This is a genomic window from Pseudomonas sp. GW456-12-10-14-LB2, assembly GCF_002884345.1.
Taxonomy (GTDB): domain Bacteria; phylum Pseudomonadota; class Gammaproteobacteria; order Pseudomonadales; family Pseudomonadaceae; genus Aquipseudomonas; species Aquipseudomonas paraglycinae.
Window position 1 is genome coordinate 1 of sequence record NZ_POHV01000039.1, and the last position, 57,176, is coordinate 57,176.

Consider the following 57,176-nt stretch of genomic DNA (forward strand, 5'->3'; position numbering starts at 1 on the left):
CTTCGAAACCTACTTAACTCATTGAATCTCAAGGAGTTTTCCGTTTCGACTGCGCCGGAAGTGGGGCGAATTATAGAGACTCAGAATTTGCCGTCAACCCTTATTTTCATAAATCTGTCATATCGGTCAAAAAAGCCCCGAAACGCGAAGGCCGACCTTAAAAGGTCGGCCTTCGTTGCACTGCCCTTCTACTTACAAGCTAGGGAAAGCGAATTGCGAAGCCTCATGGCTCGCACGCTGCGGCCAGCGCTGGGTGATCGCCTTGCGACGGGTATAGAAGCGCACACCATCCGGACCATAGGCATGCAGATCGCCGAACAGCGAACGCTTCCAACCACCGAAGCTGTGGTAAGCCACTGGCACCGGCAATGGAACGTTGACGCCGACCATGCCGACTTCGATCTCGTCGCAGAACAGACGCGCCGCTTCACCGTCACGGGTGAAGATGCAAGTGCCGTTGCCGTATTCGTGATCGTTGATCAGTTGCATCGCCTCTTCCAGGCTGTTCACCCGGACGACGCACAGCACCGGCCCGAAGATCTCTTCTTTATAGATGCGCATCTCAGGCGTGACGTTGTCGAACAGGCAGCCACCCAGGAAGAAGCCTTCTTCATGACCGGCAACGCTCAGACCACGACCGTCGACCACCAGGGTCGCGCCCGCTGCCACGCCGTCTTCGACATAACCGCTGACCTTGTCGCGCGCCTGACCGGTGACCAGCGGCCCCATGTCCAGACCGCAAGAAGTGCCGGCACCGATTTTCAGCGCCTTGATCTGTGGAACCAGTTTGGCCACCAGTGCGTCAGCCACCTGATCGCCCACACACACGGCTACCGAAATCGCCATGCAGCGCTCGCCGCAAGAACCGTAAGCCGCGCCCATCAGTGCGCTGACCGCGTTGTCCAGATCCGCATCCGGCATCAGCACCGCGTGGTTCTTCGCGCCGCCCAGTGCCTGCACGCGTTTGCCGCGTTTGGTGCCTTCGGCATAGATGTATTCGGCAATCGGCGTCGAACCCACGAAGCTCAGCGCTTTGACTTCCGGCGCTTCGATCAGCGCGTCCACCGCAGTCTTGTCACCGTGCACCACGCTCAGCACACCTTTCGGCAGACCGGCTTCCAGCAGCAGTTGCGCGATCAGCAGGGTCGAGCTCGGATCACGCTCGGACGGCTTGAGGATGAAGCAGTTGCCGCAAACGATCGCCAGCGGATACATCCACAGCGGCACCATCGCCGGGAAGTTGAACGGGGTGATACCGGCCACCACGCCCAGCGGCTGGAAGTCCGACCAAGCGTCGATGTTCGGGCCGACGTTGCGGCTGTACTCGCCCTTGAGGATTTCCGGCGCTGCGCAGGCGAACTCGACGTTTTCGATACCACGCTTCAGTTCACCGGCAGCGTCTTCCAGGGTCTTGCCGTGTTCTTCGCTGATCAATTGCGCGATGCGCGCTTCGTTCTGCTCCAGCAGTTGCTTGAAACGGAACATCACCTGGGCACGTTTGGCCGGTGGCGTGTTGCGCCAGGCCGGGAACGCAGCCTTGGCGGCGTCGATGGCGTGCTGGATGGTTTCGCGGCTGGCCAGTGGCAGCTTGTGGATAGCCTGACCGGTGGACGGGTTGAACACATCGACCGCGCGACCGTTCTCGGTCACCAGTTCGCCATTGATCAAATGCGGGATAACGCTCATCGGGGAACTCCTGAATTCTTGTGCGCAGACGCCCGGAAGGGCGCCTGCTATTGGCGTATCTATATAGAAGGAAAAATCAGTCGAGCTTGTTCAGCACTTCGCCGACCGCGTCGAACAGACGATCAAGGTCCTGCGGCTTGCTGTTGAAGGTTGGGCCGAACTGCAGGGTGTCGCCACCGAAGCGCACGTAGAACCCGGCTTTCCACAACGCCATGCCGGCTTCGAATGGACGCACGATGGCGTCGCCGTCACGGCCCGCAATCTGGATCGCACCGGCCAGGCCGAAGTTGCGAATGTCGATGACGTTCTTCGCGCCTTTCAGACCATGCAGAGTATTTTCGAAATGCGGTGCGACTTCGGCCACGCTCTGTACCAGGTTTTCCTTTTGCAGCAGGTCGAGTGCCGCGAGACCTGCGGCGCAAGCCACCGGGTGCGCCGAGTAGGTGTAGCCGTGCGGGAATTCCACGGCGTATTCCGGGGTCGGCTGGTTCATGAAGGTCTGGTAGATCTCGGAGCTGGCAATCACCGCGCCCATCGGGATCGCGCCGTTGGTGACTTGCTTGGCGATGCACATCAGGTCCGGGGTCACGCCGAACGTGGTGGCGCCGAACATGGTGCCGGTACGGCCGAACCCGGTAATCACTTCGTCGAATACCAGCAGGATGTTGTGCTGGTCGCAGATTTCACGCAGACGCTTGAGGTAGCCCTGTGGCGGAACCAGCACACCAGCGGAGCCGGCCATCGGCTCAACGAACACCGCTGCGATGTTCGAAGCATCGTGCAGCTCGATCAGTTTCAGCAGCTCATCGGCCAGGGCGATACCACCCTGCTCCGGCATGCCACGGGAGAACGCATTGCTCGCCAGCAGAGTGTGCGGCAGGTGATCGACGTCCATCATCGCCTGACCGAACAGCTTGCGGTTGCCGTTGACGCCACCGAGGCTGGTGCCGGCGATGTTCACGCCGTGGTAGCCACGGGCGCGGCCGATCATTTTGGTCTTGGTCGACTGGCCTTTCAGGCGCCAGTAGGCACGGACCATTTTCACCGCGGTATCGGCGCACTCGGAACCGGAGTCAGTGAAGAACACGTGATTCAGGTTGCCCGGCGTCAGGTCGGTGATTTTCTCCGCCAACTGGAACGACAGCGGGTGGCCGTACTGGAAGCCCGGCGAGTAATCGAGGGTGCCCAACTGCTTGGCCACCGCTTCCTGGATTTCCTTGCGGGTATGCCCGGCGCCGCAGGTCCACAGACCGGACAGCGAGTCGTATACCTTGCGGCCCTTGTCGTCGATCAGCCAGCTGCCTTCGGCACCAACGATCAGGCGCGGGTCGCGCTGGAAGTTGCGGTTGGCGGTGTACGGCATCCAGTGCGCGTCCAGCTTCAGTTGGCTGGCCAGTGGCGACGGCGCGTTTTCAGGCATGTTCATCGGGCAAAACCTCGCAGGGCAATAAGCTTCAGAGAGATAGAAAGCGTTGTTGCAGGTAAATTGCCACGGGGATAAAGTCGGTGAAATTCAACTCTTCTAACCTTCAGTTAGAACTCTGCTAAACAATGAGAACACCAGCATGAGCAGCCGCCGCCCCGATCCACTGGCCCAGGTCAGTGACTTTGACATTCGCCTGCTGCGGATTTTTCGCAGCGTGGTGGAGTGCGGCGGCTTCTCGGCGGCGGAAACCGTGCTCGGCATCGGTCGCTCGGCGATCAGCCAGCAGATGAGTGATCTGGAACAACGTCTCGGCCTGCGTCTGTGCCAACGCGGGCGCGCCGGTTTCTCCCTGACCGAAGAGGGTCGGGAGGTTTACCAGTCGGCGCTGCAGCTGTTGAGTGCACTGGAGAGTTTTCGCACTGAGGTCAACGGCCTGCACCAGCACTTGCGCGGCGAGCTGATCATCGGCCTGACCGACAACCTCGTCACCCTGCCCCACATGCGCATCACCCACGCGCTCGCGCAATTGAAGGAGCGCGGGCCGGACGTGCAGATCCAGATCCGCATGATCGCCCCCAACGAAGTCGAACAAGGCGTACTCGACGGACGCCTGCATGTCGGCGTGGTGCCGCAGGCCAGCGCGTTGTCGGGACTGGAATACCAACCGCTGTACAGCGAACGTTCGCTTCTCTACTGCGCAGTTGGTCATCCTTTGTTTTACGTCGACGATAAACAGCTGGATGACGAGCGCTTGAACAGTCAGGACGCCATCGCCCCGACCTTCCGTTTGCCGGCAGAGATCCAGGCGCACTATCAGGCCCTCAATTGCACCGCCAGCGCTTCCGACCGCGAAGGCATGGCGTTCCTGATTCTGACCGGGCGTTACATCGGCTACCTGCCGGATCACTACGCCAGTCTCTGGGTTCAACAAGGTCGCTTGCGCGCACTCAAGGCCAGCACCCGTTTCTATGATTTGAGCCTGGCTTCGGTCACCCGCAAGGGCCGCCGCCCTCATCTGGTACTGGAAAGCTTTCTCGAAAGCCTCGCAGCCACCCGCTGACGACCGGGGTTTTATTCGCCCGGGGCTTGTCCCGCGCCGGTGGTTGCGCTATCAACGCAACTGGTTGCACCCCACAGACCAACCCGGAAGTGCCTATGACCTTTGAAGTCCCCGCTCACGGCGGCAAACCTGCCAGCCGCATTCGTCAGAAGAACGAAGAGACCATCATCAAAGCCGCCGAAGACGAGTTCGCCCGTCACGGGTACAAAGGCACGAGCATGAACACCATCGCCACCAAGGCCGGACTGCCCAAGGCGAATCTGCATTACTACTTCACCAACAAACTGGGACTGTACGTGGCGGTGCTGAGCAACATCCTTCAATTGTGGGACAGCACCTTCAACACCCTGACGGCCGAGGACGATCCGGCCGAAGCGCTGACCCGCTACATCCGAGCGAAAATGGAATTCTCCCGTCGCCAGCCGCAAGCATCGCGGATCTTTGCGATGGAAGTGATCAGCGGCGGCGAATGCCTGACCGAATATTTCAACCAGGATTACCGCGCCTGGTTCCAGGGCCGCGCCGGGGTGTTCCAGGCCTGGATCGACGCGGGCAAGATGGACCCGGTCGACCCGGTGCACTTGATCTTCCTGTTGTGGGGCAGCACCCAGCATTACGCCGACTTCGCCACCCAGATCTGCCGCGTGACCGGTCGCAGCAAGTTGACCAAACAGGACATGGAAGACGCCGGCAACAATCTGATCCGCATCATCCTCAAAGGCTGCGGCCTCACTTCTTCTATATAAGTCGTTTTATGCCATTCACCCTCAGCGGCTTTTGCGAATTCCGCGAAGAGATTCGCAAAAGCCGTTTCATCACCTTCGCCGCGCCGATCGGCAGCCCCGCTGAGGCGCAAGCCTTCATCGAGCAGCACAGCGACTTGAACGCTTCGCACAATTGCTGGGCGTGGAAGCTAGGCGATCAATACCGCAGCAACGACGACGGTGAACCCGGCGGCACTGCCGGGCGACCGATTCTCGCGGCCATCGAAGCGCAGGACTGCGATCAGGTCGCGGTGCTGGTGATCCGTTGGTACGGCGGCATTCAACTGGGCACCGGCGGTCTGGCCCGGGCCTATGGCGGCGGCGCCAACAAATGCCTGCAGGCAGCGCCGAAGATCGAGTTGATCAGTCGCGTGCCCGTGCGTTGCGCCTGCGCCTTTGGCGAACTGGCGCTGGTTAAACTGCGGGTCGCGGATCTGGGCGGATTGGTGGTCGAGGAAAACTTCACCGCCAATGGTGTCGAGCTGCAACTGGCCGTGGGTGAAGCGCACATCGAGCAGTTGCAGAATCAGTTGGCCGATCTGAGCCGTGGGCGAATCCTGCTGCAGCGTTGAAGCCCCGCCATTTTTTAGGGCACAAGCCGATTTGCTTATACCCGAGACTTGCCCACATCCGCTGTGCACCCGGCTGTGGATAACCTGAGCACAGGAGGCTGTAACCCTTCTGTCACGTGGCTTTGCGGGATTTGCTCACTTTTCGTCCAATCGCCCATCACAACGAACAATTTCACGTAAAAACAATCGCTTAGCGTTGTTTATCGCTTTTAGAAGAAAGCCCGGCAGTGCTTATGCCCGCGATTTTGTCTTGCGCACAAATACTGTGGAGCAACCTGTGGATAAGCCGTTCATGGCTGGCGCAGTCGCAGGTTCTGCATGGCTTTGGCGAGGTTGTTCGTTTTTTGATCAGCCCGGTGCGGGCAAAACTGGAGCCTGATCAAAGGCTTTGCCCTCAAGTGGTGCCGCGCAAGACGTCGAATTCATTTCACAGGCTCTACGCCACAGGCTGGCAAACAGCAGTCGCCTGCGTTCCTGACTCAATGGCCAGGAAATTGCTTTATCCACAGGCACAACTCCAAGCGACCCGAGCCTGTCATGCCAAACCCCACGTCCACACCGCGCCTGCAACTGCGCCACATCAGCAAACGTTATCCCGGTTGCCTCGCCAATGACGCCATCGACCTGAGCATCGCCCCCGGTGAAATCCACGCGCTGCTCGGTGAAAACGGTGCAGGCAAAAGCACGTTGATGAAGATCATCTACGGCGTCACCCAGGCCGATTCGGGCGAGATGCTGTGGCAGGGTCAACCGGTGAGCATGCGCAATCCGGCCCAGGCGCGGCAGTTGGGCATCGGCATGGTGTTCCAGCACTTCTCGCTGTTCGAGACTTTGAGCGTGGCGCAAAACATTGCATTGGCGATGGGTGCAGCGGCCGGTTCGCCGAAACAGCTTGAGGCGAAAATCCGTGAAGTGTCGCGCCGATATGGCATGGCGCTGGAACCCCAGCGACTTGTCCACAGCCTGTCGATCGGCGAGCGGCAACGAGTCGAGATCGTTCGTTGCCTGATGCAGGACATTCGCCTGCTGATTCTCGATGAGCCGACCTCGGTGCTCACGCCGCAGGAAGCCGACGAGTTGTTCATCACCCTGCGCCGGCTCGCGGCCGAGGGCTGCAGCATTCTGTTCATCAGCCACAAACTCGGCGAGGTGCGCGCCTTGTGCCACAGCGCCACGGTATTGCGTGGTGGCCGAGTGGCCGGGCATTGCGTACCGGCCGACTGCACTGATCGGCAACTGGCGCAATTGATGGTGGGAGAAGCCGCGACATTGATCGGCGAGTTCACGAAGGTCACCGGTGGCGTGGCGTTCTTGCAGGTCAGTGGATTGAACTGGCACAACCCGGATCCGTTCGGCTGCTCCCTGAGCGACATCGATCTGCAGGTGCGCAGCGGTGAAATCGTCGGCATCGCCGGCGTGGCGGGCAACGGTCAGGACGAGTTACTCGCCTTGCTCAGCGGCGAACAAACGTTGCCCCGCGAATCAGCGGCAACCATCCGTTTCCGAGAACACCCCGTCGCCGATCGGCGCCCGGATGCGCGACGCAAACTCGGCCTGGCGTTCGTCCCCGCCGAACGCCTCGGGCATGGCGCGGTGCCGGACATGAGCCTGGCGGACAACGCCCTGCTCACCGCTTTTCAACAAGGCCTGGTCAGCCACGGCTTGATAGAGCGCGGCAAGGTCGAAACCCTCGCCCGAACGATCATCCAGCGCTTCGGCGTGAAAACCCCGGACACCCAGACCGCCGCCCGCAGCCTGTCCGGCGGCAACCTGCAGAAATTCATCCTCGGCCGGGAAATCCTCCAGCAACCGAAACTGCTGATCGCCGCGCACCCGACCTGGGGCGTGGATGTCGGCGCGGCGGCCACCATCCACCGCGCGCTGATTGCCCTGCGCGATGCCGGGGCGGCGATTCTGGTGATCTCCGAAGACCTCGACGAACTGTTCCAGATCAGCGACCGCCTCGGCGCGCTGTGCGGCGGGCGCCTGTCAGCGTTGCAGGACACGGCGCTGACCCGCCTCAGCGACGTCGGCGGCTGGATGGCCGGCCAGTTCGACACCCCTCAATCACAACCGGCCACGGTTTAACGGAGTTTTCCCATGTTGCTTTCCCTCGAACCCCGTGGCCGGCAGTCGCGCCTGATGCTGTGGTGCTCGCCGGTGCTGGCGGCGGCGCTGACGCTGGTCTGCGGATCTTTGCTGTTCGTCGCCCTTGGCCATGATCCGCTGAAGACTTTGCACACCTTGTTGATCGCCCCGATCAGTGACCTGTACGGCGTCTCCGAGCTGCTGGTCAAAACCCTGCCGATTCTGTTGTGTGCGTTGGGCCTCGCAGTGGCCTATCAGGCGCGGATCTGGAACATCGGCGCCGAAGGCCAATTGCTGCTCGGCGCCCTCGCCGGCAGTGCGCTGGCGGTGAACATCATCGATGTGCAAAGCCGTTGGGCGCTGGTGCTGATCCTGCTGACTGGCACGTTCGCCGGCGCCGCGTGGGCCGGCCTCACCGCCTGGTTGCGCACGCGCTTCAACGCCAACGAAATCCTCACCAGCATCATGCTCAATTACATCGCGCTGAACCTGCTGCTGTTCTGCGTACACGGGCCGCTGAAGGATCCGGCCGGGTTCAACTTTCCCGAGTCGGCAATGTTCAGCGATGCCAGCCGCCTGCCGCTGTTGATGGAGGACGGTCGGGCACACATCGGCGTGTATTTCGCCTTGCTCGCATTGGTCGCGGTGTGGGTATTGCTGCAAAAAAGCTTCGTCGGTTTCCAGATCAAGGTGCTGGGCCTGGACAAGCGTGCGGCAGGTTTTGTCGGGTTTCGCGAGAAACGTCTGATCTGGCTCGCACTGCTGATCAGCGGAGGATTGGCGGGGCTTGCCGGTGTCTGCGAAGTCACCGGGCCGATCGGCCAACTGGTGCCGCAGGTCTCGCCGGGCTACGGCTATGCGGCGATCACTGTGGCGTTTCTCGGGCGGCTCAATCCGATCGGTATTCTGTTTTCCAGCCTGTTGATGGCGCTGCTGTACATCGGTGGCGAGAGCGCACAGATGACGCTGAATCTGCCGCAGGCGATCACTCAGCTGTTCCAGGGAATGATGCTGTTTTTTCTGCTGGCCTGTGACGTGCTGATCCTCTATCGGCCACGCCTGAACCTGCGCTGGGTGCGGCGCACTTCTACCACCGCCGTAACCGCCGGAGCGCTGTGATGGATATCGATCTGCTGAGCAATATTTTCTATGCCATGGTGCGCTGCGGTACGCCATTGCTGTTGGTGGCGCTGGGTGAGCTGATCTGCGAGAAGAGCGGCGTACTCAACCTCGGTCAGGAAGGCATGATGCTGTTTGGCGCGGTGATCGGTTTCATCGTCGCGTTCAACAGTGGCAACCTGTGGCTCGGTGTGGCGCTGGCGATGCTAGCCGGGATGCTGTTGTCATCGCTGTTTGCGCTGGTGGCGCTGGTGTTCAACGCCAATCAGGTGGCAACCGGGCTGGCGCTGACGATTTTTGGCGTGGGCCTGTCGACCTTTGTCGGCGCGGCGTGGGTCGGCAAACCGCTGGCGGGATTCGAGCCGCTGGCGATTCCATTCTTGAGTGAAATCCCGCTGATCGGCCGCATGCTGTTTGCCCAGGACCTGCTGGTTTACCTGTCATTCGCGCTGTTTGCGCTGGTGGCGTGGGTGATCGTGAAAAGCCGTGTCGGGCTGATCGTTCAAGCGGTCGGCGAGAACCCGGATGCGGCCAGTGCCATGGGTTTGCCGGTGCTGACCGTGCGCACACTGGCGGTATTGTTCGGCGGGGCGATGGCCGGACTGGCCGGCGCTTATCTGTCGCTGGCGTACACGCCGATGTGGGCCGAGAACATGACCGCCGGACGCGGCTGGATAGCGCTGGCGCTGGTGGTGTTCGCCAGTTGGCGGGTGTGGCGATTGCTGCTCGGCGCGTATCTGTTCGGACTCGCCAGCATCCTGCACCTGGTGGCGCAGGGGTTGGGGCTGGCGATTCCTTCGAGTCTGCTGGCGATGTTGCCGTACGTCGCGACGATTCTGGTGCTGGTGTTGTTGTCGCGGGATGCGCTGCGTACGCGGTTGTATGCGCCGGTGTCACTGGGGCAGCCGTGGCAGGCCGGGCGCTAAGCCGTTACAGCTCGCGACAGCGGCCGGACCGGCAACGCCTGAGCGATGCCCCACGCCACTTCGAGAACCAGGAAACCCACCACCAACGAGCTGGCGCCGTGGGCCAGGGCATACGTCATCCACGCGGCGAACAGAAACCGCGTCACCGCGTCATAGCGCCCATAAACCGGCTGCGGATCACGAATCCGCAGCACCGCCCACATGCACACCACCGAACCGAACAAATTGGCTATCAACAGATGCGCAGGTTCGAACGGCGGCAGCTCGCCGGGCAGCTCCAGCGCCTGACTGAGCGCCGTCAGCAACCCATGCAGTACAGCAAAACTCCACGGCGTGACAAACGCCGCCGTCACGATCAAGTCATACCAGGCGCTGCCGCGCACCACCTGCCGATACTGCGTTGAAGTCCACATCATCCTTGCTCCGAAAATTCAGGGAGCAACTACGGTAAAGCCTGGAGTATGCTCCAGGGTCAAACACTTTCGAGACCTGCAAGATGCGCATCGGTGAGTTAGCCCAGGCCTGCGATGTCAGCCGTGACACGCTGCGTTTTTACGAGGAGCGCGGATTGATCGCGGCGCAACGCAGCGCCAACGGTTATCGCGACTATCCGCCGGAGATGGTGCAACTGGTGCTCTATATCAAAACGGCGCAACGTCTGGGCTTTACCCTTGGCGAGATTGGCAACAGCGTTGGCGCGTTGTGGCACTCGCCAAACCCCGACACCACCGTCACGCAACTGCTGCAAGACAAACTCAAGCTGGTCGAAACCCGCATGGCCGAGCTCGGTGAGTTGCGCCAGGAATTGCAACATCGGCTCGGTCAACGTTGTCCATTGAACCCGTGATCTTTCAACCTTCTAGGAAAGCCAATCATGTCCGCACTGAATCCTGCCAAGCACGCACTGATCATCGGCGCCTCCCGGGGCCTGGGCCTGGGTCTGGTGAAAACCCTGCTGGCCGACGGCTGGCAAGTCACCGCCACGGTTCGCAATCCTTCCAACGCCGAGGCTCTCGAAGCACTGGGCAACGTGCAAATCGAAAAACTCGACATGGACGACCAGCAAGCGGTGATCGCCCTGAGCCAGAAGCTCAAGGGCGAGACCTTTGACCTGCTGTTCGTCAACGCCGGGGTCAAAGGCCCTGACGTGCAAACTCCGGGCGGCGCGACGCTGGCGGAAGTCGGTCAGTTGTTCTTCACCAACGCGGTGGCACCGATCAATCTGGCCCAGCGCTTTGTCGGGCAGATCCGCGACGGCAGCGGCGTGCTGGCGTTCATGAGTTCGGTGCTCGGCAGTGTGACCATGCCCGACGCGCCGGAACTGGCGCTGTACAAGGCCAGCAAGGCGGCGCTGAACTCGATGACCAACAGCTTCGTCACGCAGTTGGGCGAGCAGAAACTCACGGTGCTGTCGCTGCATCCGGGCTGGGTGAAAACCGACATGGGCGGCGAAGGTGCCGACATCGACGTGGAGACCAGCACCCGTGGCCTGGTGGATCAGGTGGACGCGTTTGCCGGCAAGGGCGGCCATCATTTCGTGAACTACAAGGGTGAAACCATTCCCTGGTAATCACTGAACCCTGTGGGGGGCTTGCCCCCGCAGGGTTATCCCGGTGTCTGGTCGGGTTGGGCTTGCCCGTCGCAACATTTTGTTCGAAACTCCGCACCTCGCCCCTCGCGGCGACCCTGGATCAGCAGACAGGGCAACACTGAGCTGGCAACCCTGAACCCCACTTTCAGAGGAGCCGGCCACAATGCCTGCGACCCGTATCTGGTTAAAAAATCCCCTCGCCATTTTCACGGCCAACGGTCTCGATGCCCGTGGCGGTCTGGTGCTGCAAGACGGTGTGATCACCGAAGTGCTCGGCGCCGGCCAGCAACCTTCCGCCCCATGCAATGAAGTGTTCGACGCCCGTGAACACGTGATCCTGCCGGGCCTGATCAACACCCATCACCACTTCTATCAGACCCTGACCCGCGCCTGGGCGCCGGTGGTCAATCAGCCGTTGTTCCCGTGGCTGAAAACCCTCTACCCGGTGTGGGCGGGCCTGACGCCTGAAAAACTCGCCCTCGCCACCAAAGTCGCGCTGGCCGAGTTGCTGTTGTCGGGTTGCACCACCGCCGCCGACCACCATTACCTGTTCCCGGATGGTCTGGAAAACGCCATCGACGTGCAAGTCGAAAGCGTGCGCGAACTGGGCATGCGCGCCATGCTCACCCGAGGTTCGATGAGCCTCGGCGAGAAGGACGGCGGCCTGCCTCCGCAGCAGACCGTGCAGGAAGGCCAGGTGATTCTCGACGACAGCCATCGCCTGATTCACGAGTACCACGAACGTGGCGACGGCGCGCAAATCCAGATCGCCCTGGCACCGTGCTCGCCGTTCTCGGTGACCCCGGAAATCATGTCCGCCAGCGCCGAACTGGCGAACAAACTTGATGTGCGTCTGCACACCCACCTCGCCGAAACCCTCGACGAAGAAGACTTCTGCCTGCAACGCTTCGGCCTGCGCACCGTGGATTATCTGGACAGCGTCGGCTGGCTCGGCCCGCGCACGTGGCTGGCCCACGGCATACACTTCAACCCCGACGAAATCGCCCGTCTCGGCGCGGCGGGCACCGGTATCTGCCATTGCCCGAGCTCGAACATGCGTCTGGCGTCCGGCATCTGCCCGAGCATCGAACTGACCGATGCCGGCGCGTTGTTCGGTATCGGTGTGGATGGTTCGGCGTCCAACGATGCGTCGAACATGATCCTCGAAGCGCGTCAGGCTCTGTACATCCAGCGCCTGCGCTATGGCGCCGAAAAGATCACTCCGGAACGTGTGCTGGGCTGGGCGACCAAGGGTTCGGCGAGCCTGTTGGGCCGTACCGATATCGGTGAACTGGCGGTGGGCAAGCAGGCGGATCTGGCGTTGTTCAAGCTCGATGAGCTGCGTTTCTCCGGCAGCCATGACCCGATCTCGGCGCTGCTGTTGTGCGGCGCAGACCGCGCGGATCGCGTGATGGTCGGCGGCAAGTGGCGTGTGGTTGACGGGCAGGTTGAAGGGCTGGATCTCAAAGGCCTGATTGCCGATCACAGCCAGGCGGCTCGGCAGTTGATTGCCGGCACCTGATCTCCCCCCCTCTGATCGTTCCCACGCTCCGCGTGGGAATGCATAACGGGACGCTCTGCGTTCCAGCGTTGGACGCGGAGCGTCCCTTGCGGCATTCCCACGCAGAGCGTGGGAACGATCAATCACAACCCCAGCAGCGACAACATGATGAACGTCGCAAACAGCACAAAGTGGGTCATGCCCTCAATGGCATTGGTCTCGCCGTCATTGAGGTTGATCGCGCTGACGATCAGCGTGATGAAGATCATCACCGTCTGCACCGGCGTCATCGCCATCTGAAACGGCTGCCCCGTGTAGAGCGCCATCGCTTCCATCACCGGCACCGTCAGGATCACCGTCGATAACGAAGCACCCATCGCAATGTTGACCACCGACTGCATGCGGTTGGCCAACGCCGCGCGTAACGCAGTCAGAATCTCCGGCGCCGCCGAAATCGCCGCCACCAGAATCGCCGTGATCACCGGCGGTGCGCCCGTCCCTTCCAGGCCCAGATCGAGGGTCTTGGACATCACCTCGGCCAGTGCGCCGATCACCACCACACCGAACACCAGAATGCCGATCGACAGCGCCAGGCTGACCGGTTTCGGCTCTTGTTCCACGGGCTCTTTCTTGCGACGTTTGTCCGGGTAGCTGTAGCTGAAAAAGTAGCTGTGCGGCCCGACCTGCATGCGCAGGAACAACGCATAAAGCAGCACCATCGCGCCGATGGTGAAGGCCGAATAGATTTTCCAGTTGGCCTCGGGGATGAACTCCGGCACCACCATCGACACGCCCATGGCGGTGAGGATCATCACGCTGTAGCTGCGGGCCGAGTCATCGTTGTAGGACTGCTCACCATGCTTGATCCCGCCCATCAGCGCGGCGAGGCCGAGGATGCCGTTGATGTCGAGCATCACCGCCGAATAGATCGTGTCGCGCACCAGGGTCGGCGAGGCTTCGTTGCTCATCATGATCGCCAGAATCACCACTTCCACCAGCACGGCGGCCAGGGTCAGGATCATCGTGCCGTACGGGTCGCCGACTTTTTCCGCGAGCAATTCGGCCTGATGGGCGACGCGCATCGAGGCGGCGACGATGAACGCAATCAGCACCAGCCCGGCCGTCAGCGCGACGATCTGGCCGCTGTGCAGCAGCCAGTGCTCCAGCGGATACGCAACACAGGTGGCAATGACGGCCAACAGCAGAAAGCTTTCTTGCTTGAGGATGGTGAACATGACGGGCCTTTTTGCCGAATAGTGCGAATGAGCTACTGACTGCGGGGCGGCGCTAACGTTTCGTTACACCTTAGCGCACCAGTGGATGGCGTCCTTGTACGGACATGCACTTTTTTCGGCCCGGCCGGCCTCATCGCGAGCAGGCTCGCTCCCACTGATCAACGTGTTGCCACATGGGAGCGAGCTTGCTCGCGAAGGCCCCGCCGCGATTTCGACTCGATTTGTTGTCCGCTTGGTCAGTCTTTTGCATTGCCCTCCCCACACACAACAAAAGGGAGTTCGCGTTCATGCAAAAACGTCCACTGCAAACACTGCTGTGCATCGCCATGGGCCTTGGCCTCAGCCTGAGCGCCAGTGCCGCCGATCCACTGAAAGTCGGTTTCGTCTACATCGGCCCCATCGGCGACCACGGCTGGACGTATCAGCATGAACAGGGGCGCAAGGCGCTGGCGGAAAAACTCGGCACGCAGATCACCACCAACTACGTGGAAAATGTCGCCGAAGGCGCCGACGCCGAGCGGGTGATCCGCAACATGGCCAAGGACAATTACGACCTGATCTTCACCACCTCTTTCGGCTACATGAACCCAACGGTGAAAGTCGCCAAACAGTTTCCCAAGGTGACCTTCGAACACGCCACCGGCTACAAGCAGGACAAGAACCTCGGCACCTATCTCGCGCGCACCTACGAGGGCCGTTACGTCGGTGGCTTCCTCGCGGCGAAGATGACCAAGACCAAAAAGATCGGTTACGTCGCCTCGTTCCCGATCCCCGAAGTGATCCGCGACATCAACGCCATCCAGCTGGCCTTGAACAAGTACAACCCCGGCACCGAGATCAAAGTGGTATGGGTCAACTCGTGGTTCGATCCCGGCAAAGAGGCCGATGCCGCCAACGCGCTGATCGATCAGGGCGTGGACGTGGTGTTCCAGCACACCGACAGCCCGGCGCCGATCCAGGCCGCCGAGCGACGCGGTGTGTATGCCGTGGGCTACGCTTCGGACATGGCGCACTTCGGGCCGAAAGCGGTGCTGACCTCGATCGTCAACGACTGGGCGCCGCACTACATTCAGGCGACCCAGAGCGTGATCGACCACACCTGGAAAGCCCAGGACTACTGGGGCGGGTTGAAGGAAGGCACGGTCGAACTGCCGATCAGCGATCTGGTGCCGGCACCGGTGAAGGCCGAAGCCGAGCAGATCATCGCCGACATCAAGAGCGGTGCGCTGCAACCGTTCACCGGGCCGATCAAGGATCAGACCGGCGTCGAGAAAATCCCGGCGGGGGTCAGCGCTACCAACGCCGAACTGGCGTCGATGAATTACTACGTCGAAGGCATGAAGGCCGAGATGCCGAAGTAACCACCTGACCCTGACCGCTCCTCCCTGGATGGGAGCGGTCGCTGAAGAGCATTCGAAATGAACCAACTTCCGATCATCGACATCTCGCCGCTCTACTCCGACGACCAGAACGCCTGGCCGGCCGTCGCCGAACAGATCGACCACGCCTGCCGCGAATGGGGCTTCTTCTACATCAAGGGCCACCCGATTTCTGCGCAGCGCATCGAATCCCTGCTCGATCACGCCCGGCACTTCTTCGCGCTGCCGAGCGCGGAAAAACTCAAGATCGACATCACCCAGACCGTCCATCACCGAGGCTACGGCGCCATCGCCACCGAACAACTCGACCCGGACAAACCCAGCGACCTCAAGGAAACCTTCGACATGGGCCTGCACCTGCCGGCCAATCATCCCGAGGTACTGGCAGAAAAACCCTTGCGCGGTCCCAACCGTCATCCGGCCGTTCCCGGCTGGGAAACGTTGATGGAACAGCACTACCTCGACATGCAAGCGCTTGCGCAAACCCTGCTGCGGGCCATGACTCTGGCGCTGGGCATCGAGCGCGACTTCTTCGACACGCGCTTCAACGAGCCGGTCAGCGTGCTGCGAATGATTCACTACCCGCCGCGCCACACCGCCAGTTCCGCCGAACAGCAAGGTGCCGGGGCGCACACCGATTACGGCTGCATCACGTTGTTGTATCAGGACGCGGCCGGCGGCTTGCAGGTGAAAAACGTCAAAGGCCAGTGGATCGACGCACCGCCCATCGACGGCACGTTCGTGGTCAACCTTGGCGACATGATGGCGCGCTGGAGCAACGACCGTTATCGCTCGACTCCGCACCGGGTGATCAGCCCGCTCGGCGTGGATCGCTACTCGATGCCGTTCTTCGCCGAACCGCACCCGGACACCCGCATCGAGTGCCTGCCCGGTTGCCAGGACGCACACCATCCGGCGAAATATCCGACCACCACCTGCGCCGAATTCCTGCTGTCGCGCTTCGCCGATACCTACGCCTATCGCCGGGAGCAAGAAGCGGTGTGATGGATCGGTTGGTCAGGTTTTGCCAATTGTTTCGGCGGGCATCTGTAGAATGCCGTCATTGCACCTGATGAGAAAAGAATATGTACGACTGGCTCAACGCCCTGCCCAAGGCCGAACTGCACCTGCACCTCGAAGGCTCGCTGGAGCCCGAACTGCTGTTCGCCCTGGCCGAACGCAACAAGATCGCCCTGCCGTGGAGCGACGTCGAAACCCTGCGCAAGGCTTACGCCTTCAACAACCTGCAGGAATTCCTCGACCTGTATTACCAGGGCGCCGACGTGCTGCGCACCTCCCAGGATTTCTACGACCTGACCTGGGCCTACCTGCTGCGCTGCAAAGAACAGAACGTGATCCACACCGAACCGTTCTTCGATCCGCAGACCCACACCGACCGTGGCATCCCGTTCGAAGTGGTGCTCAACGGCATCGCCGCCGCGCTGAAGGACGGCGAGCAGCAACTGGGCATCACCAGCGGTCTGATCCTGAGCTTCCTGCGCCACCTGAGCGAAGACGAAGCACAGAAAACCCTCGATCAGGCGCTGCCGTTCCGTGACGCGTTTGTCGCCGTAGGTCTGGACAGTTCCGAAATGGGTCACCCGCCGAGCAAGTTCCAGCGCGTGTTCGATCGTGCCCGTCACGAAGGTTTCCTGACCGTCGCCCACGCTGGCGAAGAAGGTCCGCCGGAGTACATTTGGGAAGCCATCGACCTGCTGAAAATCCAGCGTATCGACCATGGCGTGCGCGCCATCGAAGACGAGCGCCTGATGCAGCGGATCATCGACGAGCAGATCCCGCTGACCGTATGCCCGCTGTCGAACACCAAGCTCTGCGTGTTCGATCACATGTCGCAGCACAACATCCTCAACATGCTCGAGCGTGGCGTGAAGGTCACGGTGAACTCCGATGACCCGGCGTACTTCGGCGGTTACGTGACCGAGAACTTCCACGCGCTGCACACTCACCTGGGCATGACCCAGGATCAGGCCAAGCGCCTGGCGCAGAACAGCCTGGATGCGCGGTTGGTAAAACCGTAACAGTACAAAGCCGTTCGAACACGCCCGTGTTCGAACGGCTTTTCAGGTCTCAGCGCACAACTGCTTCAGTCAGCTCTTCCAACGTCTTGCCCCGGGTCTCCATCCCGAACAGCCACACCACTCCCGCTGCAATCGCAAAGCACAGCGCCCCCAACGCAAACACCCCGCCCTGCCCGGTGATCGGGAACACCAGCCCGGTGACCAACGGACCGAGCAACGACCCCACGCGCCCGATGGCCGAGGCGAACCCCGAGCCCGTCGCCCGCGCCGAGGTCGGATACAGTTCCGGCGTGTAGGTGTAGAGCACCGCCCACATGCCGAACAGGAAAAACTGCATCAACAGGCCCGTGCCGATCAGCAGCGCCACGTTGCCGCCAAACACCGCGCTTTGTCCGTACAGAAACGCCATCACCCCGCCGCCGAGCAACGTGACGATGCACACCGGCTTGCGTCCCCAACGTTCCACCAGCCAGGCCGCCATCAGGAAGCCGGGAATCCCGCCGAGGGAAATCAGCACCGTGTAATACACCGACTGCGTCACGGCGAAACCCGACTGTTGCAACAACGCACTGAGCCAGGACGTCAGACCGTAAAAGCCGAGCAACGCAAAGAACCACAGGCTCCAGATCATCGTCGTGCGCTGGCGATACAGCGGTGACCAGATCTGTTTGAGTGCCGAAAGGAAATGGCCCGGCGGGGACACGCTGCGTGGCAGACGAACCGGCTCCGGCAATGCAGCACCACCGAGTGAGGCCTGTACCCGCGCCTCGATCCCGCGCAACACTTTGTCCGCCGCGTCATGCTTGCCGGCCTGTTCCAGCCAGCGCGGCGACTCGGGAATGAAAAAGCGGATCGCCAGCACGAACACTGCCGGCACCGCCAGCACCAGAAAGATGTCGCGCCAGCCAATCAACGGCAGCAGGAAATACGACAGCACGCCCGCCGCGACGAAACCCAGCGGCCAGAAACCGTCCATCAAGGCGATGTAACGACCCCGACGCTGTGCAGGAATCAACTCCGACAACATCGACTGGGCAATCGGAAACTCCATACCCATGCCGATTCCCAGCAGGATGCGAAACAGCGTCAGGCTCTCGACCGTCTGCGCCGTGGAACACAGGTAACTGGCCAGTCCCCACAAGACGATGCTCCACTGGAACACCGGTTTGCGGCCGAACCGATCCGCCAGCAATCCGGACAGCGACGCCCCCAGCACCATGCCGAAAAAACTCGAACTGGCCAGCAGGCCAGCCTGCGCACTGCTCAGGCCGAACTCGGCTTTGATCGAGCCGAGCAGGAAGGTCATCATCGCCAGATCCATGGAGTCGAAAAAAAACGCCAGGGCGATGATGATGAAGATGATCCGGTGATAACCGCTGACTGGCAGGCGCTCCAGTCGATCTGCCGCGCTGAAGTTTCCCGTGTCCATGCCACCTCCTCAATCCGAAAAGTCCCCGGATCGAGTGTGCGCGATAGCGGTTGCGCGCCTGTGCCAGATGCGACGTGTTCGCAGCCGTTGACGACGTTCAGTAGCAAGCCAGTGGAAGAAAGCGCTCTACAACGCCATTTCCAGCTCGGTTTCACAGGCGAAACGATGAATTTCCCGCTGGCCCGCCGCCGTCAGTTGCAGGGCTCTGGAATCGTTGGGCAGCACCAGCCAGCCCGACTGCATGAACAGCTGCAGCAACGCCGCGCCCAGCGAGCCCCCCATGTGCGGGCGACGCTCGCTCCAGTCCGGACAGGCGCACGCCACCTGAGCGTTGCGGTGGGCCAGCGCCTGGATGTACACCCCGCGCCCGGCCAGTTGTGTCGAGCCTTTGTGCGTGACCACCACTCTATGTTCAAGCTGCTCGATCCAGCCGGCGTCGAGCAGGCGCTGGTACAGGTCGGCGGCCAGCGTTCCACCCAGATGGTCGTCGCAAAACCGCGCGCGCAGCAGTGACGAAGGCGCGGCCTGGGGTCTGACGACCGGCGAGGCACGCTTGAATACGTCGGGGATTTCTCGTGGAGCGCTGGCCAACGTGGCGCTGGCCAGCGCTTCGATGGCCGCGCCGATTTCGGGAGCCGCCAGGCGGAAGAAGCGTTTGCGACCGCGCGCCTCGACCTTCAACAGACCGCCAGCGGACAAGCGCCCCAGATGCGCACTGGCCGATGACGGCGATAGCCCCGCCAGCAACGCCAGCTCCTCGGTCTGCCGCGCCGAGCCATCCATGAGCGCCCACATCATTGCGCTGCGTTTGGGATCGGCCAGCAACGTGGCGATCTGGCTGATGCAAGGTGCATGTTCCATCTATTCACTCCCTGTTGAATCGTATCGTCTACAGCTCATAGACATCTTGACCAGTAATCAGTCGTCGGCCAAGGCGCGCAAAATACCTTGAGCCCAAGCGAGGCAGCGCGCCGCAGCAAGGAAACCGCAGCACTGTCGCGACCCTCGTCCCTACCCGGCCGGTTGCGCTCTGATCGTTCTCGCATCGGCCTTTTGGTGCGGGCATCAGGCGGTCGCTAGTATAAGCGGGTTGCTCGCGGCGTCCTGCGCCGGAGCGGCCGTGGTTGGTGATTGTTCCTGAGAGAAATTTCGCTATTTACCTGCGACTAATGGTCAGACTTCTGGAAAACGGGAAAACGGCTACTCAATTCGGCGCAACGGCTGGCGAGCATCTCCCTCAGAAGGTTCACCGGCTTACTCAATTGTGCGCGATGGGCGCACAGCAGATTCAGCGGAGCGCGTTCGCAGAGCAGCTCCGGCAACAGCACTTTCAGCCGTCCCGCCAGCACATCACCGGCCACATCGAGCCACGATTTGTAAGCGATGCCGGCTCCCGCCACAGCCCAAAGGCGCACCACATCGGCGTCGTCACTGAAGCGGTCGCCACTGACGGTCAGGCCGACCTCGCGCTTGCCGTCGTGGAAACTCCAATGGTCGTGCACCCGGCCTCCGAGCATATAAAGCAGGCAGTTGTGCTGTGCGAGCTGTTCCAGATGCAGCGGTTCGCCGTGCCGGGCCAGGTAGGCCGGTGATGCACACAGCACCCGTCGGTTGTGCGGGGCAATCGGCAACGCCACCAGACTGGAATCCTCCGGCTCGCCGTAGCGCAAGGCGATGTCCACCGGCTGGCGAAACAGGTCGGCGATGCGGTCACCCAGCAGCAGGCGCACCGTCAGTTTCGGGTTTTCGCGCTGAAAATCATCGAGCCACGGCAACAGCAAGTTGCGTCCGAAATCCGAGGGCGCCGACAGCTGCAGAATTCCGCTGACCTGATCCTGCCCGCTGGCCAGCAGGCGGCGACCCTCATCAAGGTTGCTCAGCGCCGCCCGGGCGTATTCGAGAAACCCTTCACCTTCAGCCGTCAGCCGCAAACTGCGAGTGGAGCGTGCCAACAGCCGTGCGCCCAGTTGTTGCTCGATCCGCTTGAGCGCGGCACTGGCCACGGCGGCGGACATGTCCATTACCCGCGCCGCCGCCGACAGGCTGCCCAGATCCGCCGCCCGGACAAACAACTGCAAGTCATCGAAACGCAGCATCGTCAGCCCCGATTATCAAAAAAATATTGAAAGAGACTGCTCTTTTAGCCGGTTTTATCTCCGGCAGAAATAGCCAATCATGCCATCCATCGAATTCATCCCGTCCCGGAGTCGAACATGTCCCAGCCTTTCACCGCCATCGCCACCCTGATTGCCCGACCTGGCCAGCAGGACGCCCTCGAACAGCACCTGCGTGCCCTGATCGAACCGACCCGCGCCGAAGCCGGTTGCGGTCAATACGAACTGCACCAGGATCTGGCCAACCCGCTGGCCTTCTACATGATCGAGCAGTGGGCCAGCGACGAAGCCCTGCAAGTCCATGATGCCAGCGCCCATATCCAGCATTTCCGCAGCCAGGCCGAGGCGTTCCTCGAACACTTCGAACTCAAGCGCCTGCGCGTCATCGCCTGAAACCTTCCTTTATTCACTTTCGGAGTTCGCCATGAAAGCCATCGCCTATTACGCCTCGCTCCCGATCAGCGACGAAAAATCCCTGCAAGACATCGAACTGCCAGAGCCGGTAGCCGGCCCGCGCGACTTGCTGGTGGAAGTCAAAGCGATTTCGGTCAACCCGGTGGACACCAAGGTTCGCCACAACGTCGCGCCGGAAGGCGGCGCCGCCAAGGTGCTGGGCTGGGACGTGGCCGGTGTGGTCAAGTCGGTCGGCAGTGAAGTGACCTTGTTCAAGGCCGGCGACAAGGTGTTCTACGCCGGCTCCATCGCCCGGGCCGGTGGCAACAGCGAACTGCACGTGGTGGATGAGCGGATCGTCGGCCATATGCCAAAAACCCTCGGTTTCGCCGAAGCCGCTGCTCTGCCGCTGACCGCGATTACCGCTTGGGAATTGCTGTTCGAACGCCTGCAGATTCGCGAAGGCAATACCGATGAAGGCCAGAGCCTGCTGATCGTCGGTGCGGCGGGCGGCGTCGGTTCGATCCTCACCCAACTCGCCAGCCAGTTGACCGGGCTCAAAGTGATCGGCACCGCCTCCCGCCCGGAGACCCGCAACTGGGTGACCGAGCTGGGTGCTGACCTGGTGATTGATCACAGCCAGCCGTTGAGCGAAGAACTGAAACGCGCCGATGTCACCCACGTGACCCACGTTGCCAGCCTGACCCAGACCGACCAGCACCTGGACCAACTGGTCGAAGCCCTGGCGCCACAAGGCAAACTGGCACTGATCGACGATCCGAAAGCGCTGGACGTGACCAAGCTAAAACGCAAGAGCCTGTCGCTGCACTGGGAGTTCATGTACACCCGCTCGCTGTTCGAAACGCCGGACATGATCGAGCAGCACAAACTGCTCAACCGGGTGGCCGGGCTGATCGACAGCGGGACGTTGAAAACCACGGTCGGCGAGCACTTCGGCACGATCAACGCGAGCAACCTGCGCCGCGCCCATGAACTGCTGGAAAGTGGCAAGGCCAAGGGGAAAATTGTTTTAGAAGGTTTCTAAAACTCGCAAGACCGCAGCCTTCTCCAGCCTCCGATGTGGCTGGCTCGGGGGCTGCGGTGTTTTTTTGCCGTCAGTCAGATGCTTGACCCTTGTCACAATTGCGATCGTATTCAGGACTACAATCGAGTCCTCTGCGATGCAGATCTTTTACGTACGGGAGGTCAGCAATGAAGATCCTGATAAAAGAAGTGGCAAAGTCCCAGTGGCAAGTTCGTCTCGACCAACACGCCGTGACCTTCCGCAGTGAGGCCGAAGCTCGAGCCTTCACCCGCACCCTCGAAGCGCGTATCTGCGCGCCCCATCAGATTCCCGACCTCGGCCAGCAACGCGCTGTCGGCTGAGTTCTTCCGTTCAGACTTCGGTCTGTGCCTTTGCCAGCGCCCGGGCATTCTGCATGCGCCGGGTGAGCGTCGCTGCGCACACCACCAGCAAACCACACAAGCTGATGACGATGGCCATCGGCACGGCGGTGCCATCGTGCAGGATCCCCACCAGCGCCGAAGCCCCGGCGGCGACGCTGAACTGCATGCTGCCGAGCAACGCTGAAGCACTGCCGGCGCGACCGCCCTGCCCGTTCATCGCACACGCCGCCGCATTGGGGCTGATGCAGCCCAGGCTGGCCACGCAGATGAACAATGGAATCAGCAATGGCCAAAGCGCCTCGGTGTGCAAGGCGCTGACCGCGAGCAGCGTCAGCCCGGCGCACAGGTAAACCCAGACCGCCCGCGACAACAGGAACGCCGGACCACGCTTGGCCAGCAGTCGCGCATTGACCTGCGCCACCAGAATGAACCCGGCCGCATTGGTGCCGAACAGCCAGCCGAAATGTTCGGCCGGTACGCCATACAACTTGATGAAAATGAACGGCGAGCCGGCGATGTAGGCAAACATCCCGGCGATGGCGATGCCGCCGGTCAGGGCATGGCCCATGTAGACCGGGTCCGCCAGTAGCCGACCGTACTGACGCAGCGCGCCGGACAACGGCTGACGCGGAACATGCGCCGGCAGGCTTTCCGGCAGGCCGAGGGCCACCGCCAGCCCGGCGAGGGCACTGAATACCGTCAGCACCAGGAAGATCGACTGCCATCCCGACGTATTCACCAGCAGTCCGCCGAGCATCGGCGCCAGGATCGGTGCCAGCCCCATCACCAGCATCAACTGCGAGAAGACTTTCGCCGACCCCACCGCGTCGCACTTGTCGCTGACCACCGCCCGGGCAATCACCATCCCCGCACAACCGCCCAGCGCCTGCAGCAGCCGTGCCGCGATGAGCCACTCCAGATTCGGCGCATAGGCGCAGGCCACTGACGCCAGCGTGAACAGCGTGAGACCGATCAGCAACGGAATCCGCCGGCCGAAGCGATCCGCCAACGGCCCGTAAGCCAGTTGACCGATGGACAGGCCGAAGAAGTAAGCCGACAGCGTCAGCTGGACGTGTTTCTCGTCGGTGCCGAACGCCAGCGCCATGGTGGGAAACGCGGGTAGATAGAAGTCGATCGCCAACGGACCGAAAGCGGTCAGGGCACCGAGAATCAGAAGGGTACGGAAGTTCATCAGGCGTCCACGTTCGGCAGGCTTTGGGAGGGCACTTTAGTAGAGAGTGCAGCCCGACAGTCTAGCCGCGCGAGGACGCCTTGAACATTCCGGTAGCTCGCTAACTATTAAAAAGATCAGGCGAGTTTGATGGCGTAGCCTTCTTCGCTGATCGCCTCGATCACCTGCTCGGCACTCAGCGCACTTTCGACGCCGACTTCCTTCGCCGCCAGATCGACCCGCACGCTGGCGGCCGGATCCTTGCTCTGCACTGCTTGGGTGACGGCTTTGACACAGTGACCGCAGGACATGCCTTCAACAGTGAACACTTGCATGGAATGACTCCTTTGAGTGAGGTTGCCGGCAGTTTCGGGCTTGCCACGATGGCAAGGTCAAGTTCTGCAAAAAACTGCCGGGCTGGCAATCGTCGCCGCGCTCGGCCAAGCTGCATGCATCAATGACATGAATTCAGGAGATTCAGCCATGCGCTGGTCAGCTTTCAGCCTGTTTGGCTTTCTCAGCCTCTTTGCCGCGATCCCTTCGGTGCATGCCGCCGGGGAAGATTACGGGGTGCTGATCATTTCCCGCGAGCGCCTGGAAGTGGCGACCTCGTGCGAAATCGGCGTGTACATCCAGGATCAACTGTCGGCGCGCCTGTTCCAGGAGCAAAGCACGTCGTTCAACCTGCCGCCGGGCAATGTCTCGCTGCGCCTTAAACTGCTGCCGGGACAAATGCCGGGCTGCAACCCGGGCATGCTCGCGCCGGGCTCGCAGGAGATCAGACTGCATGCCGGCGACATCCTGAAATTCCGCATCGCGATGAACCAGGAAGGCATGTACCTCAAGCCGACCGGCCTCGGTTACTAAGGCCTGCCGCTCGTTCCCACGCTCTGCGTGGGAACGATCAGGCGAACAAGCGAGCAGCCGGTAGCGGAAACTGGCGCTTGACCTTGCCAGCATGGCAAGGTTGATCCTGTAGGCATCTTCTACAGGGAGTACGACCGATGTCCGATTCCATCACGTTCGATCTGCCCATCAGCGGCATGACCTGCGCCAGTTGCGCCGGTCGTGTCGAGCGGGCGTTGAGCAAAGTCAGCGGCGCCAGCGCCGTCAGCGTCAACCTCGCCACCGAACAGGCCCGGGTGCAGGCCCCCGGCGACAGCCTGCCGGCGCTGATGGAGGCGGTCGAACGCGCCGGTTACAGCGTGCCGCAGCAAACCGTGGAATTGAACATCGACGGCATGACCTGCGCGTCCTGCGTCGGTCGTGTCGAACGTGCCCTGAATAAAGTGCCGGGGGTGAAAAGCGTCAGCGTCAACCTCGCCAATGAACGCGCCCACCTCGAATTGCTCGGCGCGGTCGATCCGCAAACCCTGATCGCCGCCGTGAGCAAGGCCGGCTATTCGGCCAGTCTCTTCGAACTCGAACATCCACAATCCGACAATCGCCAGCAACGCCTGAACCATGAACGCTGGGCGCTGATCTGCGCCATCGCCCTCGCCTTGCCGCTGGTGCTGCCGATGCTGCTGCAACCGTTCGGCATTCACTGGATGCTGCCGGCCTGGGCGCAGTTCGCCCTCGCGACCCCGGTGCAATTCATCTTCGGCGCGCGGTTTTATGTGGCCGCCTGGAAAGCCGTGCGCGCCGGCGCCGGCAACATGGACTTGCTGGTCGCGCTGGGCACCAGCGCCGGTTATGGCCTGAGTCTCTATGAATGGGCGACTGCTGACGGACGCATGCCGCACCTGTATTTCGAGGCCTCGGCGGTGGTCATCGCGCTGGTGCTGCTCGGCAAATACCTGGAAAGCCGCGCCAAACGCCAGACCGCCAGCGCCATTCGCGCACTGGAAGCGTTGCGCCCGGAGCGGGCGATTCAAGTCATCGATGGCCGCGAACAGGACGTCGCCATCAGCGCCCTGCGCCTCGGCGATCGGGTACTGGTCAAACCCGGCGAACGCTTCCCGGTGGACGGCGAAGTGCTGGAAGGTCAGAGCCACGCCGATGAAGCGCTGATCAGCGGCGAAAGCCTGCCGGTACCCAAACAACCGGGCGACAAGGTTACCGGCGGGGCAATCAATGGCGAAGGTCGCTTGCTGGTGAGCACCACGGCGCTCGGCGCGGAAAGCGTGCTGGCGCGGATCATCCGCCTGGTGGAGGACGCCCAGGCCGCGAAAGCACCGATCCAGAAACTGGTGGATAAAGTCAGTCAGGTGTTCGTGCCGACCGTGTTGCTGCTGGCCCTGGCCACGCTGATCGGCTGGTGGCTGTACGGCGCGCCGCTGGAAACCGCGTTGATCAATGCCGTCGCAGTGCTGGTGATCGCCTGCCCCTGCGCCCTCGGCCTGGCGACACCGACCGCGATCATGGCTGGCACCGGCGTGGCCGCGCGGCACGGGATTCTGATCAAGGATGCCGAAGCACTGGAACGTGCCCATGAAGTCAGCGCCGTGGTGTTCGACAAGACCGGCACCCTGACCTCCGGCACGCCGCGCATTGCGCATTTCAGTGCGATCGACGGTGACGAAAACGCCCTGCTGACAGCGGCCGGCGCGCTGCAACGCGGCAGCGAGCATCCGCTGGCCAAAGCGGTGCTGGATGCCTGTGCCGAACGTAGCCTGAACGTACCGGATGTCAGCGACAGCCAGTCCCTGACCGGGCGCGGCATCGCCGGCAGCCTCGACGGCCGGCGCCTGGCGCTGGGCAACCGGCGCTTGCTGGAAGAAAGCGGTCTGAACGCCGGAAACCTGAGCGAATCTGCCAAGGCCTGGGAAACCGAGGGTCGCACGCTGTCGTGGCTGATCGAGCAAAGTCCGACGCCCCGCGTACTCGGCCTGTTCGCCTTCGGCGACACCCTCAAGCCCGGCGCGCTGCACGCGGTGCAACAACTGGCCGCCCAGCACATCCACAGCCACCTGCTGACCGGCGACAACCGCGGCAGCGCCCGGGTGGTCGCCGATGCGCTGGGCATCGAAAACGTCCACGCCGAAGTGCTGCCGGCGGAGAAAGCCGCCACTGTCGCCGAGCTGAAGAAAACCGGGGTCGTGGCCATGGTCGGCGACGGCATCAACGACGCACCGGCGCTGGCCGCCGCAGACATCGGCATCGCCATGGGCGGCGGCACCGACGTGGCCATGCACGCCGCCGGCATCACCCTGATGCGCGGCGATCCTCGGCTGGTGCCGGCGGCGCTGGAGATCAGCCGCAAGACCTACGCGAAGATCCGCCAGAACCTGTTCTGGGCCTTCGTCTATAACCTGATCGGCATTCCGCTGGCGGCGTTCGGCTTCCTCAATCCGGTGCTGGCCGGCGCGGCGATGGCCCTGTCGAGCGTCAGCGTGGTGAGCAATGCGCTACTGTTGAAAACTTGGAAACCCGAGGATCTGGAGGACAACCGATGAACATCGGCCAAGCGGCCCGCCACAGTGGCCTGAGCGCGAAGATGATCCGTTACTACGAGTCGATCGGTCTGCTCAAGGCTGCCCATCGCACCGACAGCGGCTATCGCGTCTACGGTGACGATGACCTGCACACGCTGGCATTCATCAAGCGTTCGCGGGACCTGGGCTTTTCGCTGGAGGAAGTCGGCAAGCTGCTGACGCTCTGGCAGGATCGCCAGCGCGCCAGCGCCGATGTGAAGGCCCTGGCCCGCCAGCACATCGACGAGCTGAATCAGAAGATCCGCGAACTCGGCGAACTGCGCGACACCCTGCAGGATCTGGTCGAGCACTGCCACGGCGACCATCGCCCGGACTGCCCGATCCTCAAGGAACTGGCGTCGGGCTGCTGCGCGCAACCCGCGCGCGTCTGAGCAACAGGATTTTCATCGACAGCACTGTGGCGAGGGGAATGCCGTGGAACAACAGCACCACGGCACCCGGCGCCCACCACGCATAGAACGGTGCAGCGATCAGCATGCCGACGCCGAATCCGGTCATCTGCAACAGCGTCAGGAAGCTGAAGATCGGCAGGCGCAGGGGCTCCGGTTCCCGTTGCAGCCGTGACATCAGGCCGACTTCCGAGAAACCGTCACCCAGTCCGGCCGGCAGCGAAAACAGCAACAGACCGACGACGCTGTGCTGCTGGAACATCAGGATGAAGCCGCAGGACATCAGCAACACGCCGCCGAAATAGCGGCGCTCCAGATGGATGTTTTCCGAGCCGTTGAGGCGACTGGCGATCCGCGCGCCAAGCAGCTTGCCGGCGGCCCACACCGCGAGCATCAGGCCCAGCGTGGTGCTCGCCGAGTCCGGTGTCAGCAGTCTGGAAATGATCGGGAAGCCGACGTTGTGCGCAGCGCTCCCCAAGGTGTCGGCCATCGTGACAGCGAGCATCGCCGCCACCACGGGAGCGCTGCGCAGGCCTTGCAGCAAAGCCGACCATTCACCCTGTTTAGCGCTGGATTCGACCACCGGCTCCGGTGCGCTGAACCGCAGCGGCGCAATCAACACTGCCGCCAACAGATAGGTCACCGCGTTCAGCGCGAACACCGTTTCAAAACCAAACCCCGCGACCAGCAGCCCGGACACCAGACTGCCGCCGACCATCGCCATGGACGAGGCGGACGTGATCCAGGCATTGGTCTTGAGCAACTGCGCCGGCTCGATCAAGCGCGGCAACTGGCTGTTGAGGCCGATGGCGAACATCGAATTACCAAAGCCCAGACCGAACGCGATCAGCGGCAGCCTGCTGACTGACCGGCACGATGAGCAACAGCCCAAGCACAGCGGCGCGCAGCAGGTCGAAGGCAATCAACGGCACGCGACCGCTGCATCGACGATAAAACGCGGTGCCGATCAGGCTGGCGAAAATCCCGCCGCCCACGCGACTGGCCAGGAAGATCCCGACGCTCATCGCGCTGTTACTCAGCAGATAGACATAAGTGGCCAGCGCAACCATGTTGAGGAAAGCGCCGAAATCGGAAATCAACCGGGCCGTGATGATCAGCCGGGCATTGCGGGAAGTGGTGGTCACAATCAATCCTTGAATGTGTAAAACCCGGCCGAAGCCGGGTTTTCTTTTTCAGATGCTCACTGCATCCACGGTGGCGGAGGCGGTTCGTCGGACTTGCCCTTGGGCTCGTCGTCCGCCGCGCGGATGGCTTGCTTGCGCTCCTCATCCAGACGCGCCGCTTCGATCTCGCGCAGCACCCCGCCGACATCGGCCAGGTCCTCGGGATCGTCGAACTCGCCGGTCAGCACGCTGGCCGGGTGCAACGTACCCGCTTCGTACAACGCCCACATTTCCTTGGCGTATTTGGTCTTCTTCAACTCCGGGGCAAAGCGACCGAAGTACGAAGCCATGTTGCCGACGTCACGCTCGAGCATGCTGAACGCGTGGTTGTTGCCGGCGGCGTCCACCGCTTGCGGCAGGTCGATGATGACCGGCCCTGTCGGCGTCAGCAGCACGTTGAACTCCGAGAGGTCACCGTGCACCAGACCGGTACACAACATCAGCACGATCTGCGAAATCAGGAACGCGTGATACTCGCGGGCCTGATCCGGCTCCAGCACCACATCGTTCAGACGCGGCGCGGCATCGCCGTATTCATCGGCCACCAGCTCCATCAGCAGCACGCCTTCGAGGAAGTCGTACGGCTTGGGCACACGCACACCGGCGTTGGCCAGGCGGAACAGCGCCGCGACCTCGGCGTTCTGCCAGGCGTCTTCGGCTTCCTTGCGCCCGAACTTGGAACCCTTGGCCATCGCCCGGGCCTGTCGGCTGTTGCGAACCTTGCGGCCTTCCTGATACTCGGCCGCCTGGCGGAAACTGCGTTTGTTCGCCTCCTTGTAGACCTTTGCGCAACGTAACTGATTGCCGCAGCGCACCACATAAACAGCTGCTTCTTTGCCACTCATGAGTGGACGCAGCACTTCGTCGACCAGACCGTCCTCGATCAGGGGTTCAATGCGTTTTGGAGTCTTCATCAGCTTTTATTGTGGGTCCTTTATTACCAAACACGCGAATGTCATTCGTTATACGGCAATCCTCGCATCACGGGGAGGGGTTGCCGACCTGTGAACCTGTGGATGCACACACTGTGCCGGATAAACCGGGCCGATCCGCCTCTTTATCGACCGCTGCGAATCATAGCCGAGGCTGTCGAGGTTGTTGGCGACAGGACTTGAGGGCATTTGCGACAGAATCTGACATCCCGCTGCACGCAGCTCGTAAGAATTTTCTCTTCCGGCCTCAATTTCCCCCTCCGGCAGCCGAATTCCTCAGAGACAGAGGAATTTGTCCGACAATCGTTCCAAAAAAAACTTCGATGTCGCACTCAAGGAAACGGGTGGAAAACAACGTTTTTCGGCTGCCAATAACCGCGAGTCATCTGCACTGCGTGGGCCTACAAGAAAATCTGGAGCGCGGATGAACATCAAACAGAAGTTGACCTGGGCGTTTGCAATCATCGCCTGCTTGCCCGTGGTGCTGGTCGCCACGCTGGTGGTACTGAACCTGCGCAGCGATGCACGGGACGATTTTGTCGACAGCAGCGGGCGCGAGATCCGTCAGGTCAGCAACGCCATGCAGCTTTTCTTTGACGGCATCAGCCAGAACGTCGACTACCTGGCGACGCAACCGCTGATCAAGAACACCGACGACAGCCTCAAGACCTACATGAGCGCCAACGCCGAAAGCATTCCGCAGGGCGAGATGGACAAGAAGGTCTTCGCCTTTTTGCAGGATCTGGGCAACAGTCACCCGGCCTACGCCTACGCAATCGTCGGCACCGCTGCCGGCGGCTACGTTTCCTGGCCCGACGATCCCAAGCTGAGCAACTACGACCCGCGTCAGCGCCCGTGGTACAAGGCCGCGCAGGCCAAGCCCGGCAAGCCGTTTCGCACCGCCGCCTATTACTGGGCGCAGGACGATGCGACCTATGTCAGCACCGTGCGCACCATCGACAACAAGCTCGGCAGCAACGGCGGCGTGGTCAGTATCGACGTGACGCTCAAGCAGCTCACCGAGATCGTCAAACAGATCAAACTCGGCGAAAGCGGTTACTTGATGCTGCTGGAGAACAGCGGCACGGTGCTGGTCGATCCCAAGCAGCCGGAGCACAACTTCAAGCCGCTCGACAGCCTCGGCGAGGGCTACGCGCAACTGGCCAAGGCCGGCAAAGGGCTGGTGGAAGTCGAGCTCAACGGCGAACGTTACATGGCCAACGTCTGGCCTTCGGAACAACTGGGCTGGACCTTCATCGGCCTGATCAAACAGAACGACGTGATGAGCTCGGCCACTAAACTCACCTGGCTGATCGCAATCATCGCTGCCGTGCTGGCGGTGATCTTCGCGGTGGTCGGCGCCAGTTTCGCCAGCCTGATCGTGCGGCCGATCCGCAGCGTGGCCAGCGGTCTGGAAGGCATCGCCCAGGGCGAAGGCGACCTGACCAAGAACCTCGACATCCGTGGCAGCGACGAAACTGCGCAACTGGCCAACTGGTTCAACCAGTTCCTCACCGCGATCCGCAGCCTGATCCAGCACATCGGCGGCGCGGCCGGGAAAATCCTCGCCACCTCGCAGAGTTCGACCCGGGTTTCCGGCGACATGGCCGAAGCCGCCGGGCGCCAGCGCGAAGCGGTGGACATGGTTTCGACCGCGTTCCACGAAATGGTCGCCACCGCCAACGAAGTCGCCCGCTCGTGCAGCCAGGCAGCGGAGTCGGCCGACAGCGGCCAGCGTCAGGCCCGCGAAGGTCAGCAACAGATCGATGCGGCGGTGCACAGCGTCGATCAACTGAGCCAGGAACTGGAGCAATCGGCGCAGTCGATGCAACAACTGGAACGCGACAGCAACGACATCCAGTCGATCCTCGGCACCATCCGTTCCATCGCCGAACAGACCAACCTGCTGGCGCTCAACGCGGCCATCGAAGCGGCGCGGGCCGGTGAGCAGGGGCGTGGTTTTGCGGTGGTGGCCGATGAGGTTCGCGCACTGGCCAAACGCACGGCTGACTCGACGGCGGAAATCGACGGGCTGCTGGGCAACCTCGCCAAACGCACCAGCGCGGTGACCCAGCAGATGCGTGCCAGTCTTGATGTGTCGCAGCAATCGGTAGCGCGGATTGGCGAGGCGCGGGAGAGCTTTGGGCAGATCCGTGAGTCGGTGGATGTGATTCGTGACATGAACACGCAGATTGCGACGGCGGCGGAAGAGCAGCATCAGGTGGCTGAGGACATCAATCGGCACATCAGCCAGATTCATGGTGATGCGCAGTTGGTGGCGGAGCTGGCGAATTCGGCGCGGCTGGATTCGCAGAGTCTGGCGGGGTTGTCGAATGAGCTGGATGGGTTGGTGCGGCGGTTCCGGACTTGAGATTGGGGGGAGCCCTGAAAAGCCCCCTCACCCTAGCCCTCTCCCGGAGGGAGAGGGGACTGATTGGGGGATGCTTCAAAGATGCATCGACTTGATCCTGCTTTACCGAATCCATAATCGACTCGTTTTTTTCAGGTCGATGTATAACGCCAGACACCTCGGTCGGCTCCCTCTCCCTCCGGGAGAGGGCTGGGGTGAGGGAAAGCTTTTGCTCTTCTAACGCTCGATAATGGCGGTGACACCTTGTCCGCCAGCTGCACAAATCGAAATCAACCCCCGCCCCTGCCCCGCCGCATCCAGCAACTTCGCCAGGTTCGCCACGATCCGCCCGCCCGTCGCGGCAAACGGATGCCCCGCCGCCAGCGAGCTGCCCTTGACGTTCAAGCGGCTGCGATCAATCGAGCCCAGCGGCGCGTCCAGCCCGAGCCGGGTCTTGCAGTACTCCGGATCTTCCCAGGCCTTCAACGTGCACAACACTTGCGCGGCAAATGCTTCGTGAATTTCGTAGTAGTCGAAGTCCTGCAAGGTCAGGCCATTGCGCGCCAGCAAGCGTGGCACCGCGTACACCGGAGCCATCAAAAGCCCTTCGGCGCCGTTGACGAAATCCACCGCCGCCGCTTCGCCGTCCCGCAGGTACGCAAGGATCGGCAGACCACGTTCCTTCGCCCACTCCTCACTGCCCAACAGCACCACCGAGGCGCCATCAGTCAGTGGTGTGGAGTTGCCGGCGGTCAGCGTGCCCTTGGCACTTTTTTCGAAGGCCGGTTTCAGGGTGGCGAGTTTTTCCAGGGTCAGGTCCGGGCGCAGGTTGTTGTCGCGGGTCAGGCCGAGGAACGGGGTCATCAGGTCGTTGTGCCAGCCTTCGCTGTAGGACGCCGCCAGTTTGTGGTGGCTTTCGAAGGCCAGTTGATCCTGTTCTTCGCGGGGGATGTTCCAGGTCTGCGCCATCAATTCACAGTGCTCGCCCATCGACAGGCCGGTGCGTGGTTCGCCGTTGCGCGGGAATTCGGGGATCAGGTGTTTCGGACGCAATTGCAGGAAGGTCTTGAGCTTGTCGCCGGTGGTCTTGGCGCGGTTGGCTTGCAGGAGGATCTTGCGCAGGCCTTCGCTGACGCTGATCGGCGCATCCGACGTGGTGTCGACGCCGCCGGCAATGCCGCAATCGATCTGGCCGAGGGCGATCTTGTTCGCCACCAGCAACGCCGCTTCCAGGCCGGTTCCGCAGGCCTGCTGAATGTCGTAGGCCGGCGTCGCCGGCGACAGGCGCGAGCCGAGCACGCATTCGCGAGTCAGATTCATATCCCGTGACAATTTCAGCACCGCCCCTGCGACCACTTCGCCGATGCGCTGGCCGTGCAGGTTGTAGCGTTCGATCAGGCCTTCGAGGGCGGCGGTGAGCATCACCTGATTGCTCGCGGTGGCATACGGCCCGTTGGAACGGGCGAACGGAATGCGGTTGCCACCAATGATCGCGACGCGGCGCAGCTGACTCATGAAATGCTCCTTGTGAAATATCCGGTCTGAAAATCGAGCGCTGAAAACCCGGTCGGGCCACAAAAGCGCCGAGGGCAAACTACTCTGCTGTTCTAGCGTAGGCCTTATTGCGTGGATCGAACGATTGATTGCCCTTCGCAGTCCACACTTTGAACCCCATCTTCTGGAGAGCGTTCCATGTCTGACCGCTATATCGACTTCGCCAACTCGTCCATCGGCCACCGTCTGGTCGGGGCCCTGGGCCTGCCGTCGCCGGTGCGGCTGGAACGCTGGCAGGCCGGGCGCCTGCGGCCGGTGGAAGGTGCGCTGCTGATCGGCGGCGGGCCGCTGGCCGAGCGGGTCAGCACCTTCGCCAATCGCCTGACCGACGCGATCTACCGCTACGGCGACCAGCCGGCGACCGCCACCCAATGGATTCCCGGCCACGGCCCGAAACTCAAGGCCGTGGTGTTCGACGCCAGCGATTTGCAGCACACCGACCAGCTCAAGCAACTGCGTGAATTTTTCCAGCCGTTGATGAAGAACCTCGACAGCAGCGCACATCTGGTGATCCTCGGCCGCGCCCCGGAAACCCTGCGCGAACCGTTTGCTGCCAGTGCACAGCGAGCGCTCGAAGGCTTCTCCCGTTCACTGGCCAAGGAGCTGCGCAGCGGCGGCACGCTGCAACTGATCTACGTCGGCGAAGGTGCCGAGGATCAACTGGAAGGACCGCTGCGGTTTTTCCTCTCGCCGAAAAGTGCGTTCGTCTCCGGGCAAGTGATTCGCCTGAACCCTTGCGCCACGCCTGTGACCGACTGGACGCGCCCACTGGCCGGGCGCAAGGCGCTGGTCACCGGCGCGGCGCGCGGTATCGGCGCATCGATTGCAGAAACCCTGGCCCGTGACGGTGCCGAGGTGATCCTGCTCGACGTGCCGCCCGCGAAAACCGATCTCGACGCCCTGGCCGCTCGCCTCGGCGGGCGCGCCATCACCCTCGACATCTGCGCCGAAGACGCCGCCACGCAACTGATCGAACAGCTGCCGGACGGCCTCGACATTCTGGTGCACAACGCCGGCATCACCCGCGACAAGACCCTGGCCAACATGACGCCCGAGTTCTGGGACGCGGTGCTCGCGGTCAATCTCAACGCACCGCAAGTGTTGACCAAGGCCCTGCTCGACAGCGGCACCTTGCGCGATAACGCCCGGGTGATTCTGCTCGCCTCGATCAGCGGCATCGCCGGCAATCGCGGGCAGACCAATTACGCGGCGAGCAAGGCCGGGCTGATAGGACTGGCCCAGGCCTGGGCGCCGACGCTGCTGGAACGCGGCATCAGCATCAACGCCGTGGCGCCGGGTTTCATCGAGACCCAGATGACCGCGCACATTCCGTTCGGCCTGCGTGAAGCCGGGCGCCGCATGAGTTCGTTGGGTCAGGGTGGCCTGCCGCAAGACGTCGCCGAAGCCGTGGCGTGGCTGGCCCAGCCGGGCACCGGCGCGTTCACCGGGCAAGCGCTGCGGGTGTGCGGCCAAAGCGTGCTGGGGGCCTGAACATGACCATCGAATGGCAAACCCTGCACCACGAGCCGAGCCTGCCGGGGCTGTATGCCCGGGCGGCGACCCGACGCAAAATCACCGGCACCACCCTGCCCGACAGCGGCTTGCGCTGCGCCGTCGAGGTGGATGGCAAACGTCTGGCGGCGTATCGCAAGGTCTGCGGTTTCGCCGATGACGGCCTGCTGCCGCCGACCTATCCGCATATCCTGGCGTTCGCCCTGCAGATGCAATTGCTGACGGCCAAGGAGTTTCCGTTCCCGCTGCTGGGGCTGATTCATCTGAGCAACCGCATCCGCGTATTGCGGCCAATGGGCGGGATCAGTCGCGCACAAGTCAGCGTCCGGGTGCATAACCTGCAACCGCATCCGAAGGGCGCGACCTTCGATCTGCTGACCACCCTCGACGATCAACTCGGCCCGTTGTGGGAAGCCGAAAGCCGGATGCTCTGTCGTGGCGTGAAGCTCGAAGGCGAAGCGGTCGAGCAGACCTGGGAGCCGACGCTGCCCCTCGCGCAAGTGGCGCAATGGAAGGCGCCGGCGGACATCGGCCGGCAGTACGCGAAAGTCTCCGGCGACTACAACCCGATCCACTTGAGTGCCGCCAGCGCCAAGCTGTTCGGTTTCCCAACCGCCATCGCTCATGGTCTGTGGAACAAGGCCCGGACGCTGGCGGCACTGGCGGATCATCTGCCCAAGGCCAACCTTGAGGTCACCGTGCACTTTCGCAAACCGGTGCGCCTGCCGAGCGAGGTGAGCCTGTTCGCCAGCGCGGCCGGTTCCAGCGGTGAGTTACGCCTGATCGGCGCCGGGGATCTGGAGCACATGGTGGGCAACTGGCAGCCGGTAGCCTGACATCGAGGCCGGGAAAACCTGATCAATTGTGTATATATCACTTAAGTTTTCCCGCGCCGCGAACAACTTCTTCGCCAACAGCCAGCCTTGATTTTCAAGGCTTTTTTTTGCGCGCCTATATCCTCGGTATTAGTCGTTAGGGGGCACTCGCCGCCCCCTGCATAAAGGCGTTAATACCAACTTGAGAATGGCGTGGATCCAGCCTTGCGACTGATATGAGCACAACGGACGAAGGCATTGCCGGCAACAGAACCGGCGAGCCGTCGAAGTCAACGAACGTTGTCACAGGTGCAAGGAACAACCCTCATGAAAACCCACATGAAAGCTCAGGCGTGGTGCAAGTCGGCAACAGCACTGGCCCTTATTCTCTCTCTCGGTCTGGCCGGTTGCAGCAGTGGCGGCGGCGGTCATCACAGCAGCTCCGACAGTTCTTCCCCCGACAGTTCGACTGCGGGTACTGGCGGCACCGGTGGTACGGGTGGTACCGGAGATACCGCAGGCACTGGCGGTACTGGTGGCACTGGTGGCACTGGAGGGACGACAGATCCGACCAATCCGACCAATCCAACTAATCCGACCAACCCGACGGATCCGACCAACCCAACCAATCCGAGCACTCCGACCCCTCTGGTTACCACCACACTGGTGCAGGACGTCGGGAATACCGTCAGCGGCGTCGGCGATGGTGTCGGCCAGGTCGGCGACTCCCTGAGCGGCGTGCCGATTGTCGGTGGCGTGGTGCAAAGTGCCGCCAAAACCGCCGGCAACGTGGTGACCACCCTGGGCGACGGCGTGGCCAACGGCATCGGCAAACTGGCGACCACCGACAATGGCCTGGGCGTCACCGCTTCGGCGGTCGGCGGCGTGGTGCAGGATGTGGGCAACGGCGTGTCCGACCTGAGCGGCAAACTGGCGACCGCCACGGGCAGCGTTCCGGTAGTCGGCGGCGTGGTCACCCGTGTAGCACCGGTGCTCAATGGCGTCGGTGAACGGGTCACCATGCTCGGCGACACGCTCAGCACCGCTACCACCACCGGCCCGCTCGGCTCGGTTACCAAAGAAGTGGGCAGCAAACTGGTGCCGGTGATTGCCATGGTCGAAAGCACCACGGACAAACTCGGCAGTGCCACGGGCCTGGGCGCTCCGGTGAACGGCCTGCTGCAGAAAGTCGGCAGCACCGTCGATGGAGTAGGCGACAAAGTCACCGACGCCGGCAATGGCAACGCCCTGACCAACACCGTCGGCGGAGCCCTGAGCAATGTCGGCACCGCTGTCGGCAAGGCCGGCGGGCTGGTGGACAACGGGACCGGTTCGGGAACGGGCGTCGGTGGCGGTCTGGGCAGCAATGGCCTGCTGCAAACCGTCGGCGGCGCCGTGGTCAACGTCGGCGCAGGCTTGAGCAGCGGCAATGGCAGTCTCGCCGCACCGGGTGGTGTGCTGGCTGCGGCGGGTAATACCGTGGCTTCACTCAACACCGTGCTCGGCGGCTCGGGATCGCCGATCACCAGCCCGACCACTCCCCTGGCAACCCTGGGCAACAACGTGGGCGCCGGACTTGCGCCGGTTACCACTGCGGTCACCAGCCTGACCCAGAATGTCGGTGCCGCCACCGGGCTCGGCTCTCCGGTCGCGGGTCTCACCAGTCAGGTCGGCGGTGCCGTCGGCAATCTGGGCAACACCATCGCCGGCACCAACAGCAACCCGGTCGTGGCGGCGGTCGGTAACACTGTCACCACGGTGGGCAACACGGTCACTGCGGTCGGCGGGCTGGTCAACGGTGGCACTGCCACCGGGACTGGCGGCGGACTGGGTGGAGTTCTCGGTGGCCTGACCGGCGCCCTGGGAGGCAACAATCGCTGATTTGCACCTGGCCGATTCGACGGCCTTACCTACAGCGCCTACGCTTGGTTGAGGGCGGAAGATTCCCACGAGTCTTCCGCTTTTTTCTTAGGAGAAACCCAGCCCCGTGCTGCGGGTTTGAACATGGAGTGTCCTATGCGCGTCATGGCATCCCTGCTGTTGCTCAGTCTCAGTTCCACCGCCCTCGCCGACACCCTGCCCAGCTTTCTCAACAGCAACGAAACCATTCGCAACCTGCCGGTGCCGAACCTGCCCGCCGACGCTTACCGGCCGAACGCCGCGCCGCTGCAAGTGCCGGAGCCCGGTGCCACGGCCACGCAGCCGTTGCTGATGGGCACGAAGATCAACCTCAGGACCGTGCAGATCGAAGGCGGCACGCTCTACCCGTTGAACGAACTGGCCGAAATCTACAAACCGCTGATCGGCCGCGAGAGCAGCCTCGCCGACCTGATCGAAGCCACCCGCACGATCACCCGTCGCTACCAGCAGGACGGTTATCTGCTGTCCTACGCCTTTCTGCCACAGCAGACCTTCGATGACGGCGTGGCGCGCGTCGTGCTGGTGGAAGGTTACGTGCGCGACGTGCAGATCGCCGGCGACGTCGGACGGGTCAAAGCCCTGCTCGACCGACTGGCCGCCAAGCTCCAGGCCGAACGCCCGCTGACGCGCAAGACGTTCGAGCGCTACACCACGCTGATGACCCGCATTCCCGGCGTGACGATCCAGGCCCAGGTGCCGCCGCCCGGCACCACCGACGGTGCAACGACGCTGGTGGCCCAGGCCAGTCGCAAGCCGTTCACCAGCACCCTGAGCACCACCGAAGACAACCGCAATGGCACCCAGGCGTTGCTCGGCGTCAGCAGCAATTCACAAACGTCGATGGGCGAACAGTTGAGCCTCAGCGGCCTTTTTCCACCGGGGGATGATCACGAGCATTACTACCGGCTGGACTACAACCAGTTCATCAACGACGAAGGTGCGCAGCTGAGTCTGTCGGCCTCACGCTACCGCGCCGATCCCGGCACCAACGTGCAGTTGAGCAACGGACTGGAACTCAAGCCGCACCGCGAAAACGACCGTTATTCGCTCGGTTTCACTCTGCCGCTGATTGCCGCCTCGGATGAACTGCTGACCGCCGGATCGCGCCTGTACGCGGTCAACGACAAGACCCGCTACAACGTGATCGGCTACCCGCTGAGCGTCGAAGAACGCACCGACATCCGCGCCCTCGCCTTCGAAAGCGACTGGCGCAAGGTCGATGCCCGACAACTGCGCATCCTCAGTGGCGGCGTGTATCAAGGGTTCGACAGCCTGGGTGCGCATACCAACAACAGCGCCATCGACCTCGACTTCTTTCGGGTACGACTTTCCGGGGTGCAGAGCGACAAGTTCCTCGACAACTGGCAAGGGGTGCTGTCGGCTGCGTTGTACTGGAGCCGTGACACCCTGCCGGACAGTGAGCGCGCTGTGTTCGGCGGGCAGAATTTCGGCCGCGGTTATCCCGACGATCAGGCGTCCGGCGACAAGGGTTGGGGCGTGGCTTACGAGATCAATTACAGCTTCAACCGCGACGGCAACTGGGTGCGCATCCTGCAACCGTACTTCGTGCTCGACCGCTCGCGAAGCTGGTTCAATGAGTTGCCGGTGCAGGCCAACAACCTGTCATCGGCGGCAGTCGGCCTGAGATTTGGCGATGCGAAGTACTACAACATCGCCCTGGAAGCGGCCAAGGCGATGTCGGATGAAGCGCTGGACACCTTCAATCGCCGGCCGCGCTACAGCATCAGTTTCAGCTATCAGCTGTAGCACGATCGACCGCTGAATCAGAAGGCGTAGCGTACTTTTGCCGTGAAACCGTCAGCGTCAAAACCGCTGGCGGTCACGTAGTTGTACGACCCGCCGAGACTCCACGCGCCCATCCGGTAGTTGGCGCCCAAGCCCAGTTCATAACTGTCACGCACCGGGGTGGTGCCACGGCTGGTGAACGAATCACCACCCAGCACGAACGACGACGTGGTGCCGGTCTTGTCGCCAATGACGTCATGCCAGGCCATCAGCTTCGCTTCGGGCTCAAGGCTGCCGGTGCCCACATCGAACGCAGCGGCCAGACGTGCACCGACACCCATTTCGCCCACTTCATAACGCTGACTGCCGACATTCAGCGAGGCCGAACTGCCCTTCTCGCGATAGCTGTCCATGCCCACGTTGGCGTAACGCGCCCCGACCTGCGGCTCAAGCACCACATCCGGCATCAGGTGCACGCTGTAACCGGCCAGCGCACTCACGCCGAACACATTGCTCTCGTAATCACCCTTGGCGCGGGTGCCGGCGATGTAACGGCGCGACTCGTTGTCGTTCCAGCCGTACATCAGCGACGAATCGACGAACCAGTTGTCGTGGGTCCAGTTGCCGTACAGGGTCAGCGCATGGCCGGTGACCTGGGTCTTGTTGCCGCGATCGGATTTCACATCGGAGTCGAGGTAGCTGTACGCCAGACCGACCGCCAGATCGGCATTCAACTGACCATCGGCACCCACGGCGATGCCATGGCTGTCGGCATCGTAACCACTGACACCACGACGCTCATCCTGGTTGGCATCACTGCTCAAGGCTTGCAGCCAGACACCTTTGTCTGTCGGCACGCCGGCGTTACGGGCGCGACTGGAACGCTCATTGATGACACCCGACACCAGCGTCTGACTGTTGGTAGCCGCGTGAAGCACCCCACGGCTGACATCCGGGCTGAGGGTTTCGGACAACCGCGCCAGTTGCGCATCGGTGCTGGCGTTGGCGAACGCCTGGAACACCGGGTCCTGCTCATCGAGCCGCGACAACAGACTCGACACGCGGCCCACTGCCGTTGCCGCATTGCGACTGCCACCCGCCACAAGGGTGTTTTGCGCCAGCACCTCTTCGGACTTGTTGGTCACCACCGACGTGATGTCATTGCCCACGACCCCGAAACTCTTCACATCCAGCAAAGCAGAGGAAGACGTCACGGTGAGGTTATTGCCGCCGACAAGACTGCCCGAGCTGATCAGGGTGTACTTCGTACCACCCGGCGTCACCCGGAAATCACTGGAACGCGCCAACAGACGCAACGTCGCACCCGGCGCGATATCGGTAGTGCCCGTGACCTTCAACACCGGCAGCGCCGGATTGGTGTCATTGCCCAGGTACATTTCCAGCACCGAGTCGGACTCTTCCATGTCGAAGTCACCGATGATCGTGGTGTGCGGCTTCACCAGCGTCAGCGTGCCGTCCTCGATAGTCACGTAACCGGACTTGATGGTCGAACCGTCGAAAACCGCATCGCCGTCGATGATCACGCCGGACAGACCGATCAGATCCCCTTTGACCGTACCGCCGAAAAAGTCGAAATAGCTTTCGCCGTCATCGACCTGGATTGCCGCCGTGCCACCCTCGATCGAACCGAACAGTTGATAAATGGTGAAAGGACTCGCACCCACTGCCTGACCGCTGACGTGCACGCCAATGGACTCGCCGGAAATCGTGCCGTAGTTGGACAGGTTCAAGATCGCTGTACTGGCAGAGGTATTGAAGTTCACGCCTTCAAACGTCACCGCCTCAGCGTTCGCCCCGGTGGCGCGAATAGTCCCGAAGTTATTGACGCTCCCCTTGAGCGTGGCACCGTCAAGAAACAACCCCAGCGCGTCCGACCCGCTGGCGCTGATCGTGCCGTTGTTGCCGATGCCATTCAGTTTGGTTTGCACCAGCATCACACCGCTGGAACTCGCCCCGCTGGCCTCGATCAGCCCATCGTTGCTGAGCGAGCCGTTCAGCTCACTGCCCATATCCGAAATCCCGGTGGAGGTGCCCGATCCAGCCAGTCCATTGACCGAGATCGAACCCTTGTTGATCAGGTTCCCGGCTATTTTGCTGGGCGTCACACCGGAAGCCCCCAGCGCAATGCCCACGCCAAACTTGGCCCCGTCAATGCGGATACTGTCGTTGTTACGCAACTGGTCTGCCGTCAGCCCCAAAAACTGAGCGCCATAGGTCAGCGTCGAAGGCGCGCCGGGAGCAATCGTCCCGTTGCCACGCAGGTCGATCAGACCATAGTTCTGCAGGTTGCTGTTCAATGGCCCGCCGCTCAGGTCGTAGCTCAAATTGGCGCCGGCAGCGGCAACAACGCCCGCGTGCAGCGAAGTTGCAGCAACAGACAGCGCCAGTAACGAGCGGCACAAGCGATCAGTGTTCAATCGAGATTCCCTTCCAAAACATGAAAAACAGTTTCAGCAGGGGGTATCAATTTCACTCAGGCATCCCTACCGAACCCACCAGGTCGTCCGGTTTGGGCGCGGGGAATGTACACGAGCCATCATTTCGACACCATCAAAATGTCAAAGGGATGGCGTCAATTTCAAGATCGGCGTATTCGAAGTAGAAGCTGCGTGAGCACTCAGGAGATATTGATCTTTGGCTTGGGAAACAGATTGTCCAGGGTCTCCAGCAGCCGCACGTGATAGATCGGCTTGCGGAACAGGTCCAGCACCTGCAACCGCAGCATGTCGCTGACATCCTCCATGTCCGCATGCCCCGACGTTACGATCACCGGCAGATGCTGGCGCGAGGTGTGTTCGCGCAGGCGCTTGATCAGCGACATGCCGCTTTCCTCCGGCATGCGAAGATCGGTGATCACCAGGGCGATATCAGGATGGCGGGTCAGGTGATGCAGGGCGAGTTTGACCGACGTCGCGGTGTGACAGATAAAGTCCTCGCCCTCCAGCAACTCCGCCAGCTCCAGCAACGCGTCCTCTTCGTCGTCAACAAGAAGCAACTGTTGGCGGGGCTGTGAAGAAGCAGTCATTGGACAATCCCTGAGAAACTGATGATGGAACCGAGTGTAGTGCGAGATTGGCGAGCCATCGAGTCAGGGTGTCTGTACCGGTGCAGTCTGGGCCGTACCGCCCAGCGCTACTAGAATGTTGTTGAAGATGGCCAGTACCTTGGCGCCGACCGGCGTCACGAACACCACGACCACCACTGCTACCATCGCCACCACAATTGCATATTCGATGGCTGACGCCCCTTCGCTGCTGTGCAGAAACCGGCGGGCGCGCAACAGCAAGTATTCAAATAGCATGGAGGTTCTCCTTCGTGCCGGGGCACTCAGACTGCCGCATCCAGAGTCGCCTGCGATTCTCCGGTCCGGGACGCGGAACGGAAAACCTGCAGGCAGGATTCGAAGGTCAACGGGATGAACGCGATCAAGGTACGGGGCGAGTGACCGCAGTACCACCGAGTGAAACCAGAACGGAGTTGAAGATGTTCAGAACCTTGGCGCCGATCGGGGTCACGAACACTACGACCACCACCGCCACCATCGCCACCACAATCGCGTACTCGATCGCCGAAGCACCTTCTTCACTGTTGAGGAACAGCCGCACTTTGGCCGCCAGATAGTCGAGACTCATACGAAACATACGTCAACTCCTTCGCGCCTTTGGCGCCGATGTCACGCTACAGCGGCAAGGTTCCACCGTGCCATTTGAGCATTGTCAACAAACCCCCTCCCAACAACTGTAAGAACGGATTAATCACAAAGGATTAATCGCTTCGTCATCCCCTGCTTTTCGACTGCTAATTGGCCAACACCCATACTTTCGTGGGTTATTTGCCTGTCAGAAATGGCGTTTTGGCTTGTTTCAGCTAGCGTGGAAATAGCGAAATAGTTGGATGTTCATAGCTGCCTGATTGCGATGTTCCCTTGGTAGGAAGTGCGGGCTGGTAGTGCAGCAGGAAAGGGAGAGCCGTCATGAACAGTCGTGTGACCATGGGCCTTGCAGCGTTGCTTTTACTGGGCGCCATCGTTGTCGGATATTGGGGCCTGGTGCTCAGCCGCCAACCCGCTCCGGTGGCCGAGGCTCCCGCGCCGACGGTGGTCACCGTCGAAACAACCGTCGCTGCCGCCGAAGACCAGACCCGTCAACCTGTCGTGGTGCTGGTGCGTGACGTCCCGCCATTCACCCCTCTTGCTGCCGCCGACCTGGCCGTTGAAAAACTGCTCAGCGCCCCTGCCGGCAGCCTCGGCACAATCGAACAGGCCGTGGGCCGCACTCCGTGGCGCCACCTGAGCGCCGGCACCTGGCTCAACGAAGAAAGCTTCGAGGCCGGCGGCACACTGGCGCGCATGATCCATAAAGACGAGCGCGCGCTGGCCGTGTCGGTCGATGAAGTGATCGGCGCAGCCGGGCAGTTGATCCCCGGGGATTACGTCGACGTGTTGTTGTTCCTGCGCCAGGACGCCGCCAATCCGCAGCAGTCGGCGCAGATCGTTGTGCCAGCCATGCGCGTGCTCGGTGTCGGCGAGCAATACGGCCTGACCAATGACGGCCAACCGTCCGCCCCTGCGTTGAGTGCCGACGACAAGATCAAACAGGACCAGCGCCGGCTTACCGCGCGCACCGTGGTGCTGGCGGTGCCTGAACAATTGTTGAGTCGAATGATGCTCGCCACCCAGGTCGGGACGTTGCGCCTGGCTGTGCGCAGCAGTGAAGAACAGCGCCTGGCCAAGTACTGGGCCGGCGAAAGTCAGGCACCGGACAAACTGGTCGCCGCCAACAGCCAACTCTTCCAGTTCACGCAGCTGGCGCTGGGGACAACGCCGAAAGCGTCGTCGAGCGGCGACCAAGCTGTGGCGGCACGACCCGCAGTGGAAGTGATTCGCGGCAATCAGACCAACCAACAAAACCCATGACTGAGCAAGGATCCAAGTGCATGCAGAGTCGTTCCTGGCCGACCTTCAATCCCGTGCTCCGGGCCTTGCTGCTGATGGGACTTTCAATCAATGCTGCGCACGCGGCCACCGGCAACTGCGCGGCCCTCGGACGCTTGCCGCCGGTGATCGAAATCAACGAAGGCTGGCAACAGGACATGCAGTCACCGGTGGCGATCACACGCCTGGCCATCGGCGATCCGAAAATCGCCGACGTGCATGCCAATGGCAATTCCTCGTTCCTTCTGACCGCCGTGGCGCCGGGCGCGACCAGTCTCATGGTCTGGACCGGCTGCTCCAGCGAGCCGCGCCAGAGCATGGTGTTCGTCAAGGGCGCCGCCACCTCGGCCCTCACCAACACCAGTGCGCTGCCGTCGGATGATGCGCTGTTGCCCTCGCAGGTGCAGACCGACATTCGTTTCGTCGAAGTCAGCCGCACCAAGCTCAAGCAGGCCTCGGCTTCGCTGATCGGCACCCGCGGTAATTTCCTGTTCGGTTCCCCCGGCACCCTGCCGCCCATCGACGGCGTTCCGCAACCGCGATTGCCGGTGGACAACTCGCTGTTCAACTTCTCGTGGATCGGCGGCAAGACCATGGCGATCATCAATGCCCTGGAAGGCAGTGGCTTCGCCTACACCCTGGCGCGGCCAAGCCTGGTGGCTCTCAATGGGCAAAGCGCAAGCTTCCTCGCAGGCGGGCAGATTCCGATACCGGTGCCCAGTTCCGGCAGTGACAACGTATCGATCGAATACAAGGAATTCGGCATCCGCCTGACCCTGACTCCCACCATCATCAGCCACGATCGCATCGCCCTGAAGGTGGCGCCGGAAGTCAGCGAACTGGATTTCAGCAACGCGGTGAACATCGCCGGCACCACGGTGCCCGCCCTGACCATTCGCCGCACCGACACCAGCATTTCCCTCGCCGATGGTGAGAGTTTTGTCATCAGCGGTTTGATCAGTACCAGTAACAGTTCCCAGGTCGACAAGTTTCCGGGGCTGGGCGATATCCCGGTGCTCGGGGCCTTTTTCAAAAGCTCGCAGATCAAGCGCGAAGAGCGCGAGCTGCTGATGATCGTCACCCCGCATCTGGTGCGCCCGCTCTCGGCGGAGGCGCAACTGCCGTCGTTGCCGGGTGAAAAACTGCGCAACTACGACCCGAATTTCTACCGCATGTTCTTCCTGGAAAACGGTAACTTCGACAAGCGCAGCGGGTTGTCCCAATGAGCCAGAGCCTGAGTCAGACCTTCCTCGCCATCACCCGCAACAGCACCGATCTGGAATGGCTGCAAAGCGCGCTTGCACCGCTGGGCCAGGTGGTCAGTGCCGGTGGCGGCAGTCTCGACGAATTGCTCGCTCTGGTGGACGTCACCTTCGCCAGTCTGGTGTTCGTCGGCCTCGACCGCGAACACGTGGTGGCCCAGAGCGCGCTGATCGAGGGCGCGCTGGAGGCCAAGCCGATGCTGGCGATCGTTGCCCTCGGCGACGGCATGGACAACCAGTTGGTACTCAACGCGATGCGCGCCGGGGCAAGGGATTTCGTCGCCTATGGTTCGCGCTCCAGCGAAGTGGCCGGGCTGGTGCGCCGCTTGAGCAAGCGTCTGCCGCCAGCGCCCCACAACACGCAACTGGGTGGCCTGACGGTTCTGTACGGGGTGCAGAGCAGTTCCGACGGCGCGTTACTGGCTAACCATATGGCGCTGGTGGTGCAAAAGAGCGGGCAGCAGACGCTGCTGCTGGATCTCGGTCTTCCCCGTGGCGACAGCCTGGCGTTGCTGGGGCTGGAGAGTTCGTTCCACTTCGGCGATGCCTTGCGCCACCTGCGCAGGCTCGACGCCACACTGATCGACAGTGCATTCACCAGCACCGAAGCGGGGCTGCGGATTCTGGCGTACGCCGACAATGACGAACCGCTGGAGAGCACCAGTGCCGCCGAGCTGTTCATGTTGCTCAGCGCGTTGCGCCAGCACTTCCAGCACATTGTCGTGAACCTCACCGGCCAGCCCGACAGCGAAGCCCTGCGCACCTTTGTCAGCCATTGCGACAAGCTGATCTGGTACACCGACCAGAATGTTCTCGATTGCCGGCGCAACCTGGCGGTGTTCAATCTGTGGCGGGAAAAAGGCATGAAGCTCGACCACGGGCGGCTGCTGGTCGATCGCTATCTGAGCAACGTCGCGCCGGATGCGGACACCCTCGGCAAGACCTTCAACCTGGAAGTGATCGCGGTGCTGGCCTTGAGTCCGGAGCTGCGCATGAATGCCAAGAACCAGGGCGTCAGCCTGTTTGAACTGGCGCCCCGGGAGAAACTCACCCAGAGCCTGCGGGTGCTCGGCGAACGGCTGGCCAAACGCTCCGAAGGCCTGGCCAAACCCAAGGTCACCTGGTTCGACCGGTTGCGAGGCACCTCATGAGCCCGGAAAAACTCTTCGGTGCACCGGCGCGGGGCCAGTCGGGCAACACCGATCACGAAGGCCTGAAACTGGTCCTGCATCGCTACATCATCGATGCCATCGAGGAGTCCGGAAAAAACCTGCTGGAAGGTTCGCGGCAGTTGCTGGCGCAATTCGTCACCGACAAGGTCGCCGAATACATCGCCCGTCTGCATCTGGCGATTTCGCGCTACGAGATGGAGCGGCTGGCGGAAGAAATCGTCGATGAACTGACCGGATTCGGCCCGCTGGAGGTGCTGCTGCGCGACACCGCCGTAACCGAAATTCTGGTCAATGGCCCGCACCGGGTGTTCGTCGAGCGCGACGGTGTACTGCATCAGAGTGACCTGCGCTTCATCGATGCGCACCACGTCGAACGGGTCATGCAGCGCATTCTCGCGCCACTCGGTCGGCGGCTGGACGAGTCTTCGCCGATGGTCGATGCACGTCTGCCGGACGGCAGCCGGGTCAACGCGATCATCCCCCCGATCGCCCTCGACGGCCCGTGCCTGTCGATTCGGAAATTCCGCAAGGACATGCTCAAGAGCAGCGACCTGATCGCGATGCAGACCATCGACCTGCCGATTTTCGAGTGCTTCCAGGAGGCCGTGGGCAAGCGCTGCAACATCCTTATCAGCGGCGGCACGGGCACCGGCAAGACCACGCTGCTGAATATCCTCAGCCAATTGATCAACCCCCACGAACGATTGGTGACCATCGAAGACGTCGCCGAGCTGCAACTCGGCCATCCCCACGTGGTGCGTCTGGAAACCCGCCCGCCCAATGCCGAGGGCCATGGCGAGGTCAAGGCCAGCGACCTGATCCGCAACGCCCTGCGGATGCGTCCGGACCGGATCATTCTCGGCGAGATCCGTGGCGTCGAAGTGCTCGATGTGCTCACGGCGATGAACACCGGTCACGACGGCTCGATGAGCACGGTCCACGCCAACAACGCCCAGGATGCGTTGCTGCGCCTGGAAACCCTGGTCGGCCTGACCGGGCGCTCCGTGGCCGAACGCACCCTGCGGCAGATGATCTGCGCGGCACTCGACGTAATCATTCAGTTGACCCGCATGCCCGATGGCAGGCGCTGTGTCAGTGAAGTGGTGGAAGTGGTCGGCGTGCGTGAAGACGTCTACGTCACCAATACCTTGTTCCGTCTGGATCGACGCACCGGTTTCGGCTTCCTGCGCGAAGCGGTCAACCCGGCCGGCGACAAGTTGCGGCACGAGTCGAGTCTGGGCTGAGCGCATGGAGCCTTCGTCATGATCGGACCGGTGATCCTGATCGTCCTCTGCCTGCTGTTGCTGGGGCTGTCGATTCGCCTGTTCCTGCAGGGCGTGCGCAAGACTGCCAACGAGCGGGTGCTATCTCGCCTCGCCGCCGGGCAGCCGCAAGCAGCCGCCGAAAAATCCTCGTGGACCGGGCTGGAGCGGATGTTCCTGCGCGCCGGCCTCGGCCGGCCGAACGAGCACTTTGGGCTTTGGCTGTCGTTGTGGGTCGTGGCCATGATGCTGGGTTACCTGCTGGCCGACTGGATCGGTCTGCTGGTGCTGATACTGGCGCCGCCGCTGATTTTGCGGTTGTACATCGCGTGGCGATATCGTCGCCGGCTCAATCGGATGATCGAACAGTTGCCGCAGTTGCTCGACCACACCGTGCGCAGCCTCAAGTCCGGCCGGACCCTGACCGATGCAGTGATGGGCGGCATCGAAACCAGTGAGGATCCGTTGAAAACCGCAATGGGCCGGGTGCAGCGCAACGTGCAGTTGGGGGTGAACCTGCCGGATGCGGTCAGTGATTTTGCCGAGCTCTACGAGCAGGACGAACTGCGCATGTTCGCCCTGGGCCTGAAGGTCAACCATCGCTACGGCGGCAACGCCAGCGAGTTGCTGGAGAACCTGATCAAACTGATTCGCGAGCGCGACCAAGGTGCCCGCCAACTGCGCGCCCTGACCGGCGAAACCCGGATGACCGCGTGGGTACTCGGATCGCTGCCGGTGATTCTGGTCAGCTACTTCATGCTGACCAATCCCGGCTACATGCTCGGCATGTGGAACGACTCGGGCGGTCGGACCATGTTGATCGTTGCGGTGGTGTTGCAGGTCTCCGGTTGCCTGGCGCTGTGGCGCATGTTGAGGAGTGTCTGACATGCTGATGCTGGCCAGTCTCATGTTGTTGCTCGGGGCACTGTTGCTGGTCGGCAATCACCTGCTGACCGAGCGGCGTCGGGTGCGCCAGGTCAACCAGCGTCTGCAGGGGCACCTGGTGCGCGAGAACCGTTTCGGCAACTGGTTACGGGCGCTCGGCAGCAGCCGGTTCGGCCAGCGCTCGGTGAGCATCGACAGCGAAACCCAGACCCTGCTCAGCCGTCTCGGCTGGCGCCGCGCCAGTGAGCGCTCGTTGTTTGCCGCCTGCCAGATCGGCACGCCGCTGCTGACACTGGGGCTGGGGCTGTTTCTGAAGGAAGTATTTTTCCCCCTCGCACCCAACGGCTGGCTGGTGCCGATGATCGCCACCGGCGTCGGCTATCTGCTGCCCAAACGTCTGTTGGCGTATGCCGCTGCCCGTCGGCAGAAAATCATTTCGGTGGAAGTCTCGACGTTCATTCCGCTGCTGCGGATCCTGTTCGAGTCCGGCATGGCCGTCGAGCAGGCCCTGCGCGTGCTCAGCACCGAAGGGCAAAAACTACTGCCGGAGCTGACCAGCGAACTACGCCTGATTCTGGCCCGTGTCGACTCGGGCCTGGAACTCGGGCAAGAGCTGAACAAAGCAGCCGTGATGCTGGCGGTGGATGAGTTCACCGACACCTGCGTGATCCTGCAACAACTGATTCAACAGGGCGGCGGTGCGATGAAATCGCTGCTGGCGCTCAAGCAACTCCTGGATGACCGACGCCTGACACGCTTGCAGGAATACATCTCGAAGATGTCGGCGAAGATGTCGGTGGTCATGATGCTGCTGCTGTTTCCGGCCTTGCTGATCGTTTTGGCGGGCCCCGGTTTTACCGCAATCACCCGGGCGTTTGCGTCCTGAGAATGACAATGGCGATGGAGAGCGATGGATGAAAGCACTGATGGTCGTGGCAAGTCTGTTGCTGCTCGGCGGCTGCGCAACGGACGGTCAGGCGCCGTGGACGACGATGCTGGCGCCAGCCAGTTGCAGCAAGTTGAGTTCCGAACAGGAGCTGTCGCTGAACCTGGCCGATGACCTGGTCAACGACGGCAAGCTGCACGCCAGCCTGGCCAACCTGCAGGGCCTGCCCGACAACCTCGTCGAAGTGCGACTGCGCAAGGCCAAGGTCTATCGCCTGCTGGGGCGCAGCGAAGCCGAGCCGCTGTATCGCAGCCTGCTCGGCACGTGCCTGAACGCCGACGCCGAACATGGCCTGGGCCAGCTGTATGCCGCCCGTGGCGACAACGGACAGGCACAGGCCCACCTGCAACGGGCGGCGCGGCTGGCGCCGACCAATGAAAACATCCGCAACGATCTGGGCGTGGTGTACCTCAATCAGCTGCGGCTCGAAGACGCTCGTTTCGAGTTTCTGACGGCCATCGAGTTGAAGCAGAACAATCAATTGGCGACGCTGAATCTGGTCACCCTGTTGCTCTATCAGAACAACTGGCAGCAGGCCGCGGAAGTGGTCAGCCGCGCGCACCTGACCCCGGAGCAGTTCACCGATGCCCAGGAACGCGCGGAGAAACTCAAGTCGCCGGTCAAGGCCAGACCCGTCGCCGGCAATCAGGTCGCGGTGGCGGCTGACGCGCAACCGGCGACGATCAAGTGAGCCTCAAGGAGGTGCCATGAACACGTTAAAAACGCTGTGCTGCCTGAGCCTGCTGGGTCTGCCGCTCGGCGCGCTGGCCATCGACGCCGGCCCGGCCTCGGCCCAGCAGCAGGAAACCGAAGGCTGGCTGCTGCTGCAAAGCCGCAACAAGGCCGCGTCCCCCGATCCGCAGGCGGCCACGGCCACCGAGCGTGAGCTGGCGATGCAGCGCTGGCTGAAGAAGTACCAGTACGAAATCCCCGACTTCTATGACCCGGATGCCGGGGGCAAAATCGAGACAAAAAACTGATTTGAGGAAGACGCCTTGGCGACTGTCCCGGTCGACCCAAGGGCCGCCGGGGACATCAATCAGTGCGCCGTAACTCGCTGCCGCAGAGCCGCCGCACTCGGCGACAAGGCCAACGCCAGTTGCGTGCGGTTGTGCATGTGAGTCAGACGCAACACTTGCGAAACGTAGAGCTTCACAGTGTTTTCGGTAATGCCCAGCTCACAGGCAATCTGATAATTGGTTTGACCCTTGCCCACCAGGCGCGCCACGTCCAGTTGCCGTGGCGACAGCTGATTGAAGATCTCGGGAATCTCCAGTTCACCGGCCCCACGGGTGGCTTCGTCACTGACGGGAGCCGGGCCGCGACGCACTTTGTCCAGATCCTGATAGAGATCATCGATGGACGACGACAGGTCCTGAAGCTTTTGATTCAGATGGCCAAGTTGCAGGGTTTTCTGCCGTTCCTGCAACACCGCTTCCTGGCGTTGCAGGCCTTCGAGCAGTTCATCCAGATTGACCGGTTTCTGGTAATAGTCGGCAATCCCGGCGCGCAGGGCCTTGATCACGTCCTGCTTGTCCGCCCGACCGGTGAGCATGATGGCTTCGAACGCCCGGTGTTTGCCGACCAGCCGTTGCAGTTCCTGCACCAGTTGAATGCCATCCATGTCCGGCATGTGCAGATCGCACAGCACCAGTCCGATCGCGGTGTCAGCCGTAAAACGCTCGATCGCCTCCTTGCTGGACTCGCACGGAACACAACGGTAGCCGCTGCTCTCGAGAAATTCACAGAGTTCTTCGACGATCAGAGGCTGATCATCGACAACGATGACTTTTACCGCAGATGTAAGCTTGTTCACGTGCTGCTCCATGCCCGGGCCAAAGCTGACCATTCCTGTACTGTCAGCCACTGGCTGTATAACTCGTTACTTTGAAGGTAGACCCACTTTCCGACTATGTACATAAGACTAGTGGCGCTTGGCGACTAATGGATCCAAGGTAGTGCAAGCACAAATCCGATCAGCACGAACGGCGCAAATGGCAGCTTTTTTGACATGGATGGCGCCATACATCGAAGTTGATGCCTAAGCCCTTGACTCATATGCAGCCAGACTCTTGGCGCAAGCAGAATCCAGATCAGGCTCGCCGCACCCGCACCGATAAAAATCCCGAGCAGCGAGACGCCGTCCGTCGCAAGACCAAGAGCTGTCATTAGTTTCACATCACCGGCGCCCATTCGGCCCAGAAAATACCCGGGCAACGTGAATGCCAGGGCCACGACACAAGCCCAGCCTCCCTGCCCGGCTTCGGCGCCCATCCAGGTGGTACCGAAAGACAGCAGATAGACCAGCGCAAGGGTCCCGACACCCAGCGTCAGGACGTTGGCAATCCTTCGTTGCCGGGCGTCCTGGGCCGCGCAAGCCGTCAACCAGATCAGAAGGACAAGGCTCTGCATGCGGTAAAAACCGTCCGTTTTTGCTGAATGATTCTATGCTGATACTACGCAGTGACTGTCAGGGTAGACGCACGGATGAAAACCGGCTCTCGGAAGGCGCAAAAAGGTGCGGTGGCGATCGAGTTCGCCCTGGTGTTCGTGATCTTTTTCGCGGTGTTTTACGGTCTGGTCAGCTATGCCCTGCCGTTCGTGCTGATGCAGACGTTCAACCAGGCCACAGCCGAAGCCATACGCCGCGCCGTGGCGGTTGACCCGACAATTCCCAACTATTCAACCGTGGTGGTCAGCACCGCCAATGCCGCGCTGAGCCAACAATTGTCGTCAACGCTGCCTTCTCTGAATGTGGTGGTCGGCACTGATACGTCAACGGTCTATGACCCGACGGCGGGCACGCTCACCGTCAGCGTCAATTACCCGGTGAGCAAACTCAATCAGGTCATTCCGTTTCTGGTGTTGCCGGGCATCGGCGCGGTCCCCAGCCTGCCCACCAACCTGACCGCCATTTCGAGCCTGAAATTTTGACCCCGGGTGACAACCTGCTCGGCCGCCTGCTCAAGCGGGGCATGGTCGCCAGCGATTTGCCAGACGCACTCGGCACCCCGCTGACGGGCCTGCACATCCACCTCGACAGCGAAGGCGGCGTATTGCAAATGGCTGGCCCGTTACGCCTGCTGCTGACGCAACAGACGCCCCGTGACAAACCGTTGCCGTTGCGCGACTACCTGCTGGCGCACAGCACGCTGGCCATCGAGGGTCGGCCGCAGGACTGGCAAGGCCACCTGCTGGATCTGGACTTCCCCGGCCTCGGCGAGCAGACCTTGCAACTGCGCGGCTGGGTTCAGCCGCTGGGCAATGGCTGGCTGCTGCAACTGATCGACATCGCCGACCTGTTGTCCGAACGCCAGCAAGCGCATCAGCGCGAGGCGTGCCACATGATCGCCGAGCAGATCAGCAAGCAGTTGCGAAGCTGCAGCCTGGGACGATTGCCGATGCTCGTCAGCGAACAATTGCAAGTGATCGCCCAGCGCTGGCAGATCCCGTGCCTGGCACTTGCCCTGCTCGATGAACAGGAACAGGGCTGGCAGATCCATCAGCAATTCCACGCCCATGACGCCCCGGCGCTGTGGCATGACGGCCAGCGTCTGGGCACGCCGCTCGACAGCCTCAATGGCACCGGCCCGCAACGCCTGGGTGAACATTACGGCCAGTACGAACACTCGCGGGTCCAGGGCCTGTTCGGCAATGCAGAAGGTTTCGCCATTCCCTATAGCGATGATCGTGGCGTGATGGCGTGGCTGCTCTGCGGTTTTTACGCGGTGGACAAGACCGCGCCGTACCTGACCGACCGCGACTGGCTGATGCTGGCGGGCGCACTGGCCGGCCCCCTGCTCGGTCGCTTGCGCGAACAACAGCATCAACTGCAGCTGGAACGGCTGGAGTCATTGCAGTCGCTGCTCGGCACCGGATGGTGGGAAATCAGCACGAGCGAGCAGATTCAACTGGCCCCGACGCTGGCCGCCACTCTGCAACAGGACAGCTCGACGCTGACGCTCGACACCTGGCTGACACTGATCCATCCCGCCGATCGCGAAGAGGTCCGCAGCCGCCTGCAAGCATTGCAAATGCACGGGGAAATCCTCGACCTGTGCGTGCGCCTGCATGCTCGCGACACGAGCCAGACGCCGGCGTGGTATCGCCTTCAGGGGCAAGTCACCGGCACCGGCGAGCATCGGCGTCTGGTGGGTTTCATGCTCGACATCAGCGACATCAAGAACCAGCAGCAACTGGCCGCCGCCGCCCATGCGCGGCTGGACAACCTGATCGCCAGTTCACCAGCGGTGATTTACGTCCAGCACTACGTCGAAGGCGCCTTGCTGCCGGCGTTTTTCAGCGCCAGCCTGCAACCGCTGCTGGGCTGGAGCCTGGAAGACTGCGACGCCAGTGCGCTGGCAGAGCGGATTCACCCGGATGATCGAACCCTGTATTTCGAACGCACCCGGCAACTGCTGCGCGAAGGTTCGGTGCGCGCCCGCTATCGGATGCGCGACAGTCGCGGCGATTATCACTGGCTGCTCGACGAGGCCCGGCTGTTGCGCAACGACCTCGGTCTGCCGGTGGAGGCCGTCGGTCTGTGGCTGGACGTTACCGAAGCGACGCTGGCTGCCGAGCAAGTCAGACAGAGTGAGGAACGCTACCGGATTCTGGTCGAGGACTCGCCGGCGATGATCTGCCGCTATCGTCCGGACCTGATCCTGACGTTCGGCAACCGGCCGCTGGCAACCTATCTGGAATGCGCCCCCGAAGACTTGGCCGGGGTCGATCTGGGCAGCTGGATGTCCGACGTTCAGCGCGCGGCCTTCGTTGAACGCCTGGCGCAGTTGACCCCGCAATCTCCCGTCAGCACCGCCGAAATCAATCTGCAATTGCCGGGGCGCGAACATGCGTGGTGGGTGTGGTCGGATCGCGGCGTGTTCGATGAGCACGGCAAACTGATCGAAGTCCAAGCCGTTGGTCGCGACAACACCGAAGTGCGCCGCTCCCAGCAGCAACTCACGCAAAGCGCAAAAATGGCCACCCTTGGCGAAATGGCCACCGGTCTGGCCCACGAAATCAATCAGCCGCTGAACGTCATGCGCATGGCCATCGTCAACGTGCAGAAGCGCCTGAGCAACGGCGATGTGCAGATCGATTACCTGACCGACAAACTCAATCGCATCGACGCCCAGGTGCAGCGCGCCGCCAAAGTGGTGGATCACATGCGGGTGTTCGGTCGCCGCTCAGAGATCGAGCAGCAGCTGTTCAACCCGGCCAGCGCCATCGAAGGCACGCTGTCGCTACTGGCCGAGGGCATGCGCGGCAAAGGCGTGGATTTGCGCATCAGCGAGACCGCGTTCGAGGTTCAGGTACGCGGGTACGTCGATCAGCTTGAACAGGTGCTGATCAACCTGATGGTCAATGCCCGGGATGCGCTGCTGGGCAAACGCGAGTGCGACTCAACGTTCAAGCCGTGGATTGCGATCTACGCCGAGCGCGACGAGCAGAAGGTGCGACTCTGGGTCGAGGACAACGGCGGCGGTATCGACCCGCGTCTGCTGGAGCGGATTTTCGAACCGTTCTTCACCACCAAACCGATAGGCGTCGGTACCGGCCTGGGGTTGTCGGTGAGTTACGGGATCATCGAGAACATGGGCGGCCACTTGAGCGTGCACAACTCGGCGGACGGTGCACGGTTCTGCATCGAACTGCCGATCGCCCCCGACGACTAGATCACCAGATACGCCTTGCCGGTCTGGCCGCAGGTCATGTTGGCGCCGACGTCGACATCCATCAGATTGATCCCCAGCCCCTTGAGCAAATTGTTCAGCAACGGATCCAGCAACGGACTCACCAGGTCGGTGATCACCGGTTGCAGGATCGTCGTAACATCGCTGATCAGGCTGGCGACGCCTGTGACAATCGCCCCCAGCGGGTTGCTGCCCAGGGGTTTGTAGACGATCAGATTGATCCCGGCGAGGGTGCTTGCCAGGCTGTTGACGATGTTGCTTGAGGGCGCGGCGGCAATCACGCTCGGCGGCAGTTTCAGGTTGGGCGGTGTGGCGAATGGTGTGGTGCTGGAAAACACCAGGTTCTGGGTGTTCTGCGCCACGCTGGTGTTGACCATGATCGCGATGCCGCCGGCGCCGTATGGCACGTGAGTGCTCGGGTCACAGCTGCCGATCCCCAGAATCTTGTGGCAGGTCACCGTGCCCAGATCCACCAGCGGCAACGGTGTGACGGTGGGTTGGGCGGCAGATGAAAAGGCGTTGGTCGGATCGATCTTGCCCAGCTTGAGATCGGCAACCGAGGTGATGGTGCGGGCCGTCAGGCTTTTGGTGCCGGTGTTGTCAGTCGGGCAACTGTAATCGGTGACATAACTGATGGCGCCGCCGGCATCCAGGCTGATGTCGATCTGCGGCGAGGGCAGCAGCTTCGGGTCCAGTTGTTCACAACCGGCGCCGAGCAGGCAGCCGACCGAATTCAGTGTAGCGACCAGATTGAGGCTCAACAGCGCATTGAGCGTCGGTGTCAGCGTGCCAACCAGTCCGAGTACCGCATTGGCCAACCCGGTTACCCCGGACAGTACCGGCAGATTTACCGAAAGCAGCGTGCGAATCTGCGCGGTGCGCACATAAATCCGGTTCGGCCCGGTGGGGTTGGCCTTGGCCAGCGCCGGATCTCCGATGGCGGAAAACTGTGGCGGCTCGATGACCTTGACCCGCACTGTGACATTCGCCAGCCCCAGCACGTTGATCGGCAGGGTCGCGGCCACCGCACTTTTGCTGTTGGCCAGTTGAATCACACCCTGAACCAGTTGCAGCAACTGCAGATTGGCATCCAGCCCGGCGGCCGTGGTGCCGGTCTGCAATTGCAGGATGTCACCGAGTTTTACCGGCGCGGCATTGATCGCCGCCACTTGCAGTTGGCCCAGCGCAGTAATCACTTCAGCGGTGGCGCCATTGAGCTGCACAGCCGTAATCGCGGCCTGGATCAGTTGGGTCACTGTG

General features: G+C 62.1%; 51 protein-coding genes and 1 pseudogene (1 of these 52 running past the window's edge). 33 read left to right on the forward strand and 19 right to left on the reverse strand.

All coding sequences use genetic code 11. The features are described 5' to 3' along the window. Positions 1–192 precede the first annotated feature (192 nt). Positions 193–1,686 (reverse strand): CoA-acylating methylmalonate-semialdehyde dehydrogenase, encoded by a 1,494-nt coding sequence (locus tag C1X29_RS23170; protein ID WP_011332326.1) that lies wholly within the window; start codon positions 1,684–1,686, stop codon positions 193–195. A 76-nt stretch (positions 1,687–1,762) separates the two neighbouring features. Continuing rightward, positions 1,763–3,112, reverse strand: a complete 1,350-nt coding sequence (locus tag C1X29_RS23175; RefSeq protein WP_102718462.1) for an aspartate aminotransferase family protein — start codon at positions 3,110–3,112, stop codon at positions 1,763–1,765. A 139-nt stretch (positions 3,113–3,251) separates the two neighbouring features. Here C1X29_RS23175 and C1X29_RS23180 point away from each other — a divergent pair, with 139 nt between their 5' ends. The 6 genes from C1X29_RS23180 to C1X29_RS23205 all read left to right on the forward strand — a co-directional run bounded on the left by C1X29_RS23180 (position 3,252) and on the right by C1X29_RS23205 (position 9,641). After that, positions 3,252–4,172, forward strand: a complete 921-nt coding sequence (locus tag C1X29_RS23180; RefSeq protein ID WP_007958517.1) for a LysR family transcriptional regulator — start codon at positions 3,252–3,254, stop codon at positions 4,170–4,172. Between the two features lie 95 nt (positions 4,173–4,267). After that, positions 4,268–4,918, forward strand: coding sequence for a TetR/AcrR family transcriptional regulator (locus C1X29_RS23185; protein WP_011332324.1), 651 nt, complete (start codon positions 4,268–4,270; stop codon positions 4,916–4,918). Between the two features lie 8 nt (positions 4,919–4,926). Beyond that, on the forward strand, positions 4,927–5,508 hold the full coding sequence (locus C1X29_RS23190; protein WP_102718463.1) for a YigZ family protein: 582 nt from the start codon (positions 4,927–4,929) through the stop codon (positions 5,506–5,508). Positions 5,509–6,045: 537 nt separating this feature from the next. Then, entirely contained in the window at positions 6,046–7,596 is a 1,551-nt protein-coding gene (locus tag C1X29_RS23195; protein ID WP_102718464.1) for an ABC transporter ATP-binding protein, read from the forward strand. Between the two features lie 12 nt (positions 7,597–7,608). Further along, positions 7,609–8,715 (forward strand): ABC transporter permease, encoded by a 1,107-nt coding sequence (locus tag C1X29_RS23200; protein WP_102688497.1) that lies wholly within the window; start codon positions 7,609–7,611, stop codon positions 8,713–8,715. Continuing rightward, positions 8,715–9,641 (forward strand): ABC transporter permease, encoded by a 927-nt coding sequence (locus C1X29_RS23205; RefSeq protein ID WP_102688498.1) that lies wholly within the window; start codon positions 8,715–8,717, stop codon positions 9,639–9,641. The genes C1X29_RS23200 and C1X29_RS23205 overlap by 1 nt, the downstream gene beginning before the upstream one ends. Here C1X29_RS23205 and C1X29_RS23210 read toward each other — a convergent pair. After that, a complete protein-coding gene (locus tag C1X29_RS23210; RefSeq protein ID WP_074689713.1) occupies positions 9,638–10,054 on the reverse strand; it encodes a hypothetical protein in 417 nt (138 codons plus the stop codon). The genes C1X29_RS23205 and C1X29_RS23210 overlap by 4 nt on opposite strands. Before the next feature lie 83 nt (positions 10,055–10,137). Between C1X29_RS23210 and C1X29_RS23215 the strand changes: the two genes are divergently transcribed. From C1X29_RS23215 to C1X29_RS23225, 3 genes are all read left to right on the forward strand, one after another. Beyond that, on the forward strand, positions 10,138–10,488 hold the full coding sequence (locus C1X29_RS23215) for a MerR family transcriptional regulator (RefSeq protein ID WP_011332318.1): 351 nt from the start codon (positions 10,138–10,140) through the stop codon (positions 10,486–10,488). A 36-nt stretch (positions 10,489–10,524) separates the two neighbouring features. Then, the gene (locus C1X29_RS23220; protein ID WP_102718486.1) at positions 10,525–11,211 is read left to right on the forward strand and encodes an SDR family oxidoreductase; all 687 of its coding nucleotides are present in this window, start codon (positions 10,525–10,527) and stop codon (positions 11,209–11,211) included. A 184-nt stretch (positions 11,212–11,395) separates the two neighbouring features. Beyond that, positions 11,396–12,754, forward strand: a complete 1,359-nt coding sequence (locus C1X29_RS23225; RefSeq protein ID WP_102718465.1) for an 8-oxoguanine deaminase — start codon at positions 11,396–11,398, stop codon at positions 12,752–12,754. A gap of 122 nt (positions 12,755–12,876) precedes the next feature. Here the strand turns inward: C1X29_RS23225 and C1X29_RS23230 are convergent, their stop codons facing one another. Continuing rightward, entirely contained in the window at positions 12,877–13,968 is a 1,092-nt protein-coding gene (locus C1X29_RS23230; RefSeq protein WP_102718466.1) for a calcium:proton antiporter, read from the reverse strand. Between the two features lie 287 nt (positions 13,969–14,255). On the opposite strand from C1X29_RS23230, the gene C1X29_RS23235 reads away from it, so the two are divergent. From C1X29_RS23235 to C1X29_RS23245, 3 genes are all read left to right on the forward strand, one after another. Then, positions 14,256–15,329, forward strand: coding sequence for a BMP family ABC transporter substrate-binding protein (locus tag C1X29_RS23235; RefSeq protein WP_102718467.1), 1,074 nt, complete (start codon positions 14,256–14,258; stop codon positions 15,327–15,329). Between the two features lie 57 nt (positions 15,330–15,386). Further along, entirely contained in the window at positions 15,387–16,352 is a 966-nt protein-coding gene (locus C1X29_RS23240) for a 2-oxoglutarate and iron-dependent oxygenase domain-containing protein (RefSeq protein WP_102718468.1), read from the forward strand. 80 nt (positions 16,353–16,432) lie between these two features. After that, complete coding sequence (locus C1X29_RS23245) at positions 16,433–17,386, forward strand: adenosine deaminase (protein WP_085748592.1); 954 nt, start codon at positions 16,433–16,435, stop codon at positions 17,384–17,386. 49 nt (positions 17,387–17,435) lie between these two features. Here the strand turns inward: C1X29_RS23245 and C1X29_RS23250 are convergent, their stop codons facing one another. From C1X29_RS23250 to C1X29_RS23260, 3 genes are all read right to left on the reverse strand, one after another. Next, positions 17,436–18,815, reverse strand: coding sequence for an MFS transporter (locus tag C1X29_RS23250; protein WP_102688504.1), 1,380 nt, complete (start codon positions 18,813–18,815; stop codon positions 17,436–17,438). A 126-nt stretch (positions 18,816–18,941) separates the two neighbouring features. Then, positions 18,942–19,676, reverse strand: coding sequence for a helix-turn-helix transcriptional regulator (locus C1X29_RS23255; protein ID WP_007958496.1), 735 nt, complete (start codon positions 19,674–19,676; stop codon positions 18,942–18,944). Between the two features lie 305 nt (positions 19,677–19,981). After that, positions 19,982–20,911: a LysR family transcriptional regulator gene (locus tag C1X29_RS23260; RefSeq protein ID WP_102718469.1), complete on the reverse strand. Its 930-nt coding sequence runs from the start codon at positions 20,909–20,911 to the stop codon at positions 19,982–19,984. 117 nt (positions 20,912–21,028) lie between these two features. Between C1X29_RS23260 and C1X29_RS23265 the strand changes: the two genes are divergently transcribed. From C1X29_RS23265 to C1X29_RS29480, 3 genes are all read left to right on the forward strand, one after another. Next, positions 21,029–21,322, forward strand: a complete 294-nt coding sequence (locus tag C1X29_RS23265; protein ID WP_102718470.1) for a putative quinol monooxygenase — start codon at positions 21,029–21,031, stop codon at positions 21,320–21,322. A 31-nt stretch (positions 21,323–21,353) separates the two neighbouring features. Continuing rightward, on the forward strand, positions 21,354–22,367 hold the full coding sequence (locus tag C1X29_RS23270; protein WP_102718471.1) for a zinc-binding alcohol dehydrogenase family protein: 1,014 nt from the start codon (positions 21,354–21,356) through the stop codon (positions 22,365–22,367). A gap of 167 nt (positions 22,368–22,534) precedes the next feature. Further along, the gene (locus C1X29_RS29480; protein WP_011332306.1) at positions 22,535–22,708 is read left to right on the forward strand and encodes a hypothetical protein; all 174 of its coding nucleotides are present in this window, start codon (positions 22,535–22,537) and stop codon (positions 22,706–22,708) included. A gap of 10 nt (positions 22,709–22,718) precedes the next feature. Here C1X29_RS29480 and C1X29_RS23275 read toward each other — a convergent pair whose 3' ends face one another. Together C1X29_RS23275 and C1X29_RS23280 are read right to left on the reverse strand one after the other, a co-directional pair. Further along, positions 22,719–23,921 carry a multidrug effflux MFS transporter gene (locus C1X29_RS23275; RefSeq protein ID WP_102718472.1) on the reverse strand — a complete coding sequence of 401 codons (1,203 nt, stop codon included), beginning with the start codon at positions 23,919–23,921 and terminating at the stop codon, positions 22,719–22,721. 116 nt (positions 23,922–24,037) lie between these two features. Then, positions 24,038–24,235: a heavy-metal-associated domain-containing protein gene (locus C1X29_RS23280; RefSeq protein WP_007958490.1), complete on the reverse strand. Its 198-nt coding sequence runs from the start codon at positions 24,233–24,235 to the stop codon at positions 24,038–24,040. A gap of 148 nt (positions 24,236–24,383) precedes the next feature. Here C1X29_RS23280 and C1X29_RS23285 point away from each other — a divergent pair, with 148 nt between their 5' ends. From C1X29_RS23285 to cueR, 3 genes are all read left to right on the forward strand, one after another. Further along, positions 24,384–24,767 (forward strand): hypothetical protein, encoded by a 384-nt coding sequence (locus tag C1X29_RS23285; protein ID WP_085609268.1) that lies wholly within the window; start codon positions 24,384–24,386, stop codon positions 24,765–24,767. Positions 24,768–24,904: 137 nt separating this feature from the next. Beyond that, a complete protein-coding gene (locus C1X29_RS23290; protein WP_102718473.1) occupies positions 24,905–27,298 on the forward strand; it encodes a heavy metal translocating P-type ATPase in 2,394 nt (797 codons plus the stop codon). Beyond that, entirely contained in the window at positions 27,295–27,708 is a 414-nt protein-coding gene (gene cueR, locus C1X29_RS23295) for a Cu(I)-responsive transcriptional regulator (protein ID WP_102718474.1), read from the forward strand. The genes C1X29_RS23290 and cueR overlap by 4 nt, the downstream gene beginning before the upstream one ends. On the opposite strand, the pseudogene C1X29_RS23300 reads toward cueR, so the two are convergent. Together C1X29_RS23300 and C1X29_RS23305 are read right to left on the reverse strand one after the other, a co-directional pair. Beyond that, a pseudogene (locus C1X29_RS23300) lies at positions 27,662–28,871 on the reverse strand (MFS transporter). The gene cueR and the pseudogene C1X29_RS23300 sit on opposite strands and share 47 nt — an antisense overlap. 56 nt (positions 28,872–28,927) lie before the next feature. Further along, on the reverse strand, positions 28,928–29,824 hold the full coding sequence (locus C1X29_RS23305) for a PA4780 family RIO1-like protein kinase (RefSeq protein ID WP_011332300.1): 897 nt from the start codon (positions 29,822–29,824) through the stop codon (positions 28,928–28,930). Positions 29,825–30,266: 442 nt separating this feature from the next. Between C1X29_RS23305 and C1X29_RS23310 the strand changes: the two genes are divergently transcribed. After that, positions 30,267–32,213, forward strand: coding sequence for a methyl-accepting chemotaxis protein (locus C1X29_RS23310; RefSeq protein WP_102688510.1), 1,947 nt, complete (start codon positions 30,267–30,269; stop codon positions 32,211–32,213). A gap of 216 nt (positions 32,214–32,429) precedes the next feature. Here C1X29_RS23310 and C1X29_RS23320 read toward each other — a convergent pair whose 3' ends face one another. Then, on the reverse strand, positions 32,430–33,707 hold the full coding sequence (locus C1X29_RS23320) for an acetyl-CoA C-acetyltransferase (protein WP_064379268.1): 1,278 nt from the start codon (positions 33,705–33,707) through the stop codon (positions 32,430–32,432). Between the two features lie 177 nt (positions 33,708–33,884). Between C1X29_RS23320 and C1X29_RS23325 the strand changes: the two genes are divergently transcribed. The 4 genes from C1X29_RS23325 (at position 33,885) to C1X29_RS23340 (ending at position 39,760) form a co-directional block, all read left to right on the forward strand. After that, the gene (locus C1X29_RS23325) at positions 33,885–35,237 is read left to right on the forward strand and encodes a 3-oxoacyl-ACP reductase (RefSeq protein WP_102688512.1); all 1,353 of its coding nucleotides are present in this window, start codon (positions 33,885–33,887) and stop codon (positions 35,235–35,237) included. Between the two features lie 2 nt (positions 35,238–35,239). Beyond that, positions 35,240–36,094 (forward strand): MaoC family dehydratase, encoded by an 855-nt coding sequence (locus tag C1X29_RS23330; protein ID WP_102688513.1) that lies wholly within the window; start codon positions 35,240–35,242, stop codon positions 36,092–36,094. A 318-nt stretch (positions 36,095–36,412) separates the two neighbouring features. Beyond that, complete coding sequence (locus tag C1X29_RS23335; RefSeq protein WP_102688525.1) at positions 36,413–37,954, forward strand: collagen-like triple helix repeat-containing protein; 1,542 nt, start codon at positions 36,413–36,415, stop codon at positions 37,952–37,954. Between the two features lie 135 nt (positions 37,955–38,089). Continuing rightward, positions 38,090–39,760: a ShlB/FhaC/HecB family hemolysin secretion/activation protein gene (locus tag C1X29_RS23340; protein WP_102718476.1), complete on the forward strand. Its 1,671-nt coding sequence runs from the start codon at positions 38,090–38,092 to the stop codon at positions 39,758–39,760. Positions 39,761–39,777: 17 nt separating this feature from the next. On the opposite strand, the gene C1X29_RS23345 is transcribed toward C1X29_RS23340, so the two are convergent. The 4 genes from C1X29_RS23345 to C1X29_RS23360 form a co-directional block, all read right to left on the reverse strand. Continuing rightward, complete coding sequence (locus C1X29_RS23345) at positions 39,778–42,177, reverse strand: autotransporter domain-containing protein (protein ID WP_085748606.1); 2,400 nt, start codon at positions 42,175–42,177, stop codon at positions 39,778–39,780. A 200-nt stretch (positions 42,178–42,377) separates the two neighbouring features. Beyond that, positions 42,378–42,785: a response regulator gene (locus C1X29_RS23350; protein WP_085748607.1), complete on the reverse strand. Its 408-nt coding sequence runs from the start codon at positions 42,783–42,785 to the stop codon at positions 42,378–42,380. Positions 42,786–42,848: 63 nt separating this feature from the next. Then, positions 42,849–43,061: a Flp family type IVb pilin gene (locus C1X29_RS23355; RefSeq protein ID WP_085748608.1), complete on the reverse strand. Its 213-nt coding sequence runs from the start codon at positions 43,059–43,061 to the stop codon at positions 42,849–42,851. A 124-nt stretch (positions 43,062–43,185) separates the two neighbouring features. Continuing rightward, positions 43,186–43,392 carry a Flp family type IVb pilin gene (locus C1X29_RS23360; RefSeq protein ID WP_085748626.1) on the reverse strand — a complete coding sequence of 69 codons (207 nt, stop codon included), beginning with the start codon at positions 43,390–43,392 and terminating at the stop codon, positions 43,186–43,188. Positions 43,393–43,733: 341 nt separating this feature from the next. On the opposite strand from C1X29_RS23360, the gene cpaB reads away from it, so the two are divergent. From cpaB to C1X29_RS23400, 8 genes are read left to right on the forward strand one after another with little or no spacing between them, the layout of a single operon-like run. Next, positions 43,734–44,675, forward strand: a complete 942-nt coding sequence (cpaB, locus tag C1X29_RS23365) for a Flp pilus assembly protein CpaB (protein WP_102718477.1) — start codon at positions 43,734–43,736, stop codon at positions 44,673–44,675. 20 nt (positions 44,676–44,695) lie between these two features. Next, positions 44,696–45,919 carry a type II and III secretion system protein family protein gene (locus C1X29_RS23370; protein WP_102688518.1) on the forward strand — a complete coding sequence of 408 codons (1,224 nt, stop codon included), beginning with the start codon at positions 44,696–44,698 and terminating at the stop codon, positions 45,917–45,919. After that, positions 45,916–47,106: a pilus assembly protein gene (locus tag C1X29_RS23375; protein ID WP_085748611.1), complete on the forward strand. Its 1,191-nt coding sequence runs from the start codon at positions 45,916–45,918 to the stop codon at positions 47,104–47,106. The genes C1X29_RS23370 and C1X29_RS23375 overlap by 4 nt, the downstream gene beginning before the upstream one ends. After that, the gene (locus C1X29_RS23380; RefSeq protein WP_102688519.1) at positions 47,103–48,371 is read left to right on the forward strand and encodes a CpaF family protein; all 1,269 of its coding nucleotides are present in this window, start codon (positions 47,103–47,105) and stop codon (positions 48,369–48,371) included. The genes C1X29_RS23375 and C1X29_RS23380 overlap by 4 nt, the downstream gene beginning before the upstream one ends. Positions 48,372–48,389: 18 nt before the next feature. After that, entirely contained in the window at positions 48,390–49,274 is an 885-nt protein-coding gene (locus tag C1X29_RS23385) for a type II secretion system F family protein (RefSeq protein ID WP_085748613.1), read from the forward strand. Between the two features lies 1 nt (position 49,275). Then, complete coding sequence (locus C1X29_RS23390; protein ID WP_102718478.1) at positions 49,276–50,160, forward strand: type II secretion system F family protein; 885 nt, start codon at positions 49,276–49,278, stop codon at positions 50,158–50,160. A gap of 28 nt (positions 50,161–50,188) precedes the next feature. Then, entirely contained in the window at positions 50,189–50,911 is a 723-nt protein-coding gene (locus C1X29_RS23395; protein ID WP_085748615.1) for a tetratricopeptide repeat protein, read from the forward strand. A gap of 16 nt (positions 50,912–50,927) precedes the next feature. Next, complete coding sequence (locus tag C1X29_RS23400; RefSeq protein WP_102718479.1) at positions 50,928–51,200, forward strand: DUF3613 domain-containing protein; 273 nt, start codon at positions 50,928–50,930, stop codon at positions 51,198–51,200. A gap of 59 nt (positions 51,201–51,259) precedes the next feature. On the opposite strand, the gene C1X29_RS23405 is transcribed toward C1X29_RS23400, so the two are convergent. Both C1X29_RS23405 and C1X29_RS23410 read right to left on the reverse strand, forming a co-directional pair. Continuing rightward, on the reverse strand, positions 51,260–52,036 hold the full coding sequence (locus C1X29_RS23405) for a response regulator transcription factor (protein WP_102718487.1): 777 nt from the start codon (positions 52,034–52,036) through the stop codon (positions 51,260–51,262). Between the two features lie 125 nt (positions 52,037–52,161). Next, positions 52,162–52,632: a prepilin peptidase gene (locus tag C1X29_RS23410; RefSeq protein ID WP_085748617.1), complete on the reverse strand. Its 471-nt coding sequence runs from the start codon at positions 52,630–52,632 to the stop codon at positions 52,162–52,164. Positions 52,633–52,707: 75 nt separating this feature from the next. On the opposite strand from C1X29_RS23410, the gene C1X29_RS23415 reads away from it, so the two are divergent. Together C1X29_RS23415 and C1X29_RS23420 are read left to right on the forward strand one after the other, a co-directional pair. Beyond that, complete coding sequence (locus C1X29_RS23415; RefSeq protein ID WP_085748618.1) at positions 52,708–53,154, forward strand: TadE/TadG family type IV pilus assembly protein; 447 nt, start codon at positions 52,708–52,710, stop codon at positions 53,152–53,154. Then, positions 53,151–55,898 carry a PAS domain-containing protein gene (locus C1X29_RS23420; protein WP_102718480.1) on the forward strand — a complete coding sequence of 916 codons (2,748 nt, stop codon included), beginning with the start codon at positions 53,151–53,153 and terminating at the stop codon, positions 55,896–55,898. Before C1X29_RS23415 ends, C1X29_RS23420 begins: the two co-directional genes overlap by 4 nt. On the opposite strand, the gene C1X29_RS23425 is transcribed toward C1X29_RS23420, so the two are convergent. Next, positions 55,895–57,176: the 3' portion of a pilus assembly protein TadG-related protein gene (locus C1X29_RS23425; RefSeq protein WP_102718481.1), read on the reverse strand. Its footprint extends 716 nt past the window's final position; the window shows 1,282 of its 1,998 coding nt (coding positions 717–1,998); its start codon lies beyond the right edge, outside the window — the gene reads right to left on this strand; its stop codon occupies positions 55,895–55,897. The genes C1X29_RS23420 and C1X29_RS23425 overlap by 4 nt on opposite strands.

Coding starts and splice junctions, on each gene's coding strand:
- C1X29_RS23170 (WP_011332326.1), bottom strand. CDS start 1,686: ATGAGCGTTATCCCGCATTTGATCAATGGCGAACTGGTGACCGAGAAC.
- C1X29_RS23175 (WP_102718462.1), bottom strand. CDS start 3,112: ATGAACATGCCTGAAAACGCGCCGTCGCCACTGGCCAGCCAACTGAAG.
- C1X29_RS23180 (WP_007958517.1), top strand. CDS start 3,252: ATGAGCAGCCGCCGCCCCGATCCACTGGCCCAGGTCAGTGACTTTGAC.
- C1X29_RS23185 (WP_011332324.1), top strand. CDS start 4,268: ATGACCTTTGAAGTCCCCGCTCACGGCGGCAAACCTGCCAGCCGCATT.
- C1X29_RS23190 (WP_102718463.1), top strand. CDS start 4,927: ATGCCATTCACCCTCAGCGGCTTTTGCGAATTCCGCGAAGAGATTCGC.
- C1X29_RS23195 (WP_102718464.1), top strand. CDS start 6,046: ATGCCAAACCCCACGTCCACACCGCGCCTGCAACTGCGCCACATCAGC.
- C1X29_RS23200 (WP_102688497.1), top strand. CDS start 7,609: ATGTTGCTTTCCCTCGAACCCCGTGGCCGGCAGTCGCGCCTGATGCTG.
- C1X29_RS23205 (WP_102688498.1), top strand. CDS start 8,715: ATGGATATCGATCTGCTGAGCAATATTTTCTATGCCATGGTGCGCTGC.
- C1X29_RS23210 (WP_074689713.1), bottom strand. CDS start 10,054: ATGTGGACTTCAACGCAGTATCGGCAGGTGGTGCGCGGCAGCGCCTGG.
- C1X29_RS23215 (WP_011332318.1), top strand. CDS start 10,138: ATGCGCATCGGTGAGTTAGCCCAGGCCTGCGATGTCAGCCGTGACACG.
- C1X29_RS23225 (WP_102718465.1), top strand. CDS start 11,396: ATGCCTGCGACCCGTATCTGGTTAAAAAATCCCCTCGCCATTTTCACG.
- C1X29_RS23230 (WP_102718466.1), bottom strand. CDS start 13,968: ATGTTCACCATCCTCAAGCAAGAAAGCTTTCTGCTGTTGGCCGTCATT.
- C1X29_RS23235 (WP_102718467.1), top strand. CDS start 14,256: ATGCAAAAACGTCCACTGCAAACACTGCTGTGCATCGCCATGGGCCTT.
- C1X29_RS23240 (WP_102718468.1), top strand. CDS start 15,387: ATGAACCAACTTCCGATCATCGACATCTCGCCGCTCTACTCCGACGAC.
- C1X29_RS23245 (WP_085748592.1), top strand. CDS start 16,433: ATGTACGACTGGCTCAACGCCCTGCCCAAGGCCGAACTGCACCTGCAC.
- C1X29_RS23250 (WP_102688504.1), bottom strand. CDS start 18,815: ATGGACACGGGAAACTTCAGCGCGGCAGATCGACTGGAGCGCCTGCCA.
- C1X29_RS23255 (WP_007958496.1), bottom strand. CDS start 19,676: ATGGAACATGCACCTTGCATCAGCCAGATCGCCACGTTGCTGGCCGAT.
- C1X29_RS23260 (WP_102718469.1), bottom strand. CDS start 20,911: ATGCTGCGTTTCGATGACTTGCAGTTGTTTGTCCGGGCGGCGGATCTG.
- C1X29_RS23265 (WP_102718470.1), top strand. CDS start 21,029: ATGTCCCAGCCTTTCACCGCCATCGCCACCCTGATTGCCCGACCTGGC.
- C1X29_RS23270 (WP_102718471.1), top strand. CDS start 21,354: ATGAAAGCCATCGCCTATTACGCCTCGCTCCCGATCAGCGACGAAAAA.
- C1X29_RS29480 (WP_011332306.1), top strand. CDS start 22,535: ATGAAGATCCTGATAAAAGAAGTGGCAAAGTCCCAGTGGCAAGTTCGT.
- C1X29_RS23275 (WP_102718472.1), bottom strand. CDS start 23,921: ATGAACTTCCGTACCCTTCTGATTCTCGGTGCCCTGACCGCTTTCGGT.
- C1X29_RS23280 (WP_007958490.1), bottom strand. CDS start 24,235: ATGCAAGTGTTCACTGTTGAAGGCATGTCCTGCGGTCACTGTGTCAAA.
- C1X29_RS23285 (WP_085609268.1), top strand. CDS start 24,384: ATGCGCTGGTCAGCTTTCAGCCTGTTTGGCTTTCTCAGCCTCTTTGCC.
- C1X29_RS23290 (WP_102718473.1), top strand. CDS start 24,905: ATGTCCGATTCCATCACGTTCGATCTGCCCATCAGCGGCATGACCTGC.
- cueR (WP_102718474.1), top strand. CDS start 27,295: ATGAACATCGGCCAAGCGGCCCGCCACAGTGGCCTGAGCGCGAAGATG.
- C1X29_RS23305 (WP_011332300.1), bottom strand. CDS start 29,824: ATGAAGACTCCAAAACGCATTGAACCCCTGATCGAGGACGGTCTGGTC.
- C1X29_RS23310 (WP_102688510.1), top strand. CDS start 30,267: ATGAACATCAAACAGAAGTTGACCTGGGCGTTTGCAATCATCGCCTGC.
- C1X29_RS23320 (WP_064379268.1), bottom strand. CDS start 33,707: ATGAGTCAGCTGCGCCGCGTCGCGATCATTGGTGGCAACCGCATTCCG.
- C1X29_RS23325 (WP_102688512.1), top strand. CDS start 33,885: ATGTCTGACCGCTATATCGACTTCGCCAACTCGTCCATCGGCCACCGT.
- C1X29_RS23330 (WP_102688513.1), top strand. CDS start 35,240: ATGACCATCGAATGGCAAACCCTGCACCACGAGCCGAGCCTGCCGGGG.
- C1X29_RS23335 (WP_102688525.1), top strand. CDS start 36,413: ATGAAAGCTCAGGCGTGGTGCAAGTCGGCAACAGCACTGGCCCTTATT.
- C1X29_RS23340 (WP_102718476.1), top strand. CDS start 38,090: ATGCGCGTCATGGCATCCCTGCTGTTGCTCAGTCTCAGTTCCACCGCC.
- C1X29_RS23350 (WP_085748607.1), bottom strand. CDS start 42,785: ATGACTGCTTCTTCACAGCCCCGCCAACAGTTGCTTCTTGTTGACGAC.
- C1X29_RS23355 (WP_085748608.1), bottom strand. CDS start 43,061: ATGCTATTTGAATACTTGCTGTTGCGCGCCCGCCGGTTTCTGCACAGC.
- C1X29_RS23360 (WP_085748626.1), bottom strand. CDS start 43,392: ATGAGTCTCGACTATCTGGCGGCCAAAGTGCGGCTGTTCCTCAACAGT.
- cpaB (WP_102718477.1), top strand. CDS start 43,734: ATGAACAGTCGTGTGACCATGGGCCTTGCAGCGTTGCTTTTACTGGGC.
- C1X29_RS23370 (WP_102688518.1), top strand. CDS start 44,696: ATGCAGAGTCGTTCCTGGCCGACCTTCAATCCCGTGCTCCGGGCCTTG.
- C1X29_RS23375 (WP_085748611.1), top strand. CDS start 45,916: ATGAGCCAGAGCCTGAGTCAGACCTTCCTCGCCATCACCCGCAACAGC.
- C1X29_RS23380 (WP_102688519.1), top strand. CDS start 47,103: ATGAGCCCGGAAAAACTCTTCGGTGCACCGGCGCGGGGCCAGTCGGGC.
- C1X29_RS23385 (WP_085748613.1), top strand. CDS start 48,390: ATGATCGGACCGGTGATCCTGATCGTCCTCTGCCTGCTGTTGCTGGGG.
- C1X29_RS23390 (WP_102718478.1), top strand. CDS start 49,276: ATGCTGATGCTGGCCAGTCTCATGTTGTTGCTCGGGGCACTGTTGCTG.
- C1X29_RS23395 (WP_085748615.1), top strand. CDS start 50,189: ATGAAAGCACTGATGGTCGTGGCAAGTCTGTTGCTGCTCGGCGGCTGC.
- C1X29_RS23400 (WP_102718479.1), top strand. CDS start 50,928: ATGAACACGTTAAAAACGCTGTGCTGCCTGAGCCTGCTGGGTCTGCCG.
- C1X29_RS23410 (WP_085748617.1), bottom strand. CDS start 52,632: ATGCAGAGCCTTGTCCTTCTGATCTGGTTGACGGCTTGCGCGGCCCAG.
- C1X29_RS23415 (WP_085748618.1), top strand. CDS start 52,708: ATGAAAACCGGCTCTCGGAAGGCGCAAAAAGGTGCGGTGGCGATCGAG.